The sequence below is a fragment of the Mycobacterium kubicae genome, from assembly GCF_015689175.1.
Taxonomy (GTDB): domain Bacteria; phylum Actinomycetota; class Actinomycetes; order Mycobacteriales; family Mycobacteriaceae; genus Mycobacterium; species Mycobacterium kubicae.
This window is the reverse complement of the sequence record NZ_CP065047.1, coordinates 3,726,509-3,782,679: the sequence shown is the minus strand read 5'-3', so window position 1 is coordinate 3,782,679 and position 56,171 is coordinate 3,726,509. Positions and strand designations below refer to the sequence as shown.

The 56,171-nt window shown below is 63.6% G+C and carries 52 protein-coding genes and 13 pseudogenes (2 of these 65 running past the window's edge); 37 read left to right on the top strand and 28 right to left on the bottom strand.

The genetic code is table 11. The features are described from left to right. The 3 genes from I2456_RS17800 to lpqS all read right to left on the bottom strand — a co-directional run. A protein-coding gene (locus tag I2456_RS17800; RefSeq protein ID WP_085073396.1) for an MFS transporter crosses the window boundary here: on the bottom strand, positions 1-932 show its 5' portion. It extends 325 nt beyond the left edge of the window; only the first 932 of its 1,257 coding nucleotides appear in the window; its start codon is at positions 930-932; its stop codon lies beyond the left edge, outside the window. A gap of 41 nt (positions 933-973) precedes the next feature. Then, a complete protein-coding gene (locus I2456_RS17795) occupies positions 974-2,002 on the bottom strand; it encodes a PLP-dependent cysteine synthase family protein (RefSeq protein ID WP_241008009.1) in 1,029 nt (342 codons plus the stop codon). A 200-nt stretch (positions 2,003-2,202) separates the two neighbouring features. Continuing rightward, positions 2,203-2,565, bottom strand: coding sequence for a putative copper homeostasis (lipo)protein LpqS (gene lpqS / locus I2456_RS17790; RefSeq protein WP_082952176.1), 363 nt, complete (start codon positions 2,563-2,565; stop codon positions 2,203-2,205). 560 nt (positions 2,566-3,125) lie between these two features. On the opposite strand from lpqS, the gene I2456_RS17785 reads away from it, so the two are divergent. From I2456_RS17785 to I2456_RS17775, 3 genes are all read left to right on the top strand, one after another. Then, positions 3,126-3,419: a metal-sensitive transcriptional regulator gene (locus I2456_RS17785; RefSeq protein WP_068029458.1), complete on the top strand. Its 294-nt coding sequence runs from the start codon at positions 3,126-3,128 to the stop codon at positions 3,417-3,419. Between the two features lie 161 nt (positions 3,420-3,580). Further along, on the top strand, positions 3,581-3,808 hold the full coding sequence (locus I2456_RS17780) for a heavy-metal-associated domain-containing protein (RefSeq protein ID WP_068029461.1): 228 nt from the start codon (positions 3,581-3,583) through the stop codon (positions 3,806-3,808). Positions 3,809-3,860: 52 nt separating this feature from the next. Then, the gene (locus I2456_RS17775) at positions 3,861-6,140 is read left to right on the top strand and encodes a heavy metal translocating P-type ATPase (RefSeq protein ID WP_085073326.1); all 2,280 of its coding nucleotides are present in this window, start codon (positions 3,861-3,863) and stop codon (positions 6,138-6,140) included. A gap of 167 nt (positions 6,141-6,307) precedes the next feature. Here the strand turns inward: I2456_RS17775 and I2456_RS29200 are convergent, their stop codons facing one another. The 4 genes and pseudogenes from I2456_RS29200 to I2456_RS17755 all read right to left on the bottom strand — a co-directional run bounded on the left by I2456_RS29200 (position 6,308) and on the right by I2456_RS17755 (position 8,838). After that, positions 6,308-6,757 carry an arsenate-mycothiol transferase ArsC gene (locus I2456_RS29200; protein WP_085073325.1) on the bottom strand — a complete coding sequence of 150 codons (450 nt, stop codon included), beginning with the start codon at positions 6,755-6,757 and terminating at the stop codon, positions 6,308-6,310. A 70-nt stretch (positions 6,758-6,827) separates the two neighbouring features. Continuing rightward, positions 6,828-7,874 (bottom strand): annotated as a pseudogene (gene arsB / locus I2456_RS17765) (ACR3 family arsenite efflux transporter); the annotation flags it as partial. Continuing rightward, positions 7,871-8,251, bottom strand: coding sequence for an ArsR/SmtB family transcription factor (locus I2456_RS17760; protein WP_085073323.1), 381 nt, complete (start codon positions 8,249-8,251; stop codon positions 7,871-7,873). The gene I2456_RS17760 and the pseudogene arsB, both read right to left, overlap by 4 nt. Before the next feature lie 122 nt (positions 8,252-8,373). Further along, entirely contained in the window at positions 8,374-8,838 is a 465-nt protein-coding gene (locus I2456_RS17755) for an ArsI/CadI family heavy metal resistance metalloenzyme (RefSeq protein WP_085073322.1), read from the bottom strand. 101 nt (positions 8,839-8,939) lie between these two features. Here I2456_RS17755 and I2456_RS17750 point away from each other — a divergent pair, with 101 nt between their 5' ends. Further along, the gene (locus I2456_RS17750; protein ID WP_085073321.1) at positions 8,940-9,299 is read left to right on the top strand and encodes an Rv2640c family ArsR-like transcriptional regulator; all 360 of its coding nucleotides are present in this window, start codon (positions 8,940-8,942) and stop codon (positions 9,297-9,299) included. A 162-nt stretch (positions 9,300-9,461) separates the two neighbouring features. Here the strand turns inward: I2456_RS17750 and I2456_RS17745 are convergent. Both I2456_RS17745 and I2456_RS29195 read right to left on the bottom strand, forming a co-directional pair. Further along, positions 9,462-9,911 (bottom strand): annotated as a pseudogene (locus tag I2456_RS17745) (HAD hydrolase family protein); the annotation flags it as partial. 7 nt (positions 9,912-9,918) lie between these two features. Beyond that, a pseudogene (locus I2456_RS29195) lies at positions 9,919-10,032 on the bottom strand (cation diffusion facilitator family transporter); the annotation flags it as partial. A gap of 167 nt (positions 10,033-10,199) precedes the next feature. On the opposite strand from I2456_RS29195, the gene I2456_RS17740 reads away from it, so the two are divergent. From I2456_RS17740 to I2456_RS17705, 8 genes and pseudogenes are all read left to right on the top strand, one after another. Then, complete coding sequence (locus I2456_RS17740; protein ID WP_390637830.1) at positions 10,200-10,544, top strand: BlaI/MecI/CopY family transcriptional regulator; 345 nt, start codon at positions 10,200-10,202, stop codon at positions 10,542-10,544. Further along, positions 10,541-11,494: a M56 family metallopeptidase gene (locus tag I2456_RS17735; protein WP_085073319.1), complete on the top strand. Its 954-nt coding sequence runs from the start codon at positions 10,541-10,543 to the stop codon at positions 11,492-11,494. Before I2456_RS17740 ends, I2456_RS17735 begins: the two co-directional genes overlap by 4 nt. A gap of 139 nt (positions 11,495-11,633) precedes the next feature. Continuing rightward, positions 11,634-11,885: an SHOCT domain-containing protein gene (locus I2456_RS17730; RefSeq protein WP_085073318.1), complete on the top strand. Its 252-nt coding sequence runs from the start codon at positions 11,634-11,636 to the stop codon at positions 11,883-11,885. Between the two features lie 233 nt (positions 11,886-12,118). Beyond that, a complete protein-coding gene (locus I2456_RS17725; RefSeq protein ID WP_163703921.1) occupies positions 12,119-12,418 on the top strand; it encodes a hypothetical protein in 300 nt (99 codons plus the stop codon). A 65-nt stretch (positions 12,419-12,483) separates the two neighbouring features. Beyond that, the gene (locus I2456_RS17720) at positions 12,484-12,738 is read left to right on the top strand and encodes an SHOCT domain-containing protein (protein ID WP_205880181.1); all 255 of its coding nucleotides are present in this window, start codon (positions 12,484-12,486) and stop codon (positions 12,736-12,738) included. Positions 12,739-12,816: 78 nt separating this feature from the next. After that, complete coding sequence (locus tag I2456_RS29190; protein ID WP_205880180.1) at positions 12,817-13,440, top strand: metal-sensing transcriptional repressor; 624 nt, start codon at positions 12,817-12,819, stop codon at positions 13,438-13,440. 224 nt (positions 13,441-13,664) lie between these two features. Beyond that, a pseudogene (locus I2456_RS29010) lies at positions 13,665-13,861 on the top strand (hypothetical protein); the annotation flags it as partial. A 93-nt stretch (positions 13,862-13,954) separates the two neighbouring features. Beyond that, entirely contained in the window at positions 13,955-14,200 is a 246-nt protein-coding gene (locus I2456_RS17705; protein ID WP_085073317.1) for a hypothetical protein, read from the top strand. A 233-nt stretch (positions 14,201-14,433) separates the two neighbouring features. Here I2456_RS17705 and I2456_RS17700 read toward each other — a convergent pair whose 3' ends face one another. Together I2456_RS17700 and I2456_RS17695 are read right to left on the bottom strand one after the other, a co-directional pair. Then, positions 14,434-15,498, bottom strand: a complete 1,065-nt coding sequence (locus tag I2456_RS17700; protein WP_085073316.1) for a sensor histidine kinase — start codon at positions 15,496-15,498, stop codon at positions 14,434-14,436. A gap of 89 nt (positions 15,499-15,587) precedes the next feature. Continuing rightward, positions 15,588-16,343, bottom strand: a complete 756-nt coding sequence (locus tag I2456_RS17695; RefSeq protein ID WP_085073315.1) for a response regulator transcription factor — start codon at positions 16,341-16,343, stop codon at positions 15,588-15,590. Positions 16,344-16,826: 483 nt separating this feature from the next. On the opposite strand from I2456_RS17695, the gene I2456_RS17690 reads away from it, so the two are divergent. From I2456_RS17690 to I2456_RS17635, 12 genes are all read left to right on the top strand, one after another. Next, on the top strand, positions 16,827-18,305 hold the full coding sequence (locus I2456_RS17690) for a multicopper oxidase family protein (RefSeq protein WP_085073314.1): 1,479 nt from the start codon (positions 16,827-16,829) through the stop codon (positions 18,303-18,305). A gap of 199 nt (positions 18,306-18,504) precedes the next feature. After that, on the top strand, positions 18,505-19,671 hold the full coding sequence (locus I2456_RS17685; RefSeq protein WP_085073393.1) for a PPE family protein: 1,167 nt from the start codon (positions 18,505-18,507) through the stop codon (positions 19,669-19,671). A 150-nt stretch (positions 19,672-19,821) separates the two neighbouring features. Beyond that, on the top strand, positions 19,822-20,166 hold the full coding sequence (locus tag I2456_RS17680) for an NADH-quinone oxidoreductase subunit A (protein ID WP_085073313.1): 345 nt from the start codon (positions 19,822-19,824) through the stop codon (positions 20,164-20,166). Next, a complete protein-coding gene (locus I2456_RS17675; RefSeq protein WP_241007751.1) occupies positions 20,157-21,461 on the top strand; it encodes a hypothetical protein in 1,305 nt (434 codons plus the stop codon). Before I2456_RS17680 ends, I2456_RS17675 begins: the two co-directional genes overlap by 10 nt. After that, a complete protein-coding gene (locus I2456_RS17670) occupies positions 21,454-22,389 on the top strand; it encodes a complex I subunit 1 family protein (protein ID WP_085073312.1) in 936 nt (311 codons plus the stop codon). The genes I2456_RS17675 and I2456_RS17670 overlap by 8 nt, the downstream gene beginning before the upstream one ends. A gap of 3 nt (positions 22,390-22,392) precedes the next feature. Next, positions 22,393-22,956: an NADH-quinone oxidoreductase subunit J gene (locus I2456_RS17665; protein WP_085073311.1), complete on the top strand. Its 564-nt coding sequence runs from the start codon at positions 22,393-22,395 to the stop codon at positions 22,954-22,956. Then, on the top strand, positions 22,953-23,255 hold the full coding sequence (locus I2456_RS17660; protein ID WP_085073310.1) for an NADH-quinone oxidoreductase subunit NuoK: 303 nt from the start codon (positions 22,953-22,955) through the stop codon (positions 23,253-23,255). The genes I2456_RS17665 and I2456_RS17660 overlap by 4 nt, the downstream gene beginning before the upstream one ends. Before the next feature lie 7 nt (positions 23,256-23,262). Continuing rightward, positions 23,263-25,095 carry an NADH-quinone oxidoreductase subunit 5 family protein gene (locus tag I2456_RS17655; protein ID WP_085073309.1) on the top strand — a complete coding sequence of 611 codons (1,833 nt, stop codon included), beginning with the start codon at positions 23,263-23,265 and terminating at the stop codon, positions 25,093-25,095. 2 nt (positions 25,096-25,097) lie between these two features. Further along, positions 25,098-26,588, top strand: a complete 1,491-nt coding sequence (locus tag I2456_RS17650) for a complex I subunit 4 family protein (protein WP_085073308.1) — start codon at positions 25,098-25,100, stop codon at positions 26,586-26,588. Positions 26,589-26,609: 21 nt separating this feature from the next. Beyond that, positions 26,610-28,001, top strand: coding sequence for an NADH-quinone oxidoreductase subunit N (locus I2456_RS17645; RefSeq protein WP_085073307.1), 1,392 nt, complete (start codon positions 26,610-26,612; stop codon positions 27,999-28,001). Positions 28,002-28,504: 503 nt separating this feature from the next. Next, the gene (locus I2456_RS17640) at positions 28,505-29,089 is read left to right on the top strand and encodes a sigma-70 family RNA polymerase sigma factor (RefSeq protein ID WP_139823068.1); all 585 of its coding nucleotides are present in this window, start codon (positions 28,505-28,507) and stop codon (positions 29,087-29,089) included. Continuing rightward, entirely contained in the window at positions 29,083-29,817 is a 735-nt protein-coding gene (locus I2456_RS17635) for an anti-sigma factor family protein (RefSeq protein ID WP_085073305.1), read from the top strand. Before I2456_RS17640 ends, I2456_RS17635 begins: the two co-directional genes overlap by 7 nt. Positions 29,818-29,929: 112 nt before the next feature. Here I2456_RS17635 and I2456_RS29185 read toward each other — a convergent pair whose 3' ends face one another. The 3 genes and pseudogenes from I2456_RS29185 to I2456_RS17625 form a co-directional block, all read right to left on the bottom strand. After that, positions 29,930-30,070 carry a cation transporter gene (locus I2456_RS29185; protein ID WP_390639602.1) on the bottom strand — a complete coding sequence of 47 codons (141 nt, stop codon included), beginning with the start codon at positions 30,068-30,070 and terminating at the stop codon, positions 29,930-29,932. A gap of 72 nt (positions 30,071-30,142) precedes the next feature. Further along, positions 30,143-30,484 (bottom strand): annotated as a pseudogene (locus I2456_RS28610) (metal-sensitive transcriptional regulator); the annotation flags it as partial. Positions 30,485-31,276: 792 nt separating this feature from the next. Beyond that, complete coding sequence (locus I2456_RS17625; protein ID WP_085073304.1) at positions 31,277-31,672, bottom strand: ArsR/SmtB family transcription factor; 396 nt, start codon at positions 31,670-31,672, stop codon at positions 31,277-31,279. A 79-nt stretch (positions 31,673-31,751) separates the two neighbouring features. Between I2456_RS17625 and I2456_RS17620 the strand changes: the two genes are divergently transcribed. Both I2456_RS17620 and I2456_RS17615 read left to right on the top strand, forming a co-directional pair. After that, entirely contained in the window at positions 31,752-32,510 is a 759-nt protein-coding gene (locus I2456_RS17620) for an AraC family transcriptional regulator (protein WP_174814234.1), read from the top strand. 47 nt (positions 32,511-32,557) lie between these two features. Further along, a complete protein-coding gene (locus I2456_RS17615; protein ID WP_085073303.1) occupies positions 32,558-33,517 on the top strand; it encodes a sterol desaturase family protein in 960 nt (319 codons plus the stop codon). Positions 33,518-33,578: 61 nt separating this feature from the next. On the opposite strand, the gene I2456_RS29180 is transcribed toward I2456_RS17615, so the two are convergent. Further along, positions 33,579-33,686, bottom strand: a complete 108-nt coding sequence (locus I2456_RS29180; RefSeq protein ID WP_390637829.1) for a hypothetical protein — start codon at positions 33,684-33,686, stop codon at positions 33,579-33,581. 541 nt (positions 33,687-34,227) lie between these two features. After that, entirely contained in the window at positions 34,228-34,566 is a 339-nt protein-coding gene (locus tag I2456_RS17605; RefSeq protein ID WP_241007750.1) for a BlaI/MecI/CopY family transcriptional regulator, read from the bottom strand. A gap of 344 nt (positions 34,567-34,910) precedes the next feature. On the opposite strand from I2456_RS17605, the gene I2456_RS17600 reads away from it, so the two are divergent. From I2456_RS17600 to I2456_RS17575, 6 genes are all read left to right on the top strand, one after another. After that, entirely contained in the window at positions 34,911-35,198 is a 288-nt protein-coding gene (locus tag I2456_RS17600) for a transposase (RefSeq protein WP_163703934.1), read from the top strand. Between the two features lie 68 nt (positions 35,199-35,266). Beyond that, on the top strand, positions 35,267-35,668 hold the full coding sequence (locus I2456_RS17595) for an IS3 family transposase (RefSeq protein WP_186246559.1): 402 nt from the start codon (positions 35,267-35,269) through the stop codon (positions 35,666-35,668). 529 nt (positions 35,669-36,197) lie between these two features. Beyond that, positions 36,198-37,646, top strand: a complete 1,449-nt coding sequence (gene ltrA / locus I2456_RS17590; protein WP_007168383.1) for a group II intron reverse transcriptase/maturase — start codon at positions 36,198-36,200, stop codon at positions 37,644-37,646. Continuing rightward, a complete protein-coding gene (locus I2456_RS17585) occupies positions 37,604-38,224 on the top strand; it encodes an IS3 family transposase (protein ID WP_163703924.1) in 621 nt (206 codons plus the stop codon). The genes ltrA and I2456_RS17585 overlap by 43 nt, the downstream gene beginning before the upstream one ends. A gap of 606 nt (positions 38,225-38,830) precedes the next feature. After that, the gene (locus I2456_RS17580; protein WP_371869957.1) at positions 38,831-39,502 is read left to right on the top strand and encodes a DUF305 domain-containing protein; all 672 of its coding nucleotides are present in this window, start codon (positions 38,831-38,833) and stop codon (positions 39,500-39,502) included. Between the two features lie 158 nt (positions 39,503-39,660). Next, positions 39,661-40,005, top strand: a complete 345-nt coding sequence (locus I2456_RS17575; protein ID WP_085072907.1) for a DUF732 domain-containing protein — start codon at positions 39,661-39,663, stop codon at positions 40,003-40,005. A gap of 387 nt (positions 40,006-40,392) precedes the next feature. Here I2456_RS17575 and I2456_RS17570 read toward each other — a convergent pair whose 3' ends face one another. Continuing rightward, positions 40,393-42,486: a heavy metal translocating P-type ATPase gene (locus I2456_RS17570; RefSeq protein WP_085072908.1), complete on the bottom strand. Its 2,094-nt coding sequence runs from the start codon at positions 42,484-42,486 to the stop codon at positions 40,393-40,395. Between the two features lie 127 nt (positions 42,487-42,613). After that, a pseudogene (locus I2456_RS29175) lies at positions 42,614-42,772 on the bottom strand (ArsR/SmtB family transcription factor); the annotation flags it as partial. A 299-nt stretch (positions 42,773-43,071) separates the two neighbouring features. On the opposite strand from I2456_RS29175, the gene I2456_RS17560 reads away from it, so the two are divergent. After that, positions 43,072-44,034 carry a cation diffusion facilitator family transporter gene (locus I2456_RS17560; protein ID WP_085072910.1) on the top strand — a complete coding sequence of 321 codons (963 nt, stop codon included), beginning with the start codon at positions 43,072-43,074 and terminating at the stop codon, positions 44,032-44,034. 345 nt (positions 44,035-44,379) lie between these two features. Here the strand turns inward: I2456_RS17560 and I2456_RS17555 are convergent. The 7 genes and pseudogenes from I2456_RS17555 to I2456_RS17525 all read right to left on the bottom strand — a co-directional run. Beyond that, positions 44,380-44,985, bottom strand: a pseudogene (locus I2456_RS17555) (IS3 family transposase); the annotation flags it as partial. Between the two features lie 42 nt (positions 44,986-45,027). Beyond that, positions 45,028-45,246 (bottom strand): annotated as a pseudogene (locus tag I2456_RS17550) (transposase); the annotation flags it as partial. Positions 45,247-45,292: 46 nt separating this feature from the next. Then, positions 45,293-47,236 (bottom strand): tyrosine-type recombinase/integrase, encoded by a 1,944-nt coding sequence (locus I2456_RS17545; protein ID WP_007172497.1) that lies wholly within the window; start codon positions 47,234-47,236, stop codon positions 45,293-45,295. After that, positions 47,233-48,282, bottom strand: a complete 1,050-nt coding sequence (locus tag I2456_RS17540; protein ID WP_007172498.1) for a tyrosine-type recombinase/integrase — start codon at positions 48,280-48,282, stop codon at positions 47,233-47,235. The genes I2456_RS17545 and I2456_RS17540 overlap by 4 nt, the downstream gene beginning before the upstream one ends. A 116-nt stretch (positions 48,283-48,398) precedes the next feature. Continuing rightward, positions 48,399-49,412 (bottom strand): annotated as a pseudogene (locus I2456_RS17535) (IS256 family transposase); the annotation flags it as partial. Between the two features lie 118 nt (positions 49,413-49,530). Further along, positions 49,531-50,122, bottom strand: a pseudogene (locus I2456_RS17530) (IS3 family transposase); the annotation flags it as partial. Positions 50,123-50,189: 67 nt separating this feature from the next. After that, positions 50,190-50,524: pseudogene (locus I2456_RS17525) on the bottom strand (IS3 family transposase); the annotation flags it as partial. 132 nt (positions 50,525-50,656) lie between these two features. On the opposite strand from I2456_RS17525, the gene I2456_RS17520 reads away from it, so the two are divergent. The 3 genes from I2456_RS17520 to I2456_RS17510 are packed head-to-tail and all read left to right on the top strand — an operon-like array spanning position 50,657 to position 54,445. After that, a complete protein-coding gene (locus I2456_RS17520) occupies positions 50,657-51,739 on the top strand; it encodes a tyrosine-type recombinase/integrase (RefSeq protein ID WP_033717226.1) in 1,083 nt (360 codons plus the stop codon). Beyond that, positions 51,736-53,994, top strand: coding sequence for a tyrosine-type recombinase/integrase (locus I2456_RS17515; protein WP_241007748.1), 2,259 nt, complete (start codon positions 51,736-51,738; stop codon positions 53,992-53,994). The genes I2456_RS17520 and I2456_RS17515 overlap by 4 nt, the downstream gene beginning before the upstream one ends. Beyond that, on the top strand, positions 53,984-54,445 hold the full coding sequence (locus tag I2456_RS17510; RefSeq protein ID WP_007172469.1) for a DUF6262 family protein: 462 nt from the start codon (positions 53,984-53,986) through the stop codon (positions 54,443-54,445). The genes I2456_RS17515 and I2456_RS17510 overlap by 11 nt, the downstream gene beginning before the upstream one ends. Here the strand turns inward: I2456_RS17510 and I2456_RS17505 are convergent. From I2456_RS17505 to I2456_RS28605, 3 genes and pseudogenes are all read right to left on the bottom strand, one after another. Next, positions 54,438-54,713, bottom strand: a pseudogene (locus tag I2456_RS17505) (transposase); the annotation flags it as partial. The gene I2456_RS17510 and the pseudogene I2456_RS17505 sit on opposite strands and share 8 nt — an antisense overlap. Then, on the bottom strand, positions 54,670-55,119 hold the full coding sequence (locus I2456_RS17500) for a helix-turn-helix domain-containing protein (protein ID WP_169717217.1): 450 nt from the start codon (positions 55,117-55,119) through the stop codon (positions 54,670-54,672). The pseudogene I2456_RS17505 and the gene I2456_RS17500, both read right to left, overlap by 44 nt. A 395-nt stretch (positions 55,120-55,514) precedes the next feature. Beyond that, positions 55,515-56,012 (bottom strand): annotated as a pseudogene (locus I2456_RS28605) (extracellular solute-binding protein); the annotation flags it as partial. A 118-nt stretch (positions 56,013-56,130) separates the two neighbouring features. On the opposite strand from I2456_RS28605, the gene I2456_RS17490 reads away from it, so the two are divergent. Then, a protein-coding gene (locus I2456_RS17490; RefSeq protein WP_085075656.1) for a YoaK family protein crosses the window boundary here: on the top strand, positions 56,131-56,171 show its start. The gene runs 658 nt beyond the window's last position; only the first 41 of its 699 coding nucleotides appear in the window; its start codon is at positions 56,131-56,133; the stop codon falls past the right edge of the window.

Sequence of the window (56,171 nt, the reverse complement as noted above, 5' to 3'; positions counted from 1 at the left end):
GCTGAGCCCACCGCCAACATGGCCGCTGACACCAGCAGCGCGGCGACAGCCGCCACCGCACCTAAGCGTTGGCTGTCGGGAACAATAGTCAGCGGCAGGAAGGACGCGGCCAGAATCGTCAGGCCGATGGCCAGACTGCGTCCGGGACCCCAACGTGCTGCAAACCAGCGGGTAATGCGCAACTGTCCGGCGACGGCAACGACACCGGACACCACGAATACTGCTGCTACCAAGGATGATTGAGACCCCGGTGCGAGTATGGACGCCTGCAACGGTAGGGCGAGATACACCTGGAAGGACAACACGTAGGAGCCGATCATTGCGGCGGCAAACATCAAAAAGGACTTATTGGCGATGACGACACGCCAGTCTTCGAGAATGGTTGTTCTATCAGTGTTTAAGTCCGCGCGGTGCTGGGGCAGCGCGAGTAGCTGCGCTACCGTGAGTACGGCAAACACAACTGCAGCGCCGAACGCCGTCACCCGAAAATCGAACGCTAGCAAAGCCAGTCCGACCAGCGGGCCCAACAGGATCCCCGATTGGTAGAAAATGTTGAACACGGCGAATGCCTCAACGCGTCGCTCGCCGGCTTCTGCGGCTAGATAAGCTCGCACCGCGGGGTTGAACAACGCGCCGGCAAAACCAGTCGCAGCTGACGCAATCAAAATGGCAGGCAGCGAATGCGCGACGACCAGCAGCCCGAAGCCGGCCGTGCGCAGCAGGCATCCGGCCACGATCAACGGTTTGTAGCCGAGCCGGTCCGCCAGCGTGCCGCCAACAACGAACATCCCCTGTTGAGAGAAATTGCGCACTCCGAGGACCAGTCCGACCGCCCAAGCGGCCAGCCCGAGCGGACCGGCGAGGTAGCCCGCCAGATACGGCATCAGCATGTAGAAGCCCATATTGATGCCGAACTGGTTGACCATAAGCATCCGCGCCGGCCCGTCGAAACTGCGGAACTGCGTGACGAACCTCAAGAGCGCCCCGCCGCCGCGGGCGCGCGAACAGTGCGGCACCGCGTCCAAGAGCTAATCACCTGTGCGCTCGGGTCACTAACCACCGCGGGCTCTAGTGGTGGATTGTGATCCAACAGGTCATGCTCGCGGCAGTAGTCGTCGTTGTAGATCGTGTCGAAGTAGCGCTGCGGACCGTCGGGGAAAACGGCTGCGATGGTCGTGTCCGCGGGCATGGTGTGAGCTGCCCAGCCAGCGACAAGTGCGACCGCGCCAACGCTCCATCCGCCGCTGGTGAAATGGGTGGCTGCCAGCGCCCGGCACGCCCAGACGGCTTCAGCAGGAGCTACCCAGTGCACTTCGTTGAACGCGGCATAGTCGACGTTGCCGGGGTAGATGCTTGAGCCCAGCCCGCGCATCAGCCGCGGGGCAGCCGGTTGTCCGAAAATCGTTGACCCAACGGTGTCCACGCCGATTAACTTCAGATCGGGATTGAACCGGCGCAAGACCCGTGCCACCCCCGCAGAGTGCCCACCGGTGCCTACCGAGCACACCAGAACATCGATGTGGCCAAGCTGCTCGATGAGCTCCAACGCCAACGACTCGTAGCCGTCGACGTTATCAGGATTGTTGTACTGGTCGGGATTCCAAGCGTGCGGATCAACGGCCAGCAGCTCGGCTACCCGGTCGGTGCGTGCCTTTTGCCAGCCACCTACTGGATGCGGCTCGGTGACTACATCAATCTGTGTTCCGTAGGCGGTGAGCATGCGCCGAATAATTGGCTCCATACCGGGGTCGGTGACCAGGGTAACCGGATGGTGGTAGACCACCCCGGCCAGGGCGAGCCCCAAACCCAAAGTGCCGCTTGTGGACTCGACTATCCGTGCTCCGGGGCGCAAGTCGCCGCGAGCTCGAGCACGTTCCACCATGTGCAGGGCGGGGCGATCTTTCATACCGCCGGGATTAAAGCCTTCGAGTTTGGCCCAGAAGCCGCGATCAGCCGAACTGAGAGGCTGCGAAATCCAGAGGACGGGCGTGTTACCGACCATCGTGCTCGGCCGGCTGGATCGGCTCTCGGACGAGAGCTCCAACGCGCGGACTCTAGGGGTAGGGGCGTGTACCGAATGATTTAACAAATGGTTCATTTGAAGTGTCGCTTCCATCGACGCCGCAAGCCAAGTGCGGCAGTTGATAAGGGTCAGCAGTCACGGGCCATCGTGGGGAACCACAACAGCCTGATGCTGACCGATCAGCGACGAGACAGACAGAACCGCGTCAGGAGGTCTTGACCGGTGTAAGCAGTGCCGAGCGCGAAGGGCGGGCCGCGGCCCACTCGCGCAATGAGGCCGGCCAGGGATCCGGTAGCGGCGAGAACCGCAACGACGACGCCAAGCGCGCTCAATGCGGTCGCGGGCTTCGGCAGTGCGGCCGTCACGAAATGCTCGGGGTGGGCGGCGGTCGAGCCGGCCGCGATGTGAGTGTGGTCGACGTTGACGGCGAATTCGCCACCCAGCGACGAGAACAAGGCGTGGGCCGGGTGAGGTTCGTGGGCCTCCACCCGCGAAAGTCCGCATTGAGCGACCGCGGCGAGCAGCCACACCCCGGCCGCCACGGCGATCAGAGATCGTAGCCGTGGCGGTCTACGGGTGTCGTTCCAACTCAGTCCGCCCCTCACAATGCTCCGATCATAGCGCACTCCGGGGGGGTATACCACAATCAGCGGAGCAAATTTTATCCGCGCAGACATAAACACCCAGGTCACAGCAATGTTAAGGGTAGGCAACACATCGGTTTTCGAAGCATGACACGCAGATCTTATACCCCGTACCGGTACAACGTAGGTCACTTACATGCCCGGAAGTCGCTTCTTTGGCCAGGCGTTGGCCGCCCATGAGCAGCGACGCCGATTGCTCAGGCTCGTCCTTCGCCGACGGTCAGCGCTGTTGCGGACGAAGCTTTTCACGCTGAACGTCAGACCGCGTCGTACGGGCGAAGTCTTGACGTTGATCGTCTGAGTAAGGGGCTTAGCGACGCTCGGTCAGTCCAACACGGCGTTGACCACGCCCTTTCAACTCAGTGCGCCCGTAGGGCGGGGCACTTGACACATCGGTACCCCCGGGGGGTACGATCGCAAAGGTACCCCCTATGGGTATGTTTAGAGGAGGATAAGTCATGGACACCACAGCGCCGGGGTATACCGAGGCCAAAGACGCCTATGGCAAGCGGTTGCGCCGCATTGAGGGCCAGGTGCGCGGTCTGATGCGGATGGTCGAGGACGACGCCTATTGCATCGACGTGCTTACCCAGATCTCGGCTACCACGAAAGCGCTCGAATCAGTGGCCCTGGTGCTCCTCGAGGAGCATTTGACCCACTGCGTCAGTCACGCGGTCCGGGCAGGAGGCGACGTGGCAGAGCAAAAGATCAACGAAGCGTCAGCGGCCATCGCGCGTCTCGTGCGTTCGTGACCCGTTCACGCCTGCGACGACTTACAGAAGGAGTCGATCTGATGGACCTCAAAGTAATCCCAATCAAGCCATTGGCTGAGTCTTCAGCGGCCGGCTGCGCTTGCTGCCGTCCGCGACGGCACCCCGCAGATGACCCGACCACACCCCCAAAGGACAACGACATGATCGGCACTGTTGCCAGCTACTCCGTCACCGGAATGACTTGCGGTCATTGCGTGCAGGCGGTCACCGAAGAACTGACCGCGCTACCCGGGGTCAGCGCTGTGAGTGTTGACCTGGTACCCGGGGACACCTCGACCGTCACCATCACCAGCGACACGCCGGTTACCAACGAGCAGATCGCCGCAGCCTTGAGCGAAGCCGGCGATTACCACTTGAGCACTGCCTGACAAACCGAGCGCAGCACGTTGCGGGGCACTACGCCTGGGGAAGGACAGAAAGATGACGACTACCGATCGCGTGACCGGGCGCAGTCACGCCCGCAGCGTCGAATTGTCGATCGGCGGCATGACCTGCGCTTCGTGCGCCGCGCGGATCGAGAAGAAGCTCAACAAGCTCGACGGGGTCAGCGCCACGGTCAACTACGCCACCGAAAAAGCGCATGTGACCTTCAATGATGATGTGGCGCCGGCAGACTTGGTGGCGACTGTGCAGGCGACCGGCTATACCGCCGCGCTTCCCCCACCACCTGCGGCGGCCAGCCCCGAGAACGCTGCCCCGTTGGGACCGGACGAGGCTACCGAGGTTACTACGGGCTGGCGTCAACGTCTGGTGGTGTCGAGCGTGCTCACCGTGCCGGTGATGCTGTTATCAATGATCCCGGTGCTGCAATTCGACAACTGGCAGTGGCTAACGCTGACCCTGGCTTCGCCTGTGGTGGTGTGGGGCGCGTGGCCGTTTCACCACGCCGCCTGGACGAATCTCCGGCACGGTGCTGCCACGATGGACACGCTGATCTCGGTCGGAGTGAGCGCAGCCTACCTGTGGTCTCTGTGGGCGCTGTTCTTTGGACAGGCTGGGATGCCCGGCATGCGTATGACGTTCAGCCTGCTGCCCGCCACCGCCGGGGGCGCCGAACACATCTATCTCGAAGTCGCTTCGGCCGTAACCGCTTTCATTCTGGCCGGCCGTTACTTCGAAGCCCGCGCGAAGCGACAGTCCGGGGCAGCTTTGCGAGCACTGCTCGACCTAGGTGCCAAAGACGTGGCCGTACTCGGCGACGATTCGGTCGAAACGCGGGTACCCATCAGCCAACTCGCGGTGGGGGACCAATTCGTCGTGCGGCCCGGTGAGAAGATCGCCACCGACGGAGTCGTCGTCTCGGGCACCTCCGCCGTGGATGCGTCGATGCTTACCGGCGAACCCGTACCTGTCGAGGTCGGACCCGGCGACAGCGTTGTTGGTGCCACCGTCAATGCCGGCGGGCGGATCGTTGTCCGCGCCACCCGAGTGGGATCCGACACTCAACTGGCGCAGATTAGTCGTCTCGTCACCGAGGCGCAGAACGGTAAGGCGCAGGTGCAACGTCTTGCCGATCGTGTCTCGGCGGTTTTCGTGCCGATCGTTTTCGGGCTCGCACTGTTGACTTTAGCGGCTTGGCTTGTGGCGGGGGCATCAGTGACCGCGGCTTTTACCGCGGCAGTCGCCGTGCTGATCATCGCCTGCCCATGTGCACTCGGGCTGGCGACGCCGACGGCTTTGCTTGTGGGTACCGGGCGGGGCGCCGAACTCGGCATCTTGATTGAAGGCCCGCAGATTCTTGAATCAACCCGTCGTATCGACACGATCATCTTGGACAAAACCGGCACGGTCACCACTGGACGAATGGCCGTCGCCTCGGTGTTCGTGGCCGACGGTGAGTCCGACGCCGAGGCGTTGCGACTGGCGGGTGCTCTCGAGCATGCCTCCGAGCACCCGATCGGGCAGGCAATCGCCGCTTACGCGGCGGCAGCGAGCCCGCCGGCCGGGGTGGAACGCTTCGAAAACCATAGTGGCCGAGGCGTTTCCGGTGTTGTAGACGGTCACGCCGTGTTCGTCGGCCGGTACAGCTGGCTAAGCGAGGAGTGGGCGATCAAGGCCCCCGACTCACTACTGCACGCCGCCGACCAAGCCGAGTCGCAGGGCCGCACCCCGGTGTGGATTGCTTGGGACGGGCAAATTCGTGCGGTGATCGTCGTCTCCGACACCGTAAAAGACACTTCAGCGGCGGCTGTCGGCGAACTTCGGCAGCTCGGCCTTCACCCGGTACTGCTGACTGGCGACAATTACCGCGCAGCCCACACGGTCGCAACCGCGATCGGTATCGATGAGGTCGTGGCCGACGTGCTACCCGCCGACAAAGTTGGCGTCGTCAAGAAGCTTCAGGGCGAGGGGCGGGTCGTGGCGATGGTAGGCGACGGCGTCAACGACGCAGCCGCTTTGGCCCAAGCCGATCTTGGGTTGGCGATGGGTACCGGCACCGACGCCGCCATCCAGGCCTCAGATCTAACTCTGGTGCGCGGCGATCTACGCGCAGCTCCGGAGGCAATCCGCCTGGCTCGCGCCACGTTACGCACCATCAAAGGCAACTTGTTCTGGGCGTTCGCCTATAACGTTGCGGCACTACCACTGGCGGCCGCGGGGCTGCTGAATCCTTTAATCGCAGGCGCCGCAATGGCGTTGAGCTCAGTGTTCGTCGTTAGCAACAGCCTGCGCCTGCGGCGGTTCAGGCGTAGCCGGTGACGAAAGGCGTTGGCGACAACGACTCGAGCGTTTCGCCAGCGTCCATCGCGGTCAAGTTTCATGCTCCGCTTGCAACGGCTCAAGGTTGTGCAGCGTGCGTGACTCTAGCCGAATCGGCAGCTCTACAGCGAAAGCTCGGCGAGCTATCTACTGCGGAGACGGTTGGTCTATCGGATTTGATCGCGCTGGCGCTCTGCCTGGCCGTCGAAGCGGCTGGCGAGATCGTGGACACGAGCGGCGATGTCGTCGCGGATCAACCGCATCCGCTCGATCCCGTCCACACCACGCAGGGAGGGTTCATCGGTGTCCCACACTTCAATTGGTGTGCCGTCGGTGGGCTCATCGAGTTGGGCCTGGGTTCCGACAACAACGATCAAGTCGGCACGGTGGATCAACGTGTCGGTCAGCTGGACGGGGCGGTGGCCGCTGATATCGACGCCCAGTTCGGCGAGGACTTGAGCCGAAAGAGCGTTGACGGCGGTTTTGGCGTGGGTGCCCGCTGAGATGGCGTGGATGCGGTTTTCGGCGCACTGGCGCATCAGGCCCTGGGCCATCACAGATTTGCCGGAATTGCTGACACAGACGAACAGCACGGTAGGTGCGGTGTTCTCGCTCATCGTCGGTCGTCTTCGGTGGTCATCGCCCAGTGCCGGTAACGGCTGTTGTCCGGTGGTGGTAGTGGCGGGCCAGGAATAGCGACACATAGACCAATGCCACCAGAACAGGCACTTCGATCAGCGGGCCGACGACTCCGGCCAGTGCTTGGCCCGAGGTGGCGCCATAGGTGGCGATGGCTACCGCGATGGCCAGTTCAAAGTTGTTGCCCGCGGCGGTGAACGCCAAGGTGGTGGTGCGCTCGTAGCCCAGCCGCAGGCCCGCACCCAGCAGGTAGCCGCCGCCCCACATGATCGCGAAATAGGCCAGCAGCGGCAGTGCAATACGCGCCACATCTAGGGGTCGGTTAATGATCTGATTTCCTTGCAGCGCAAACAGAATGACGATGGTGAACAGCAGCCCGTACAGGGCCCATGGTCCCACCCTGGGTAGGAACCGTGATTCATACCAGTCGCGGCCCTTGGTCGTTTCTCCGAACCGCCGGGACAGATACCCGGCCAGCAGCGGGATGCCCAGAAAAATCAGTACCGATTTGGCGATCTCCCACGGCGAGGTGGAGATGGTGGTCTGCGCCAGGCGCAGCCAACCCGGCAGCACAGATAGGTAGAACCAGCCGAGCACCGCGAACATGAGCACCTGGAAGATCGAGTTCAACGCCACCAGGACGGCGGCGGCTTCGCGATCTCCGCAGGCCAGGTCGTTCCAGATGATTACCATGGCGATGCAGCGGGCCAGTCCGACGATGATCAAACCGGTGCGATACTCGGGCAGATCGGCCAACAGCAGCCAGGCCAGCGCGAACATCAACGCCGGACCCAGAACCCAGTTCAACAGCAAAGAGCTGATCAGCAGCTTGCGGTCACCGGTGACAGTGTCGAGGCGGTCGTAGCGCACCTTGGCCAGCACCGGATACATCATGATCAGCAAGCCCAGCGCGATTGGCAACGAGATCCCGTCGACCTGTACTTTCTCCAACGCGGTGTTGAGACCCGGAATCCAGCGACCCAGCAGCAACCCGGCGGCCATTGCCAACCCGATCCATACCGGCAAAAATCGGTCCAACGCGGAGAGTTTGCCCACCACCGCCGGCGCACTGTCAGGGGTGATTGTGTCCGTCATGCCGGTGCCCCAACCGTGGGCGCGGCATCGGCATGAACGCTAAGCAGCCTTGACAACACGTTCAGCACCTCGGGAACCACGGCGTAATACATCCACGAGGCGCGGCGCTGGCACGTCAGTAAACCCGCTTCCCGCAGCACCTTGAGATGATGCGAAATCGTCGGCTGACTGACCTCGACCCCTACCGAGATGTCGCAGACGCACGCCTCACCGCCAGCGTGACTGGCCACCGAACTCAGCAGCTGCAATCGCACCGGATCGGCTAGGGCTTTAAACCTCACCGCCATATCGGCAGCATCAAGGGAATTCAGCGGCTCACGCATCAGCGGCGCAACCACACAGGACGCCCCTTCCGGCGCCTGGACCAGATTCGACATAGATCGATATTGACAGATATCGAAATCAAAGACAAACCCTCAGCGGACAACTGTTGTGGGCTTGCCAACTCGACACCGGGCGGGCACCCCCATCGGATGCCCACCCCCAGTCGACCCGGTGGCTAGCAGCACGATGCCGCACCGGCGGTCGTTTGACCGCCACAGCACACACCCGACTCAGCTTGATCGGTACCGGCGTGTTGTGGGCTGGCACCGAAGGTTTCGGAGTCAGCCAGCACGGTATAGACCTCCCAGCGTTCCCCGCCCGGGCCAGCCACCCAGACCTTGTCCTGGGTGGCGAAACAACATGTCGTACCGATCTCCTCGTCGGTGAACATTCCGGCATTGGCCAGCCGATCGATCTCGGCATGCACGGCGTCGCTGGAGTTGACTTCCACGCCAAGATGATTCAGGGTGCCGCCGGAGCCGGGGTGTTCCAGCAGCACCAACTTCAGCGGCGGGTCCGCGACTGCGAAATTGGCGTACCCTGGCTTGCGTTTCGCGGGCGCGACGTTAAAGAGCTTGGAATAAAAGGTGATTGCAGCCTCAAGGTCATCGACGTTGAGGGCGAGCTGAACACGGGACATGACGAGACACCTCCGACTAGTGAGACATATATCAAACTGGCGCCGCGCCCCAGTGTTCGCCCCTTTTTGATATATGTCAAGATATCTGGCAGACTAGTCGCATGCCCAAATCGCTGCCCGTGATCGACATCTCCGCTCCGGTGTGCTGCGCGCCCGTGGCGGCCGGGCCCATTAGCGACGAGGACGCCTTGGCCGTTGCCTTGCGACTCAAAGCCCTAGCCGATCCGGCCCGCGTCAAGATCATGTCGTTCCTACTCAGCTCATCAGCTGGCGAAGAGATCAGCGGCGAATTGGCAGCAGTACTCGAACTCAGCGACGGCACCGTCAGCCACCACCTGACCCAACTGCGCAAGGCCGGCCTGGTCATCTCCGACCGCCGCGGCATGCACGTCTTCCACCGGGCACACCCTGAAGCCCTGCAAGCGCTTTGTGCTGTGCTGGACCCCCAATGCTGCCGTTGAACACAGTCTGCAAGTCGCGGCCCAACGCGTGGGCCGGCCCAACCCCCAAGAATTTCCTTCGTCTCATTTCTTAAGAACGTGGATGACTCAGATCTGTCGCGCTACGGGCAAGGCGACGCCGGGCAACCGCCATACGGCTTGTTCCTCCTGGAATGTTTGAAGTTAGCTGGCCAGCCTGCGCAGGGCCATCCTGCCGGTCGCCTCCACAGGTTGAGCGAAAGGCCAGGCGGCGTCTCGTAGCAGGCGTAAGCCGTCGAGTCCAACGATGATGGGGGAGCCCTCATGGCCAGCGACACCGAGTGGCAGCGGCAAGTGGCCAATGAGATCCCAGGCGACCAGGTGGGTGATGAAGGCTGCCGCAATCATCAAGTTGGCGATCACCAAACCACGAGCATGGCGGGACAAGGCAATGACCGCCGGAATGGGGGACAGGTCGTCTCGGGTGATCACAACATCGGCAGTATCCAGCGCAAGGTCGGATCCGGCACGACCCATCGCGACGCCGACGGTGGCGGCGGCCATGGCGGGGGCGTCGTTGACGCCATCGCCGACCAGCATCACCTTTGCACTGCGTGCTTCGAGCTCACGCACCGCTCCGACTTTCTCCTGGGGAGCAACCGGGATCGATGTCGAGTTCGGCGTCGGCGTGGAGGCGGTGGCCGATGCAGCGCATCTTGATGCTTTCTCACTGCCGTGACGCCAGGTCGGCGGCCAGCGCGGTTTCGGCGGCGTCGGTGCCGAGAACTCGGGCGATGCGGTGAGTCGGTTGTTGTGCATTACTATCTACGTACGGACTAAGTATGATCTAGTCGGGTTCTGCCTTTCTCAAGTTGGGCGGTGCCGGCTGGCGGGAGGCCTGGAGTGCGGATTCGAGGATTCGGGGAGCTTGAAGCGGTTGTCATGGACCGCATTTGGAGCTGCGACCCCGCCACCGCGATAACGGTGCGGGAGGTGTTTGACGGCTTGGCCGCTGAGCGCACTATCGCCTACACCACGGTGATGTCCACGATGGACAACTTGCATACTAAGGGTTGGTTGGCCAGAGAACGTGACGGCAAGGCGTACCGGTATTGGCCGACCTTGTCGCGTGAGCAGCACAGCGCGCGACTGATGCGCGAGGCACTTGACGGCGGCGGCCGGCCCGATCTTGTGCTGCACCATTTCGTCGAGCAGATCGGTCCAGCGGAATCGTTGCGACTGCGCGCCGCGCTGCGCGGGCTGGCGAAACGGACGGACCAGCGGTGAGCATCGCCATTTGTCTGTTGTTATACAGCGTGGCGGTGCTTGTCGCAGGACCGCCGCTGTTACGTGCGTTGACCCGGCGCGGCCATGCCCCCCGTTTCGGGGTTGCGGCGTGGCTGACCGCGATCGGCACAGTGGTTCTTGTCTGGGTAGCCGTCGCAGGGACCGTTGTCGTCGAGATGGCACGTCGCTGGGACTACCCGCGCAGCGTTGCGGCGTCGTGTTTGGTCCAGCTGCGTGGCGTGATGACTGTGCTTAGTGATTTCGTAGGGGTGTCGCCGCAGGTCACACTCGGCGCGATCGCGGCGGTGGCCGCGTTGGTGGCCATCCTCGCCGGCGGGCGGTTGGCCAGGACCATCTCGGGATTGCGTACTCGGTCCCTGGAGCACGCCGAGGCAGTGCGTCTCGTCGGTCGCCGCACCGGCGACCCGGACGTGGTGATCGTGGAAGCCCCGGAACCCGCCGCCTACTGCGTCTCGGGCCGGCCCTCGGCGATTGTGGTGACCAGCGCTGCAGTTGCCGCACTCGACGAGCACGAGCTGACCGCGGTGGTTGCTCACGAGCGCGCTCACCTCGCTGGGCATCACTCGCTGGTGGTCACCACGCTGCGCGGGCTGGCCGCAGTCTTTCCCAAGCTGACCCTGATGCGGGAGGGCGCCGCTCACGTGGCGCGGCTATTGGAGATGTGCGCCGATGACGCCTCAGCCCGCCGATACGGCAGCGCGCCACTGCTGTCTGGACTGATCACGCTGTGCCGCGCAGCCCCAGCCGGAGCCCTGGCTGCTGCCGATGTCGCCGTGCTGGCGCGCGCCGAGCGACTCGCAGTGCTATCAGCAGACCCCGCAATCGGCCGGGCCCGGGCAGCACTGAGCAGCGTGATAGCAGTCTTGGCGGCCGGGCCCGTCGTGACCGTGATACTGGCGACCTCGGGCGCCCTGCTGTGCGGGCCGTAACGAATGCTGACCCGCTCGAAACCGTTGCGCAACAACACCTCAGGGCTTCACAATGCCTCTCTACGCTTGGTGACTTCGTCGTGATTGATGTCAACCACATACACGGCTACTTGGTCGAACAGATCAATGCGGTGTCCCGATGATGCACAGCGGCCACGACATTTGGGACAGCTCGTTCCTGATGCCCGTGGCGATGGTGTTGTTCGGGGCACTGCTAACTACTGCCGTCGTCTTGACCATTCGCTACCTGGTTTCATTATCCGGTACGGCGTCGGCCGGAACTGACGGGTCGAGCCGCGCAGAAACGCTGCTCGCGGGACGCTATTCGCGCGGCGAGATCGACCACCACGAATATCAGAAGAAGCTGACCCTGCTAAACCAGCACCGGTAAATCGTCGGCGGCTTTACCCACGACCAGGCACCAATGGGCGAACACGCCAACGGATTTCGGCTCGGACGCGGCGAACACGGTGGAAGCCGCGGTGATGAGCGCCGGACCGCGCCGGCAGCACCGTTCGCTTCAGGTTCGCCCGCCGGTAGCGGCGTTTCGACTTGCGCTGTTGCTGACCTACTGGTCTACTAAGTACGTCCGTAGATAAGCGATCATCGCTACAGGAGAGATTAATGACAGAAACCGCGCCCGCCGCCGCACCGCGTCAGATGTCGACTCGCTGGCTGTACCCAGCACTGGCCGTTACCGGCATCGCGGTCGGCATTTTCGTCATCGCCGCCGGCGTGTATCTGCTCTTCGTGCACCCAAACTCGGGTCACGCCGCGCAGCAGGACTGCTGTAAGTCCATGGAAGCCGACATGAAGAAGATGATGGACGACCCGAAAATGCCGATGAACAAACCGTCGATGTCGCCAATGCCCCCGAGCATGTCACCGATGCCGAGTATGCCCATGCCCACCCGCACGCCCTAGCGATCGCTTAGTACTTCGCGGACGGTCTGAAAGAACGGCCGAGAAAAAGTGGGAAAGGAATCAGAATGATGATGGGACATTGCGGTGCTGGTGGCTGGGCTCATTGGGTGTGGATGGCCGAAACGTTTCTGCTGTGGGCACTTGTAATCGCCGCTGTCGTGCTGGCCGTGCGGCATCTACTTTCGTTGCGCGGTGGCAGCGGCTCACCGGGCCCGGGCGCTCCCCGCGAGGAGGGCCTGCTCGCCGAGCGCTACGCGCGCGGCGAGATCGACGACACTGAATACCAGCAGCGAATGACGCTGCTGCGGCAGACCCGCTGAGCGGATGATCGGCCATTCCCCTCGGAGAGGAAACGTCTTGAGTGATGTCTCGATTCGAGATCCAAGAAATGAGAAGCGATGAGCCCGAATAAGATCGCCGACAAGCATATGGTGCTAGATCACGTAGGGACCGTGCGCCGGCAGCTAGATGAGCTCACCCGGATGCTGCAATCTGACGCATACTGCGTGGAGGTGATGAAACAGATTCAGACCGTGCAGTGCTCGCTGGAACGCGTGAACCGCGTGACGTTGCATAAACACCTGGAGGGCTGCCCTTCCGAGGCAGTGCTCTACGGTCAACGACAGTCTGCGATCGACGAATTGGTCGACGTCGTCAACTTCACCCCCGCCGCAACCGGCCCGCATACCCTGCTAGACGGGTCCGCGAGCGGCCAAAGTGCAGCAAGCAACAGCACCGAGCTGCTGGCGAGCACGACCTTGTCGCTGCCCGGGATCGCGTCGCAAATGTGCAAGGCCGCGCTCGAAGGCATCGTCACCCCCATCGCGGGTGTCGGAGCAGTGCGAGTCGACCTGCCAACGAAAACGATCACCATCCATCATGACCACCGAGCATCGAGCCGGCGGCTGATCGAAGCCATCGAGGAACAGGGCTACCACGTTGCCGCCCCATTAGTGACAAACACAAGAGAACAGACACCCAATCATCACTGGCTCGGGTTCGTCGATGGCGATGGCATCTGAATTCTGTTGTCGCCCTGCGTGCAACTGACCCGCTGTGTTGCGGGCCCAGGTCGTCTGAAGCCGCTTGTGCAGAGTGCCCGTACGCGAACGGATAGACACTGCCACCACCTGACCGGCCGCGCGTAGCAGCGATCATGGGTATCCTGCGCCGAACTCGAGCTTCGACGGGAGCGCCGCGCCGCACTCGCAAATCTCGACGCCGACGCCAACTGCCGGCTAGAGCATTAGCAGCGGTGCTCGACCTCAGCGACGGCACCGTCAGCCACCACTTGAACCAGCTAGCAAGGCCGGCCTAAGACATCTCCGACCGCCGCGGCATGCACGTCCTCCACCGAGCACACCCCGAAGCCTGCAAGCGCTTCGTGCCGTACCCAACCCTGACCGCTGCCAAATTGCAGCAACTTCCTTAGCTTCCCACTAAGTAAGAATCCAACGCGCCGAACTACCGCATTGGCATACGGACTCACATGTTGTGTAGTCCGATGTTGGCAGGAATCAGCGCCCCGGGGTTGGCATGGGCATATTGCTGGGAGGCATGCTGGGCATTGGCGACATGCTAGGCATTGGTGACATGGACGGCATGGTGGGCCCCATCGGCATCTTCATGTTCTTCATGTCGTCTTTCATTGCCGCGCAGCAGTCCTGCTTTGCCGCCTTCATGCCGCCACAACAATCAGAGGGTGCGAAGAACAGTAAATACACGCCGGCGACGACGACGAAGATTCCGACCGCGATGCCAGTGATCGCGAGGGCGTGGTAAAGCCTGTTCGTCCGTGTCCCGGTGGTGGTGGGAGCGGTGTCGGTCATCGGTTCCTCCTAAGGCAGGCGTGCGAGCGCAACAGATACTGTTCTACTTAGTAGCATAGTAGAACGTCTCATGTAGCGGCGCCAAGGCTGTACTGGTGGCGGAAGCCGCCGCCGGCTGGTGCAGCGGGGGATTCCTCGCGGGAGTCGCCGCATGATCTTCCAGGTGGGGTGGATTGCGAACGACTTTCACGACCGTGTCGTGTTTACAGGGACGGGTAGCGCGATGGTGAAGGTGGTTCCGGTTCCTGGCCCTTGGCTGTCGGCGGTTATATGGCCACCGTGTGCTTCGACGAGGGCTTTGGCGATGGCGAGACCGATTCCTGATCCTCCGTGGTCCCGATCGCGAGCGGTGTCGACACGGTAGAACCGCTCAAACACGTGGGGCAGGTGCGCGCTTGCGATACCCTCGCCGGTGTCGGTGACGGAAATGATGACTTGATCTCCGTCGACTGTCGCGGCTACCTCGACGCTGCCGCCGCGCGGGGTGTGGCGTAAGGCGTTGTCGAGCAGATTGCCCAATACCTGTCCCAGTCGCTGCGGGTCAGCCCACAGCGGTGGCACGTTAGCGTTGACACGAGTCTTCAACGCTACTTCCTTGGCTCGGTAGCGGTCGGCGACCGTTGCCACCGCCGTCGATATCAACTCGCTGGCAGCCACGCGCACGGGTGAGATCGTCTGGCCCTCTTCGGCTTGGGCGAGGGCAGAGATGTCGTCAGAGAACAGAACCAGCCTGCGAGTCTGATCGCGCAGCATCGCCGTCGTCTCGGGGTCAAGAGTTTCTACCTTATCTTCGAGCGCCTCGAGGTAGGCCTCAATCACCGACACGGGTGTGCGTATTTCATGGGCGAGATCACCGATCATTCGGCGACGGGTAGCGTCGACCGATTCCAGACGAGCGGCCATCTGGTTGAAGGCACCCGCGAGTGCATCGAAGTCGTGACCCAAACGTGGGGTAGCTACGCGGATGTGATAGCAGCCATCCGCGACCGCGCTTGCCGCCGCTGACACATCGGCGACCGAACGCTGCAAACGCCGGCCCAGATACCATGTCACGGCCAAGGCGGTTAACGCGGAAACCGCCAGGGCCACCCCCACCGAGATCGCGGTGGCTGAGCGGTAAGCCAGTTCAGTGTGAAACTGCTCGTGTGACATGGAAGCCATTGCGGCGCGGCGGAGATGGTCCTCGAACAACGGTGGGCCCACGACTGCTGCAACCAACCACGTCGTGGCGGCACCGGCGACCAGGACCATCGTTTGGGCTAACAACAGCCGCACACTGATGCCAGCCCCCCGGTGACCCGCACGGCCATCGGGTCGACGTCGGTATTTGAGTGTCGTGTTCACCGGCCACTACCCATCCGGTATCCAACACCGCGAACCGTAATTACATAGCGGGGCTGGGCTGGGTCATCACCAAGTTTGCTGCGCAGATGCCCGACGTGCACATCGACTAGGTGCTCGCTGCCTATCCACGGCTCCCCCCGAATTGCTTCCAGGAGTTGGCGGCGGCTGAAAACGACACCCGGACGCGACGACAACGCCGCCAACACGTCAAACTCCGTGCGAGTCAACAACACCGGCTGCTGGCCGATATGAACTTCACGGCTTGCGACGTTGATTCGCAGCGCCCCGAATTCCCGCGGCGGTAATTCGTCAACAGAAGAACCGGCCGTGGTAGCAGCGTGCATCACTACATTGCGGGGCCGTCGCAACATTGCACGAATGCGCGCCATCAGTTCCCGCGGGCTGAACGGCTTGGTGACGTAGTCGTCCGCGCCCACGGAAAGCCCGATGACGGTGTCGGTTTCGGCGTCGCGCGCAGTAAGCATCACCACGTAGGCATCGGAGAAAACACGCAGCTGCCGGCACACCTCAAGTCCGTCGATGCCCGGCAATGCGAGGTCGAGAATGACGACGTCAGGGTCGAGCTCGCGGGCCAGCTTCAGAGCATCCGGTCCGTTAGCTGCAACACTGACTTCGAATTTTTCCTTCTCCAGGTAGCTGGCGACAACTCCGGCCAAGGCGGCCTCGTCGTCGACCACCAAGGCTCGATAGCACCCCGCGCCACCGGTCGGTCCAGCAGTCATGTTCTCCATGGTGTCATCGTGGCGGCTCTGCTGAGCGGTCAATTGTTCGGCCGCCGGCTAAAGCCATCTTGAGCAAATCTTGACAGAACCCACATCCATTCACCGCATCAACGCTGCAGGCTTATTGGGAAGGAAAGGTAGCGGATCGTGATGTGGTGGGGAGACTGGATCGATGCCACGGTCAGTGCGAGTGACTGCTTGGTGGTGGCAGCGCTGATGCTGGCGATCTGGGGCGCGGCGATTGCCGGCCTGGTGGCATTGTTTCGCGTCGGCTCGACCAGCGATGCTCATCATGATCACATCGCTAACACTCGGCGCCGTCGAACGGCGATCCTCCGTCAACCGTTTCGCGGGCGGCGAGCGGCTCCAACGAGTACTGCCGGGCTTCACCGTATTGAAGGTGGGCATTGACATGAGGAGCCAACGTAGAGGGCACATTTGGCAACCAAGGCCGGGGCTTCCGTGATCGCACCGTCTATTGATCGTGTGCAGATGAGCCGGCGTGCGTTCGTCGGCGCCACAGTCTTCGGTGGTTTGACGCTGGCCGCATGTGGCCGCGCATCCGGTCCGGCGGGCAACAACCTGGCCGCCATGGGCCCGGCGATCGCGGCTGCCGAGGCGGCACGGCCACATACCGGGCGCGTTGTCACGGCATCGTTGACACCGCAGCCTGCAACCGTGGACTTGGGCGGCACGTTGGCGCGCACCCTGGCCTATGGCACCGGCATCCCAGGCCCGCTGATCCGGGCCAACGTTGGTGATGAGCTTGCGGTCACCCTGGCCAACCGCCTTGACCACGCCACTTCCGTGCACTGGCACGGGATCGCACTGCGCAACGACATGGATGGCGCGGAGCCTGCGACGCCAAATGTCGAGGCCGGTAAGGATTTCACTTACCGGTTTTCGCTGCCCCATTCCGGCACTTATTGGGCACATCCGCATACCGGGTTGGACGCTGATTACGGGTTGTATCTCCCGGTGATCGTCGACGACCCGGCCGAGCCAGGAGGCTACGACGCCGAGTGGATCGTGGTTCTCGATGACTGGACCGACGGCGTCGGGAAAACTCCTAAACAGCTCTACGACGACCTGCGCGGGCCCGGTAAGCACAACATGGGCGACATGCCCGGCGTGCCGGGCATGCCTGGCGTCGCCGCCAGCGGACCGTTGGGCGGCGACGCCGGCGACATCAGCTATCCCTATTACTTGATCAATGGTCGCATCGCGGCCGCGCCAACTAGCCTCAGCGCCAAGCCCGGCCAGCGTATCCGAATCCGATTCATCAACTCTGGCTCCGACACCGCCTTCCGGGTCGCGCTGGCCGGACACACCATGACCGTCACTCACACCGACGGCTACCCAGTGCAGCCGACACAGGTGGATGCGTTGCTGATCGGAATGGCCGAAAGGTACGACGTCGTCGTCACGGCCGGCGATGGAGTGTTCCCGCTGGTCGCCTTGGCCGAGGGCAAGAATGCGGTAGCCAGGGCCCTGTTGTCTACCGCTGCCGGTAGCCCACCGGAGGCCGACTATCGACCGCCCGAACTCGACAGGCGCCTCGGCACGGTCGACCGTTTCACCGCAACGCCAGCCGTTGACTTGGGATCAGCCAAACCAGACACCACACTGTCCGTGGAGTTGACCGGCTCGATGATGAACTATGACTGGTCTATCGACGGGAAGCCTTTCCCGGATGCCCGGCCCCTGACCATCCGGGCGGGGCAGCGTGCCGCCCTCACCTTTACCAACACGACACAAATGTGGCACCCAATGCACCTGCACGGTCACACGTTTCAGGTCGTCAAGTCCGATGGCACCCCTGGTGCTCGCAAAGACACTGTCGCCGTCTTGCCCGGGCAGAAGCTCAGCGTCAACCTGATCGCCGACAATCCCGGAATTTGGATGCTGCACTGCCACAACACTTATCACCAGGAGGCTGGCATGATGACCAGCCTTAACTACGCGGTTTAAGGGAACGCGCATGTTTTCGAATACCCGGCCGGGATCGCTGGCAGCAGTGGAGTGCACCGGGCGCGCTGACAGAGAATGCTCGGTCAATGGGCGCGCTTGGGCGCGAGATGACGATTCTGTGGGCGCCCAGGCGACCAGCGCCGGCTATGCGGTCACCGGCACCACCGGCGCTGTCGTGGCTAGCTAAGGGAGGATGGCGATGGATTTCGGGGCGCTACCTCCCGAGATCAATTCGGCAAGAATGTATTTCGGGCCCGGCTCGCCGCCCATGCTGGCTGCTGCGGCGGTCTGGGACGAGGTGGCCGGCGCACTTCACTCCACAGCGGCGTCCTATCAGTCGGTGATCGCCGGGCTGACGGCCGGATCTTGGCTGGGTCCCGCTTCAGCGTCGATGGCGGCCGCGGCAGCCCCTTATGTCGCGTGGATGAGCACCACGGCGGCCCAAGCTGAGCAGACCGCTGCTCAGGCCAGAGCGGCCGCAGGCGCCTTCGAGGCCGCATTCGCGATGACAGTGCCTCCACCAGCGATCGCGGCCAACCGCAGCCTTTTGTTGTCGTTGATCGCAACCAACATCCTCGGCCAGAACACGCCGGCGATCGCGGCCACCGAAGCCCACTACGCCGAGATGTGGGCCCAGGATGCCGCCGCCATGTATGGTTACGCCGGCGCCTCAGCGTCCGCGGCGCAGCTCAGCACCTTCAATTCCCCGCCGCCAACAGCACACCCAGAAGCGGTTGCGCAGCAAGGCCTTGCGGTTGGCCAAGCCACCGCCACTTCGGCCAGCACCGACACCCAGGCGATGCTTTCACAATTTGTCGTGTCGGTGCCCACGGCGCTGCAGCAGCTGGCCTCGCCTACTTCGATGACGTCAACGCTGAGTTCCCTCAATCCCGTCCTCTCAGCGACAAGTTCGGCCGGGTGGATATCAAGCGCGCTGCTGTCGAACGCCAACCAGCTGCACAATCTGCTGCCAGCGGCCAGTACCTTGAGCCAGACGGCAGCGGCATCGAGCGCAACCAGCGGGCTCATGTCGGGTCTGGCCGGCGGCCTTGGCCAGTCCTCGCTCAGCAGCACCGCAGGACTCGGTGCAGCGGCGGTGTCAGCAGGTACCGGTCGAGCGGCGTCAATCGGAGCGCTGTCGGTGCCACCGTCTTGGACCGCGACCGCCCCTTCATTGAGTCCCGCCGCTGCGCTGTCCGGTACCGGACTCGGCGCCGCCTCAGCAGCCGAAGCGGGAGAGCCGGCGAGCGTGCTGGGTGGAATGCCGTTGGCCAGTCTGGAAGGCCGCGCCGGAGGCGGCATGGTTCCTGATGCCCGGTTCTTGGAGCGCCCCGCCATGGTGCCCCGCTGGTGGGGCGCCGAGTGACGGAACAAAGGACCGCGAGGCATGGCTCTGGACTGGCTGGATCGTCGCGCGTCTGCAGTCAATTCGAGACGCCGTTGATGGTCGTGTTTGATCATCTATGACCAGTAAATACTTTATTTCCTGATTACTAGCGCATTGTCGGGGGTTTGGATGTATGCGGGTGTGGCTTGGATGCTGTTGGTCGCGTGCACAGGTGTGCTGAGTGCTTATGCGCTGCAACGATTTACGGCTATCGACACTGATGCATTGTTGTCGCTGCCGTTTCAATCTGGTTGGCGGCCCCAGGAGCATGCGCTGTCCCGCTATCACGCGCGCTGGTATGTCGCGACACTGATCTTTCTGGCCTTCGACGTCGAGATGCTCTTCATGTACCCCTGGGCGCTGGTAGTCGCCAAGATGGGCGTCTCCGCAGTCGTGGAGATGTTCGTGTTCCTGGCGGTGCTGTACGTCGCGGTCGTATGGGCCTGGCGCGAAGGTGGTTTGCGATGGGCGTGAGCGCGTTGTTGGGCCGCATGGCTGCCCGCCGTGGGCATGTCATCCTCGTCGAGGTAAGCGGTTACTGGCAGCTGCGTGCCGAGGTCGAGCGCGCGCTGCTTTCCCGAGGGTGGTGTGTGGCAGTGTCATCGGCTGATGCCGACGTCTTGGCTGTGTGCGGCGTCCCAGGCCCGGAGACGACACACGCCATCGTTAAGGTTTGGGACCAGCTGCCGGGGCCAAGGGTCCGCGTTGACATTGCGGGCGCGGATGGAATCGAATCCGCGTTGGATCGCGCCGCAGCAGAAATCATTGACCAACGACGCCATGGTGACGACTTACGCGAACCGCCTAACGGTGATAACAACGCTGACATAAGCCATGGCCATCACGCGGCAATGAGCCATGGCGACCACGCACACGTGGACCACAGTGACCCTCATGCCGGCATGGACCATAGCGGCCACGCGGCAATGAACCATGGCGGCGACGGCGCACGCATGGACCACGGCGACCACGACGCCGGCATGGACCATCACCACGCGGCGATGAGCCATGGCGCCGACGGTGGCCACGGCGACACGAATCACGGTGCCCATCAGCACATGGGGCACGGCGAGATGGACATGGCGCCCGCCGGGATCGCGTTGGCGGCCGGAGGTCCGGACCGAGATGGCTTGGAGATGGACCAGCTGCACGTGCGTCTGGGGCCGGTGTTGAATCATTGGCCGGCGGGCATGGTGTTGCGGTGCACGCTGCAAGGCGACGTAATCACTGCGACGCAGGTATCGGTCATCGATGTTGAGCGCGTTGAGGGGCACAACGAGGGAATGGACAGCTGCCTCACTCACGTGGCGGCCCGACAGTGTGACCGCATCGTTGATGTGCTGGCGTTGGCAGGGTGGGCACGTGCCGCGGCCATCGCGCGGCAGGCACGCGATCTGCTACTCGATGAGCCGGACGTGGATCGTGCGCAGCCAATGCTGGCAAGACTTGACCGCACCGTCCGCCGGTCCTGGTTGCTGCGATGGTCGCTGCGAAACCTTTGTCCACTTGACGGTAAACGTCTGGAAGCATTGCGATTACCCGATTTCCTGGCGGGAGATGCCTACGACCGGCTGCTCACCCAGAGCGGGCACGTGCGGGGTCTGGTATCAAACAATTTGTCTCCCGCTCAGATTGCTATAGACAGTAACCGGATCATCGACGCACTCCCGGAGCTTGTGACCGGTCTCGACATGGCCACCGCCCGAATAGTCATCGCCGGTCTGAGTATTGACACCGCGATGACACATGAAACGGGGCCCTGTGGCTGAGTCGATTGCTGTCGTGCGCGGGGTGTGGGCCTTCGGCGCTGCGGGTCTGTTGGTTGCCCTTGCCTGGTATGCGGCCAGCCTCGACGCAGCACTAAGCGTGAGCGGCGGCCAGTCACATATCAAGGGAGCCAGAACACCGCTGTACGAGGCGGCTCGGCTGATGCGGCAACGTCGCCGTGTCACCGTCGCCGCCGACACGCTGCTGTGGAAGGTCGGTGTGGCGGGGCTGGTCGTCGTCGCGTTGTTGATGATCACCGTTGTGCCGCTTGGCCGCTGGGCATTGTCTGACCTCGATATTGGCGTCGTGTGGTTCAACGCGATGGATGTGATGGTCTGGGCGCTGGTGTGGCTTTCGGGATGGGGTCCGAACTCGGTGCATTCCCTCATTGGTGGTTATCGTTTCCTGGCTCACGGTCTGGGATACGAGCTCCCGCTGATGTTCGCGCTGGTCGCCCCGGCCATTGGCGCGCAAAGCCTGCGGGTCGGCGCGATCGCCTCAGCACAGCATGGCTTATGGTTTGCGGTGTGGATGCCGGTAGCCTTCGTCGTGTATTGCCTTGGCGTGGCTGCTTTTTCGGTGTGGGGCCCATTCAGCCCGGCGCTGGGCGCCGACATCGCCGGTGGTGTCGCCGCCGAACTGTCGGGAGCCGATCGATTCCTCTTCCAGTTCGGCCGGTATGCGCTGCTGGCCGCCGGCACCGCCTTCGCGGTGCCGATGTTCCTGGGCGGCGGCGCTGGACCACTGCTGCCGGACTGGCTTTGGGTCCTAACCAAAACCGTCGCATTGCTCACTGTGTTGGTGTGGCTGCGTCAACGTATCCCGGCATCGCGACCGGAGAAGTTCCTTGAAGTGGGCTGGATGGTGCTGCTACCGGCCGTCCTCGTCCAAGACCTCGTGGTGGCCGTTGTCGCTGTCTGGAGGATGTGACTGATGATTGTTGACGCTGTTTTCTTGGTGACAGCGGTGCTCGCCGTGCTCGCGGGCGCGGCTGTCTTCTGGGTGAACTCGATGGCGCGCGCGACATACGCGCTGGCGGTTTCGTTCATCGCCGTAGGTGTCGCGGTGCTGCTGATGCAGCAGAACTACGTCGGTGTCGTGATCATCTTGATGATGGTGATGGAGATGGCGATCATGGCCGTCTACATGGTCATGTTCATGGGCATGAATCCCGCGCTATTGCCGATGAGCATGGTGCACGACAAGCGCCGCTCGGCAGCGGCGGCCCTGGCCACCTTCGTTTTGCTGGCCATCGGCATCCTCATGGTTGATTGGCCCTCGCGGCGGGGACTGCCGTCGGCGGATGTCACCGCGGCCTTGGGTGAGGAGCTGATGGGTCCCAAGATGTTGGCCATGATTGTGATCAGCCCCGTGATGGTGGCCACCATCGTCGCCGGGCTGGTGCTGGCGACTCGGCGCACCCGCTACGACCGCTTCGGTGACGACCTCAAGCAAAGGCCCGCCCGCGATCCGCAGCCCGGAGGTGTTGGGGGATGACGCTGCAGACCGTGCTGCTGGTGGCAGCGGCGTTGTTCAGCGTCGGACTCTATGGCGCTCTGTCGCAGCAGGTGGTCGTCATGGTGATGATGGGCCTGGAACTGATGATCAACGCGATCATCCTTGGCGCGGCTGGGTTTTGGTGTTTCCTGGCGCCCACGCCGACCGGTCAGGTGCTGCTGCTGGTGATCATCGCCGCGATGACTGTGGAAATGGCGATGGGATTCGCGGTAGCGACGTTGTTACACCGCGACCGGGGCACCGACATGACCGACATGGCCGCGGACCTGTCGCGGTGATCTGGTGATGTCCACAGGGCCGCAGCTGTTGCTGTGGCTCCTCATCGTGGTCCCCGCCATGGTTGGGGTTGCATTGTTGCTAGGCTGCCGCGGGGAGCGGTTCGCCGCTGGTATCTCCCTTTCCGCGGCGGCGGTTGTCATGGCGCTTTCGGTCGTGGTCGCCGTCGCCCGCCCCGCCGCCGTGGTGGCTTTTGTGGACGGCGCCCAGTTCGGATTGCGAGTCGATGCCCTGTCCGCTGCGGTGATTCCCGCCGTGGCCGCGGTCACTTTGTTGGTGCTGGTGTTCTCGGCCGGTGATGTCCGCGACGACAGCGGCCGATTCCATGGTTTGATGCTGCTGTTCGCATCGGCGGTGATGTTGACCGCAACAGCTGCGACGCTGCCTGCGCTACTGCTGGGTTGGGAGGTGATGGGGGCGGCGTCGTACGCGCTGATCGGGTTCCGCTGGAAAGACCACGAGCCGGTGTCGGCCGGTCTGACGGCGTTCGTGACCACCCGCACCGCTGACCTCGGGCTCTATGTGGCTTCGGGCGCCGCTCTGGCGGGCGCCGCGGGACTTGCGTTGGCCGATCTGCCGTCCGCTCGCGGCGGCTGGCGAGACCTTGTCGCCCTAGGAGTCCTCGTCGCTGCCCTGGGTAAGGCGGCTCAGTTGCCGTTCTCCTTCTGGCTATCCCGCGCTATGGAAGGCCCTAGCCCGGTCAGCGCGTTGCTGCATTCGGCGGCGATGGTCGCGATGGGGGCGTATCTGCTGCTACGGGTTGAGCCGCTGCTGGCGGCGACCGGTTGGGCACCGATGGTCACGGCCTGGGTTGGGGGCGGGACGGCGGTGCTTCTGGGTGCGGTGGCGGTGGCGCAGCGCGACCTCAAGCAGTTGCTTGCGGCTTCGACTGCCGCCCAACTCGGTTTTGTGGTGATGGCGGCCGGCGTAGGGGCGATCGGCGGGGGCGCCGCGCAACTGATCGCCCATGCTTTCACGAAAGCCGGCTTGTTCTTGGCGGCGGGTGTCTGGCTGTCGCTGCTGGGCACCAAGCAACTCGAAGAATTGTGGGGGGTGGGCCGGCGTTGGCCGTTGGTAGGCTGGTGTGCCACCGTGGCTGCCCTCACGCTGGCAGGTCTTGCGCCGCTCTCATTGTGGGCAACGAAGGATGCGGTGTTGGCCGCGGCGCTCGAGCGATCGCCGCCGCTGTACGCGGTGGGGTTGGTTGCGGCGGCCTTGTCGGCCGCCTACGCCGCAAAGATTGTGGTCGTGCTGTGGCGTAGGCAGCCCCCGGCAAAGCATCAGCGAAATCTTCTGCCTGTCAACGGTTTTCGGCAAGTTCCGCTGGTGATCCTCGCGGTCGGTGCCGCAGGGGCCGGGGTACTGGCGTTGCCGCCGATCGGAACGGCGTTCGCAGGCCTATTGGATAGTGCGCAGACGCCGTCACCGACTCTCGTCGGGCTTGCCGGCTCGGGGCTGTTGGCTGTGGTCGTTGTGGTCATTGTGGTCCGCTGGGGTGTGCCCGAAACACATTGGGCCGCTGCATGGTTGGGCCTGGAACGCGGCGCGCACGCCTTGGTGGTGCGTCCGACCTTCAAGCTGGCTCACGTCTTGGCCCACTTCGACGACCAGGTGCTGGATCGGGCGGTGGAGGGCGCGGGCACCGCCGCCGTGCGCCTGGCGCAGCGCGCGGCGCGCATCGACGTCCGAGGCATCGATGCGGCGGTCGAGGCGGTCGCTACGCGAGTGCGGCGGCTCGCTGAGCTGGCCCGCAGACCGCAGAGCGGGCTGTTGCATCAGTATTACCTGGTCGCCGTCGTACTGCTCGTGGCCAGTGTCCTGCTTCTTGTGACGGTGAGGTAGCTGTGCTCAGTTTGATCGTTTTTCTGCCGCTGGCGGCCACGCTGGTTCTGCTTGCTCTGCCACGCCTCGGGGATGCTGCCGCGCGCTGGCTGTGGTTGGTGGTGGCAACAGCCGATCTTGCGCTGATCATTATGGCGTGGGCGCGTTTTGAGGTGCCCCGAGCCAATGCGCTGGCGTTCGAAGAGAAGGCCAGTTGGATCCCCGGAGTGAACAGCAGTTACCACATCGGTGTCGACGGTTTGTCACTGCCGCTGGTGGCCATGTCCGCGGTCATTTTCCTGGCCTGCGCCGTCTATGAGTTGCACGCCGCTCAGCGGCCGCGGTTGCAGGCGGCTTTGTTCCTCTTCTTGCAGACAGTAAGTCTGGGGGTGTTTGTCGCCGCTGATCTCATTCTGTTCTTTGTATTTTTTGACTTGTCAATTGTGGCAATGTATTTCGTGATCGCCGGATGGGGCCACGGTGAGGCGGGGCGGTCGGCGCTGAAGTTTTTCCTCTACACATTTCTTGGGTCCCTAGCGCTGCTGATCGGTTTCATCGGTCTTTACGTCGCTGCTGCCCCCCACACTTTCGACATGGTGACATTAACGGCCACTGCGCCTTTTGCCGGCAGCTCGCTGGCCGGTGGGCTGGTGCTGGTGGCGATTCTGCTTGGCCTGGCCGTGAAGACTCCGACGGTTCCGTTCCACACTTGGCTGCCGCCGGCACATACCGACGCCCCGGCCATCGGCTCGGCGGTGCTGGCCGGCGTGCTGTTGAAGATGGGAACTTATGGTTTCGTGCGGATCGCGATGCCGATGCTGCCGCAGGCGTGGCGTGCCTGGGCGTGGGTGGTCATTGCGGTCGGCCTGGTGTCGGTACTTTACGGCGCCCTGGTCGCCCTGGCGCAGAACAACGTCAAACGGATGATTGCCTACACCTCGATCAATCACATGGGTTACATCGTGCTTGCGGTGGGCGCCGCCGGTCTGATCTCACACGGCAGCGCGGATGCCCGCGGTGTTGCGGTGACCGGCGCGGTCACCCAAATGGTCAGCCACGGCCTAATCACCGCAGCATTGTTTCTGCTGTCCGGAGTGTTCTACGACCGTGCGGGCAGCTATGACATTGACGCTTACGGCGGACTTGCCGCGCCGGCTCCAAAATTGGCGGCGCTGTTTGCCGTCGGTGCGTTCGCCTCTTTGGGCCTGCCCGGCTTCTCCGGCTTCATCGCCGAATTTCAAATATTCACTGGCAGCATTGCCGTGGCCCCTCTCACCGCAGTCGCTTTGCCCGGCATCCTGATCACCGCCGCTTTATTTCTACGCGCGCTACAACGGGTGTTCACCGGCCGTATTAGCGGCCACTCGGTGGGCTTCGACGATGTGAATAACTATCAATTAGCCTCCGCATCAATTCTTTTGGCTTTATCCGTCGCCATCGGCATCTTCCCGCGGCCGCTGCTGGACGTGATAGAACCGACCGCCCACGCCCTCATCGGCTTGGTCGGGAGGTAGTCGTTGAATACTGAGACCGGAATGCGGCCGCTGCTGATGCTGCCCGAGATGCTGCTTTTCGGGGGCGGGCTCGTGGTGTTGATCGCGGGGTCATTCCTGCCTCGACAACGGCTTTCATGGACCCGCGGTATCACCGCTACCGTGCTGGCCGCAGCGTGTGTTGCGGCCGCGGTAGGCATGGCCGGCTCGGACCAAGCGGCCTTCGACGGCACCTTCGCTGGCGATCACATCACCGCGGTGTCGCGCATCGTGGCCGCGACCGGGGCGCTGCTGGTGGTGCTGGTAGCCGGCGGTGAAATCGGCGGTTCTGCGCGCGAAGCCGAAACCTATGCGCTGGTTCTGTTTTCCACCACGGGCACTGTGATTGTCGCCGCAGCGGACGACATGCTGGTCTTAGCCACCGGATTCCTGCTGGCAGGCATCCCGCTGTATGGGTTGATTGGGATGCGGCAGCATCCGAATGCCGCGGAGGCGGCGATGAAAACCTACTTGCTGGGTGCGTTGTTCAGCATCATGCTGCTACTCGGGATCACCATCCTCTACGGTCTCACCGGATCCACCCGATACGACCACCTCGCCTCGGCACTCGGCGGTGCACCGTTCCCCGCGGTAGTGACCGGTGTGGTAGCGGTGATCGGCGGGCTGATGTTCGAAGCTGGCGGTGTGCCCGCCCACTTCTGGGTTCCTGACGCCGCTCAGGGAACCAGCGGCAGCGCGGCGATGTTCTTGACGACCGTGCCCAAAGTTGGTGCTGTTGCGGCGATCTATCGGGTGAGCACCATTTTGCCCGCCGCGACGAACTGGTCATTGCTTATTTCGGTCTTCGCTGTCGCCAGCATGACTTTGGGAAATCTGGCGGCCTACGGGCAGCAGGACCCGCGCCGCTTGCTGGGCTGGTCGACGGTAAGTCAAGTCGGTTTTCTACTCGTGCCGATCACCGTGCTGGGGCGCAGCGAGCTTGCTCTTCCGTCGCTGCTGTTCTATCTCGCCGGATACACCCTGACGAATTGCGCTGCATTCGCTGTCAGCACCGCACTGCCTGACCGCCGCAGCCTCACCTCCTACCGCGGGCTCGCCCGTGGTAGGCCCTGGTTGGCTGGCGCGCTGGTGGTTGCACTTCTCGGACTAGTCGGGACCCCGCCGACCGCCGTCTTCGTCGGGAAACTGACTACCGCTATCGCGGCGTGGGACGGCGGGTTCCCGTGGCTGGCGGTCGCCGTTTTCGTCAATAGTCTCATCAGCCTTTTCTATTACTTGCGGTGGATCATTCCGTCTTTCCAAGTGCCCCTTGCAGGCAAGACAATCGACCGCTTCCCCGCGGAGAAGTGGTCAGCGCGTGTGGCGGTCACGGCCGCTGGACTCAGCGTGGTGCTTGGCGTTGCCGCTGGTGCGGTATGGCCGCTGTTGGCATAACGACCGGTCCGCAGGCCAACGTCACGTTGCTCGAACCGCGGTTGCTGACAACGCTATTGCTTTCGCATAGGCAGGGACCGGTCCTCCCTCGCCTGGAGATCACCGCCGCCGGGTGCTGACTCGAACCGCTGGAGCACGCCGTCGTCCGCAACATCCCGCACGCCGGAGACGGGTTCCTAGCGCTGCCGAGCGTAGGGCCGCCAGGTGGCCTACGCCGCTTGATGAATCGAAGATGCCAGACCTTGGCCGGCAATGCCCATAGCGAAGGTCTCGGCAGCACGTTTTGGCTATTCACTGTCACCGGCGATGTGGCCAGCGCGCCGAGAGTTCAGCGTTCGACCCTCCCCGGAAAGGGGGCGATGACGTCGTGTTGTGGTGCCTGACATCTGCGCCCAGCCAGGCCCTCAATCGGAATCTGAATTTGAACCAGAAACGTGTCGGCCTCGTTGCCAAAGTGGGAGGTGATCGAGTCCCCGGAGTTGCCGACAAGGGTGATCCGGCAAATGGCGGTCATGAAAATTCTTGATGCCAACCGCGCTACGGTCGTGTGGCGTTGCGCCCCGCAGTTCACTAAACACACGGGCGGCACCCTGCACGTCGTCGATGGAACGCGGACGCACGCATGGCAGAAATCAATAATCGTCGCTTACGCTAAGCGGTCGTTACTGGCTCGGCTTTCAACGATCCCCGGCAACGGATTCGATAATGAGCGACGCTGCACACGGTCGCACCACGTGCGGAGTTGCACCGACTTCATGAGCAGCCCACAGCATTCGGCTCGTGAGGGCAAGGACGCGACGCCAGAGCAGCTTCTAATCGCCGCAGCGATGAACCAATCATCGACCGAACATGGCGCAGTGTTCCGGCGTTTCGCAAACGAAGGACTTCAGTATGGATTGGCCATAATTTCAGATCCGCCGAACGAATGGCTTGCGTCGCAATCGATGCTGTCGTCTGCCCGGTTGCCTTGGGCTACGGCATACCGATTACGGCTCGGCGCCGAAGTTGCGCGACGGCTTAGGCCATTGATCTACGTATTATTAAGTCCGAACGACGTGATGATGACCGCCGAGGAAGCGCTATGTTGACCCCGCGAAGCGAACTCGGACCGACCGGGGACTCGAATGCGTTCGTCAATGGTGAGCACCGTCAATCGATGTGGGATGCCGCCTACGTATTAGGGTCGCTATCCGCTGCCGAGCGGCGTGAATTCGAAGCGCACATGGCCCACTGCAAAACCTGCCGGCGTGCCGTCACTGAACTCAACGGCATGCCGGCCCTGCTATCGCAGCTCGACTGCGCCGAGGTAGCTGCGATCGACTGCTCTGGCCGCACATCCGGGGTTCCCCAGGTGCTGCCGAGTTTGTTGAGTGTGGTGCGTCGGCGCCGCCGCCGTACTCGCCAGATGACGTGGACAGCCTCAGCCGCCGCGGCCGTCATGCTGGTTATCAGCCTGTGGGTCTGCATAGCGGCGTATCCGACATCAGCACCGCCGCGGGAGGCGGTGTCAGCATCGCCGATGGCTCAGGTCGGAACCAGCCTTTTGGCGTCTACGGTAACGCTGAGCAGCCAGCAGTGGGGAACACTCATCTCGTTGAAGTTCGTCTGCACGGCGCCGCTGAATGCGCACCAAGACGCGGTGGCGCTAGTCGTTTTGGGCCGTGATGGTAGCCAAACCCGGCTAGCGACCTGGGTGGCTATACCCGGCCATGCGGCGGCGCCCACCGGCAGCATCTCGATGCCGGTCGGCCAAATCGCGGCAGTGCAAGTGGTATTGGCCGACAATGGCCAGGTGATGCTGCAGCGCTCGATATAGGAGATCTGACCGCTCACTTCCGTAGAAGGACTGCTCGCCGGAGGTGCGTCTCGTGTGCAATCCGCCGACGGCAGCGCGAGGCGATGACGTTCAGTTTTCCTACGGCCAGCGATCACGCGTCCGCAACGTGATAGCCCTGTTCCTCGATCGTCTCGACCAGCACTCGGGCGGGTGCTCGGCCGTCGTGATGGACGGTAATCGTTTTTGCGGATAGGTCGACCTCGACGGCGGCCACGCCCACGATGGGCGCCACAAAACCTTCAAGAGCTGCCTTGCACGACCGCGACGAAATCCCAGGAAGCGTCAAAATCGTTGTCGTCAAACGCGGTGCCGGTGCGAATTCTCCCGCCTCTGCCAACCCAGTCCCCATGAACCGAGCGTTCGAGACCGTGAAGGCTGCAGTGAACTTCACCGCGCCGACCAATTCTTCAATGGCCGCCTGTCCACCGCCGCTTCGCACGGCATCCGACACGTACCACTCCAAATGATCGTGCAACAGCACGCGGTCCACACGTTCCAACGAGGCCTGGATCGCCGAAATCTGCTTCATCACATCTACGCAATACGCGTCCGACTCAAGCATGCGGATGATGCCGTCCAAGCCGCGCCGAACGGACTTCACGCAATTCAGCGCGGCGCGCTTCTTGTCAGTCAACTTCGGCCTCATAACTCCTCATCGTTTTGCGCGATTGTTGGGTAAGTCGACGATCCACGTCGGGGTGATAGGTGATGCGTGTCTTGGGTTCGTCCGTTTAGGGGACACGCTACCTACGATTCTACTAAGTAGATCAGTAGGAGACTAGGGGAAAAGCATTGCTGCTTGCGCAAGCCGCCGGTTGGCAGCCAAAGGGCACCGCGGCAGGCGCGGCGCGAAGGTTCCGTTCCGTGTCTCCAGGTTGCGCGTACAACGCCGAAATAAGAAGGGAGAGCGCGTCAACGGCTTATCAAGTGTGGAATCCATCCTCTGTCATGCCGCGCGTGTTGAGGAGCGGTTTCGCGAGAACATGTAATCTTCAGCATGGTCGCTGCCTTAAGGGTCCGGCTGGCTGCGAAGACAACGATATTCAAAACTGGAGGCCCAGTCGCACAACGGGATCGACGATCGTCCTGCCATACGGACGGGTGGTCACCTTTCATACTGATTGACCCGCTGCAGGTCAGGTGGGACTCGGCCTCAACACGGCCCTGAGGTGGCGGTGGGCCGACCCCGCCACGGGCCTCGTTGTGGCGTGATCGCAGCCTGGTCCGGCCACGAAGCCTGGCAAGAGGCCCACCAACACGCCGGCTAAGACGGTGATCGACAGGTGGCGCAGTCGCCTGTCCGGCGGATGATCAAAGCAGCTAACAACAACACCCCAGAGGCGGCGGCGAACTGCAATTCCCGTAGCTCCCAGGGCTTTTCGGGCTCGCCTCCGCCGCCCCGCCGACGCCGGGTTCGTCGGTGTCGCAGCCGCATGCGTCACTCATCGCGTGGTCTCATCCTCGGCAGATTGGCTGGCGGTGGGCCGCAAGTAGGGCACAACGCCACCGCGTTGCCGGTGGCGGCTAGCAGCGTTTCGGCGGCGGCGAACAGGTCCATCAGCTCGGGCCGGGTCAGGCTGTAAAACATCTGCCGGCCCTCGGCCCGGCCCACCACCAGGCCGCAGTCACGCAGGCAGGACACATGCGTGGAGACGGTGGACTGCGGCAACCCCAGTTCCCGGGTCAAATCCACCACCCGGGCCTGCCCGCCGGCGAGCCGTCGGGTGATTGCCAGCCGGGTCGGATCCGACAGGCTGTGAAACAACGCCACGGCCCCCTTCAGGCCCTCCCGCCCCGACTCGACGGTGTCTGACCCCGCACTATCCATCGGCATAAACCGATGATAGCGTAGATAGTCGCTGATCGAAAGGCATCGGCTTCAGCGGGAAGGAGTGGTCGGTGTGTCCAGGTGTGTGACCGCTTCCCGGTCACCGCGTGCCGGGTGGGCGGGTACCGCGCTGCTGCGGCCGGGGGTGTTGGCGTTCAGTGGCGCGATAGGCCCCACCGACACCCACTCTCATCACGCGGTGCAGGTCATCCTCGCCGACACCGCGATCACGATGACTGACGACGAAGGTGCATCGCACGGTGGCACCCGCCTGGTCGTTGCGGCCGACACCGCACACCGCATCGAAACCGGCGCCGCGGAAGGGGCGATCGTGTTCCTTGACCCCGACACCGCGGCGGGCCGCGCCGCGAACCTCGCCGGCCGCATCGCATGGCCCCAACCCTGCTTGCTGGCCCACCTGGAGCTGCCCGTGACACCGGTCCCAATCGTCGCGGCCGACGTGGTGGCCCACTTTCATGACGCCGCGGCCTCGAGAGGTGGGTCGCGCCATCCTGCGGTGACCGCGGCGCTGCGGCAGATGCGCGACATGATCGGCGGCGGGCCGGTGCGCACCAGTGATGTCGCCGGCCGTATCGGCTGGTCCACGGCCCGGCTGACGCACCTGTTCACCGATCAGGTTGGGTTGCCGCTGCGGCGCTATGTGCTGTGGCTGCGACTGATGACGGCGTTGCGCGCGGTCGCCGATGGCGCGGATCTCACCGCCGCCGCCCACGCCGCCGGGTTCGCCGACAGCGCCCATCTGACCCGAACGTGTCGCGCCATGTTCGGCCTTGCCCCCTCGGCGCTGTACTACACCGTGCAGCTGATCGTCGATGATGTGTAGCCGAATCGTTCAATCCGTCCCGGCCGTACCGCGGCGAGACTCAAGACATGACCGCCATCAACGTCCCACCAAAAGCCCTGAGGCAGACGCTGATCCGCTATGGATACGCGCCCTTCATGCTGGTTGGCCTCAACGGCGCCGCCATCGGCCTCACCGCCTACGGCGCACCGAAATACCTGCTGCTGCTCGTTGTGACCGTCGGGATCGCCGCGTCGTTTGTGGCTGAACGGGTGATCCCCTACGACGAGTCGTGGAACCGCGACCAGGCCGACAGCTGGCGCGACCGCATCCACGCCGCGGTCAACGAAACCCTCATCGTGGCCAGTGTGGCCGCTATCCCCATGTTGGCTGCTGTGGTGCCCGCCGCCGAGATTTGGCCCAGCCATTGGCCGTTCGTCACACAGTTGGTGATCGCGATCCTGGTCGCCGATCTGGGCATCACGTTGGTGCATCTGGCCAGCCACAAGATCGCGGTGCTGTGGCGGTTTCACGCTGTGCACCACAGCGTGACCCGCTTTTACGGGCTCAACGGTTTGATGAAGCATCCGCTGCACCAAAGCATCGAAATGGCTGCCGGTGTTGCCCCGCTGATTCTGCTCGGGCTGCCGGTCAACGTTGCCGCAGCGCTGGCCACCGCCACCGCGATCCAGTTGCTGCTCCAGCACTCCAACGCCGACTACCGCGTCGGGCCGGCCAAATACCTCCTGGCACTCAACGAGGGGCACCGCTTCCATCACCTGAAGTGGGCCGGCGTAGGCGACGTCAACTTTGGCCTATTCACGTTGATGTGGGATCACCTGTTGCGCACGTTCTCCTACGACCCGCATCGCCGGTTCAGCACCGATCAACTCGGCATGGCTGCCAAACCCGACTACCCCAGCGGCTACCTCGACCAGCTGACCTATCCCTTCACCGCTGCTGGGGGATGCGAGTTCACAAACCCCGAGAAGCGCACAAACACTGCGCGAACTCACCTGCGCTCATACGGAGGCGGTCATGCCTGGTGAAGATAGCGTTCAAACTTCAGACAAGCGCCGCTACACACAGTTTTGATCGTAGATCGTCGCGTTACCGGCCGAGGGCTCGTGGGATAGCCATAGCCCTGAAAGCAACGTTAAGAGCGACGTCGCGTAAGGAGTGTCGTCCTGTGAGATGGGCCCGTTCGTGCGCAAGCACCGCCGCGAGCTCGCGGGTATCCAGTGCGGCAAGCGCAGCGCTGGTGACGACGATTGCTGGTGGGCGACCCGAGACACATCAGGCGGCTGGTTCGGCGGCCTCTAGACTACAACTTGCGGGTCTGCTGTCGGGTGACCGACAAGACGCACGGCCTCTGCGTGCTGGTGTGCGCGGGCGCGTATTCGCGAGACGGTTCTGGCCAGTCTCCCCGCGGCGAGTATGGCTAACAGCGCTGTCGCCGCCATGACCACAGACGATGCAATCTGCAGTGCACTCCCTGCGCTTTCCGCCGCCACGCCGCGCAACGCGGCCAAGCAGGACGCAACGACATTGCGTGGGTACTCCCAGTGGCCGGCCACTTCGACTGTGATGATTCCTGCAGCGTTTGACCAAGTGAGCAGTACGGTGCCAATGGCGACCAGCCAAGCCGCAACCCCTAAGCGGGGGGCGTAACCATCGCGGGCCAGCGCATTTACCAGCGGTGGTCCCGCAAGCAGCACGGCCAGGCTGTACACAAGAAGGCAGATGGCGGTGCTCAACGCTAATCCGTTCGTTCCGCCAGCCGGCGAAGTGCGGCACGCAACCGCGCAGATTCCTCAGAGTCGATCTGTTCAACGAAGTGGTGAAGCACCAAATCTGTACGGCCACCACCGTCAAGGGCCTCCCGCATCAGGCGAGCGCTGTGCTCCTCACGCGACAGGGTTGGCCAATAGCGGTACGCCTTGCCGTCGCGTTCCCTCGCCAACCAGCCTTTGTTATGGAGGTTGTCCATTGTGGACATGACCGTTGTGTAGGCGATGGTGCGCTCGCCGGCCAATCCGTCGAACACCTCACGCACTGTGGTCCGAACGGCCGGGTCGCGGATCCAGAGACGGTCCATAATGACCGCCTCGAGCTCCCCGAATCCTCGAATGCGCACCGGGGGCCTCCAAATGCGGGTAGCGGGTTGCGCTGGCCTTCGTGGGCCGAGCACATGATGTCGAACATCCTACTTTCTCCTTACGTAGATAGTAGAGCTGGCACCGGGCGTACGGCGAACATCGGAGGGTGCTGCGGATGCATGGTTCGTTCGAGTGAGTGAGGTGCTGGTGTCGTCGAATACTGGTGCAGTTAAGTTCGGCATGAAATTGGACGATGGTCATAACGGAAGGTTGACCTGTTCCCGATTTCCCGGACACCGAGGTTGAGGCGATGATCGTCTCAAGGGAAGGAGTCCGAGAGAAGATGCCTGCTGCTCATCCGGAGGAGTTTCGCCGTCGTGCGGTGGAGTTGGCCCGTCTGCGGGAGAAGCCGATCGCCAAGGTTGCCAAAGATCTGGGGATCAGCGAGTCCTGTTTGCGTCGATGGATGGATCTGGCCGACGTTGAGGAGGGCCACAAAGAGGGCCTGACCCGCGATGAGCGCGCTGAACTGGTGCGGCTGCGCCGAGAAAAGCGGGTTCTGGAGATGGAAGTGGAGATCCTCAAACGGGCCAGCGCCTACTTCGCCCGGGACAACATCCTCCCAAAATAGGGTTCCGGCTGGTCCAAGAGCTGGCTGCGCAGGGCTTCCCTGTCGCGCTGACCTGCCGGATCCTGCAGGTGTCGACGTCCGGCTATTACGAATGGCGCACTCGGCCGGCCTGCGATCGCGACCGCCACGACGCCGAGCTGGCCAACACCATCACCGCAATTCACACCGCGTCGCGTCAAACCTACGGGGTGCGCCGTATCCAGGCTGAGCTGCGTCACGGCCATGGGATTGAGGTCAGCCATAAGCGGGTGTGGCGGTGCATGAAACTGGTTGGCGTGCAGGGCGTTCATCGCCGCCGCTGGAGGCGGGAACCGCCGGCGGCCGCATCGTGGCCGGATCTGGTTCAGCGGCAGTTCCGCGCCGAAGGTCCCGACCGGTTGTGGGTCACCGACATCGAGCGCCGTGAGGCGCTGTTCAACCGAACGGAGGTGAGAGACCACCGTCGCCGAGCCATCGCAGTGGCCCGGTAGAAGCTGGGGGCAGCCTGATCTAAAGAGACTTTGGTGAGGGTGGGAAGCAGCCCCGACAACGCCGGGACGGCCTGGTACTGCCAGACGGGTCGGGTCCGGCTAGCGAGACGGGAAGGTGTACGCGAGGAACCAGCGGCTGAACGCCTCTTAAGAGAAGACCACCAGCTCCAACCTGGCGGATGCGGGCTGGGCAGCGACGCGCACCCGCCCTGAGGGCGGGGAACTCGTGGGCCGGTTGATGTCGCCGGTTCGGGAGGTCACGGTGAAGGACTGCGGCGTAGCCGTGACGAGGTCGCAGGGGCATAGCTGGACACCTCACCCGTCAAACGGTTGACAGTGAACACGGGAACCACCGCGCCGGTCCCCGGTCAGATCCGGCAGCCAGCCGGGCTGGAGGGGTAGGCAGTCGTCGGCTGATGCCGGTGTGGTGGGGCGGAGGAGCCGTAGTAGTCCGAGGCCGGGAAAGCCGGTCGCATGGCAAAGGGCTCCAGCGGGTTCGCGGCGAGTACGCAGACTGTGGAGGTCACTTGTGAATACGAGTGCTTTGTGGCCCGACCCGGACACGGCCGAGCTGCGGGTACGCAGGATGCAACGCAAACTGCACCATTGGGCGGTTGATGAAAGCGACCGCTGTTTCGATGATTTGTACAACCTCGTTTATGACCCCGCATTCCTCACCCTCGCGTGGGAGCGGGTGCGGACGAACAAGGGTGCGCGCTCAGCCGGTGCCGATGGGACCGCACCGCGGTCTGTCGGTGCGGCAGAGGCGGTCGGACTGCTTCAGCGGCTCCGCGAGGAACTCAAGGAGCGGATATTCCGGCCGGATCCGGTGCGGGAGGTGATGATCCCGAAGGCGAACGGCAAGCTCCGCCGCCTGGGTATCGCGACCGTCGCCGACCGGGTCGTGCAAGCTTCGCTGAAGCTGGTGCTGGAGCCCATTTTCGAGGCGGACTTTCATCCGTGCGCATATGGGTTCCGGCCGGGCAGGCGAGCCCAGGACGCCATCGCTGAGATCCATCACCTCGCCAGCGGCTCACGGGCCTATCACTGGGTTTTCGAGGGAGACATCACGGCGTGCTTCGATGAAATCTCGCATTCGGCCCTTATGGGCCGGGTGCGGCGACGTGTCGGGGACAAACGCGTTCTGGCCCTGGTGAAGTCGTTCCTCAAAGCCGGGATTCTCTCGAAAGATCTCGGCTACCGGGACACCATCACCGGCACTCCGCAAGGCGGAATCCTCTCACCACTGCTCAGCAATGTCGCCCTGTCCGTTCTCGACGAGCACTTCGCCGCGAAGTGGAAGGCGCTCGGCCCGGAATGGACACGTGCCAAGCATCGACGCGCCGGAGTTCCGACCATGAAAATCGTCCGCTACGCAGACGATTTCTGTGTCATGGTCCACGGCACTCGCGCTGATGCCGAAGCGCTTTGGGACGAGATCGCAGCAGTGCTCGCGCCGATGGGCCTGCGCCTGTCGGTCGAGAAGAGCAGGATCTGCCACGTCGACGAGGGGTTCGAGTTCCTCGGCTTCCGCATCCAACGGCAGATCAAAAGGGGCACGACCAAGCACTACGTCTACACCTGGCCGTCGAAGAAGGCACTTATGTCCATCACCGACAAAGTCAGGAATCTGACGCGGCGACACAAACATCGAACGCTCGCTGATCTGCTGCGCCAACTCAACCCCGTCCTGCGGGGATGGTGCAATTACTTCCAGCACGGGGTGTCCAAACGCACCTTCGACTACCTCGACCACTTCACATGGTGGCGGGTGGTGACTTGGATGCGCAAACGGCACCACGGGCTGGCGTGGGGCGTCTTCCATCGACGGTTCCTGCCCAATTGGCAAATCCGCGAAGGCAAGACGGCGATGTTTCGGCCGCAGAAGGTAGAGGTCACCCGATACCGCTACCGGGGCACGAAAATCATCACCCCTTGGACAGCGAGGCCGACGGACATCACTGCACCAGTGGCCTGAATCCGTGGAGAGCCCGTTGCGGAGAAATTCGCTCGGCGGGTTCGGAGGGCGGGCCGGGGAAACGGATCGGTAGAAATGCCGACACCGCGCCCCGGTCCGACCCCTACACCCAGCACCGCACCTGCGAAGGCTGGATATACGCCGCGGTCGTGCTCGACGTGTACTCCCGCCGGGTAGTGGGCTGGTCGATCGCAGATCACCTCCGCACCGAACTGGTCGCCGACGCCCTGGACATGGCCCGCCTACGCCGCAAACCCGTTGGCACAGTGGTCCATTCGGACCGTGGGACTCAATACACCTCGTGGCTTTTCGGCCACCGGCTACGCGAGGCCGGCCTGCTGGGCTCCATGGGGCGAGTCGCTTCTGCGTTCGATAACGCGATGATCGAATCGTTCTTCGGCTCTATGCAGATCGAGCTCCTCGACCGCCGCACCTGGAACACCCGCGCCGAGCTCGCCACAGCAATCTTTGAATACATCGAAGCCTTCTACAACCCGGTGCGCCGCCACAGTGCCCTGGACTACCGCAGCCCCATCGACTACGAAAGACACCACACGACCACGAACACGGCCGCGTGAACACCCAACACCAACCGTCCGGGGAACCGGGAACAGGTCAAGGTTGACCGCAACCCAAATCGAGGTGTGGGGGAAGCTTGGCCCAGCTATAGGCCTCTGTTCCAATGCAGATGTGTGCACGAAAACGCGAAACAACGCGGACGCCTCCATCGGCGCCACCATCGTGGCAGCGGTTCTCCCATAACCGATCTGAGCGAGTCGTCGCCCCGGGCTCACCGGTTGCAGCCGCACCCTAGCCGCGTGTCGACGGCGCACTGTGCCCGCAGTGACGGCGGTACCGCTGACGTGACCCTCGGGTGATGTAGCGGCGCAAGAGCATCGATAGGCTGTTTGCATTGTTGCTGAGTTGGGGGTCTACCATCGCGAATATGTCATCGGCGAGGTCGTTTCGTCGTGATCGGACGAGTGGTGTCGCTTGCATGAACAAATCCGGCGATGACGTGTTACCTCCAACTCGACCCACCGAAATGGCGGCGCGCACTAAACATAATCTCCGTGGGGCCAGTGGTTGGACTGCAGGGGAGTAGGGAACACTGGGTCGAGATGTGGCTCTGCCGTGCTGGTGCCCCGACGAATTCGCCGGCAACCGAGGAAAGGACCGCAGTGTTGAGAAGAAGCTTCGTGCTTTCTGTCGCTGTATTGGCGATAGCCGGGCTAGTCAGTGTGAGCGCGTGCAGTAATTCGGGGAACGACCAAGGGGGCCGGGCGACCAGTGGCGTCTCGACATCGGGGTCTGCTGCGGGTGCACACAACGCAAACGACGTGACGTTCGCGCACCACATGATTCAACATCATCAGCAGGCAATCGAGATGAGCGACATTGTGCTGGGCAAGCAAGGGATCGACCCCCGCGTAGTGAACCTTGCCAACCAGATAAAGGCGGCTCAAGGGCCCGAGATTCAGCAGATGCAGAGTTGGTTGAGCCAGTGGGGCGCGTCCGCGATGCCGACCACAACCGGGATGGATCCCGGCCAGACCGCGATGCCGAGTATGGGTCCTTCGCCCAGTCAAAGTGGAAATCCGAATGGTGGCGGGATGCCGGCGGGAGGTGGAATGATGCCCGAGGGAGACATGGCAGCACTTCGAAACGCGCAGGGCGTCGAGGCGAGCAAGTTATTTTTGTCGCAAATGATTGAGCACCATCGCGGCGCAATCAGTATGGCGCAGAATGAAATCGGATCCGGTCAGTTTCCTCCGGCGACCGCAATGGCGCGTTCAATAGTGTCGAGCCAGCAGCAGGAGATTGACACTATGCAGAACATCCTTGCCTCGCTGTGACGAGTGGGGCGCAGGGTGCAAATGCTGAATGTGTACAACCAGTTGCAGGGCTGATCGCGAGAGTAAGACGGCAAATTTGCGAGCGCGAGATCCCGGCCGGCGAAATGCCGAGCACGGCTCCCTGCTGCTCGCGGGGGCGTACAAGAAAAGTGATTGACATGGCCAAAACGACTGCAGATCGTGCGAAGTTGCTCGCAATCAGCGCGCTCGTGCTCTCCGCCACTGCGCTGCGCTTGGCAACACCGGCATCGGCGGATCAATCTGATGATGCGTTCCTCGCGGCTCTCAAGAAACACGGGGTAGTCTTCGCGAACCGCGAGGCCGCGGTCGCGACGGGGCATAGGATGTGCGCCGAACTAGACGCAGGCCAGACGCCCACCAACCTAGCTTTATCGCTCGCAAGAGATACCGATCTGTCGGTACACGAGGCCGGCTATGTCCTTGGCGTTTCGGTTGCTTCCTACTGCCCTCAGTACCGCACCCCAGATGCTGCGGGGTCGTAGACCGGTGTGACACTGATGCGGTTGCTCGACTTGGCGCAATGAGCTATACCAGTTACACGACTCACGCAAGGCAGTCAGATGCCCCCTATCGCGAGGACTTTCGAGCTGGCATGGCAGTCGAAGCCACTCGGCTCCCAAGATTCTCGGAAGATAGGGTTCGGCTCGTTGAGCGGCTGTCGCAAATCCGTGCTGGAGCGCCAAGCTGGTCGACGGCCCAGCGAAGTGGAAGCCTGCAGCTCACGCCAGTGATAGCTCGAGCCCAGTGACGTGGGTGTCGCCGCGCTGCTCGGATTACTTGACCTCTGCGCAGCGCAGTGCACAGCGTTCAGGCTCCTGGTCGAGGAAGTGGCGAAGTGTATGGCCTTGCGCGGGAGAGGGGTTCGGCCATCACGGTTCGGTGTCGGGTTGGCAACACGGGCAGTCGTCACCGCACGGGGGTGCAGGTTCTGTGGGCACCAACTTCAGCGCCTGTGGTCGGGCAGCGACGGAACCGCCGCAGCAGGACGCCGCCGGTGCGGGGGGTTGACCGATGGTGACGTGGTGGGTCGCGGAGGTTACCGGTGGCAGTTGTGTGAGTCCGGGCAGGGGCCGGGTCCGTGCGGCGCGGATTGCGTTGAGGATGACTAGTACTTCAGCGGATTCATGGATGAACACCACGGCAGCTAGGCTCAACACACCGAGGGCGGCCATGGGGATGAGCGCGGCGATAATGGCTAACGACAGGCCGATGTTTTGCACCATGATCCGCCGGGCCCGCCTCGAGTGCGCCAACACCTGGGGCAGGTGGCGAAGATCATGGCCCATCAATGCAACGTCCGCAGTTTCGATGGCCACATCGGTTCCCATGGCTCCCATGGCGATTCCGATGTCGGCCGTGGCCAATGCGGGTGCATCGTTGACGCCATCGCCCACCATGGCGATCGGCCGTCCGCGTGCAAGCTCGCTTAGTAGCCGCGCTTTGTCTTCGGGAACCAGCTCAGAATGCACCGTCTCGATGCCTAATTGACCGGCCAGAGTATCCGCGGTACGTCGGTTGTCTCCAGTGAGCATGGCAAGCTCGATGCCTATCCGGCGTGTCAGGTCGACGGCCTCGCGAGCCTCGGGCCGCAGTTCATCGCGGATTGCTATGGCTGCCAGCATGTTTCCGTCGCGTTCGAGCAACACGACCGTCGCGCCCTGTTGCTGCAGGCGGGCCACATCGTCGGTTAGCGGGCCCGCAGGAATCCAGCCAGGCTTGCCCAGCCGCAGCGTGGTGTTATCAAGTCGTCCAGTCAAACCATGGCCGGCGATCGCAACGACGTCCTCCGCCGAGTCGATATGGGCCCCCGCGGCAGCCAGGATGGCCTGGGCCAGCGGGTGTTCGCTTCGGGCTTCCAGCGCGGCCGCGAGCTGCAGCGCTTCGGCTGTCGTCGTGCCGGTGACTGTCAGCGTTTCCACGACTTGGGGTTCGTTGCGGGTCAGTGTTCCGGTCTTGTCGAGGGCGATGACTTGGATGCGGCCCAACTCTTCAAGCGCCGCACCACCTTTCACAAGTGCACCTTGGCGGCTGGCGGCCCCCACTGCGGCGACAACCGTCAGCGGCACGGCGATGGCAAGAGCGCACGGCGAGGCGGCAACAAGTACTACTAAAGCGCGTTCAAGCCACAACATCGGATCGCCCAGTAGAGCGCCAATTCCGGCAACTGTTACCGCTAGGCCGATGATCGCCGGCACCAGGGGACGTGCGATGCGGTCGGCCAGCCGCTGACCGGCACCCTTGCGTTCCTGTGCCTCTTCGACGATATGCACGATGCGGGCCAGCGAGCTCTCGTCTGCCCGGGCCGTTACCGCAACCTCGATCGCCCCGCCCCCGTTGATGGCACCGGCGTGCACCACGTCGCCCGGTATGGCTTCTACCGGAACTGACTCGCCGGTGATCGCCGACACGTCTAGGCTGGTGCGCCCGGACGTGATCATCCCATCGGTCGCAGCGCGCTCTCCTGGGCGCAGGATCATCACATCGCCGACCACCAGATCGTTTGGCTCCACCGAGATTTCGTGTTCGTTGCGCACTACCGACACTGTCGGCGGCACCAGGCTGAGAAGCGCACGCAGGCCCCGCCGGGTGCGCGACACCGCGAAGTGTTCGAGGCCCTCGGCGATCGAGAACAATACGCCCAGCATCGCCGCCTCAGTAACTTGGCCCAGTGCCACCGCACCGGCTGCGGCGATCGTCATCAGTGTTGCCACCCCAACGCGCCCGCGCGCTAGATTGCGGATGCTGCCGGGCATGAACGTGGCCGCGCCAGCGCTGGCGGCGGCCAGTTCCAAGGCAAGTCCAGGCGTGTGGTGGCCGGCTCGGCCGACGAGCCATCCGGCAATCAATAGCACGGCGGCTAGTACCGCCAGTCGCAGTTCCCGCACTTGCCAGATTCGCTCGGGTCCTGCTTCGGGTCCACCGGCATGGGGGTCGTTCGCGGGACTGCAACAGGTATCAGACATGACCCGGCTCCTTGTCACCGGTGACGGTCGTCGCCGCCACTACCACCTCGGTGAGGGCTTGACCCCGCTCGGTAAGCCGGTACAACACCAGCTGTCGTTGTCGACGTGACGACACAAGCCCTGCGCTCTTCAGTTGGCGAAGGTGATAAGACACCAAGTTCTGCGCCTGCCCCACCACCCACGCCATATCGCACACGCATAATTCGGTGCCGTGCCATAGTGCCGTCGCAATCGTCAACCGTGTGGGATCAGCCAATGCCCGAGCACCGGATGCTGCACCTTCCATGCGATCCGACGGTGGCAACAACGCACGGAGGGACTCTGCGTGGGGCAGATTTAGGCACACGAGATCGCAGGAATCGATCGGGTTCTGCTCCATGCGTTGATACTAGTAGTTGTTGATACAACAATGAAACGACTGCTCGAAGCGCTCATCGGTTGACACAGCGACGAAGCTTGTCACTACATCGCCTCTCCATTTGCCTCGCTCTCGCGTCGTGGCAGTGACTCCCCCCGGAGAGGTATTGCATGTATCGCAATGTACGCATATGTTTGTCGGATGGTTAAGGCTGCAGAGGCGCAGACGTGAGCGCCGGCCACTCCCACACACATGGGCACGCCTCGGCGGATGCTGACCGGCGCTGGCTAGGCGGAGCGCTGGCCGTGATCACCGCTTTCATGCTGGGCGAGGTCGTGGTCGGGGTCATTGCGGGGTCGTTGGCGTTGATCTCTGATGCGGCGCACATGCTCACCGATGCGGCCTCAATCGCGTTGGCGCTGTGGGCGATCCGGCTTGCGGCGCGACCGGCGGCGGGCCGAATGACCTACGGTTGGAGGCGCGTTGAGATACTCTCCGCGCAAGCCAACGGTGTGACGTTGCTGGTGCTTGCGGGGTGGCTAGGCTACGAGGCGGTCGGCCGCTTGATCGATCCGCCGCAGGTCACCGGCATGCTGGTGCTGGTCACAGCGCTAGTGGGTGTAGTCGTAAACGTGGCTGCGACGTGGATGATCAGCCGAGCGAACAGAGCCAGCCTCAATGTAGAAGGCGCCTTTCAGCACATCCTCAACGACTTGTTCGCGTTCATCGCTACGGCCGTGGCGGGGGTAATAATAGTTTTCACCGGGTTTGAGCGTGCTGATGCGATCGCCACGCTGGTTGTGGTGGCGTTGATGGTCAGGGCAGGGTTCGGGTTGGTGCGTGCGGCGAGCCTAATCTTCCTTGAGGCTGCTCCGCAGGGTGTCGATCCCACCGCAATCGGTCAGGCGATGGCTGCGCACGACGCGGTCGTCGAGGTTCACGACTTGCACGTCTGGGAAATCACCTCGGGCGAACCGGCGCTATCGGCGCACGTGATCGTCGCTGAGGGTCGCGACTACCACGCCACCCGAGTCGACCTGGCGCATTTGCTTTCGCACGAGTACGGAATCTCGCACACCACGCTGCAGCTTGACTTTGAGCAATCGGAAGTCAGCGAGCCCGGTACGCCCGCCACCGCTGCGCATTGCGAAGATACCCACGGCCCCGCGCATCGCTCCAGCCACACGTGAGGCTCGGATAAATTTGTTTCAGTCGAGTAGTCGCGTTGGCTGCTGACTACTCGTGGTAGACCCTCGGCGTGTAGCGCTATTGCTGGGCTCTGGCGTTTGATCAGAACCTGTGGATGGTCCTCGGCGAGGTGACGTAAGCGGGCGCACCTTCCCGGGAATGATCTGAAAGTCCTATTAGGTCTGATCAAGAGCCGGCGTTGGCGCGCTGGTTCGGGAAGGTACGCCCGTGCTCACGGTAGTTCACGGTGAAGAATCATCCAACGACAACAGCGGCAGTGTTGGTGGGTCGTTGCTCGATGACATTGGGGACTGCCCCGAGTTTAGTTGACTCGCGGGGTGTGAATTTCAGGCCGCGGTTGCGACTGGTGTGTGGAGCAGTTCGAACTCTATCGGGGTGAGCTTGCCGAGTGCGCGTTGCCGGCGGCGGCGGTGGTAGGTCCGCTCGATCCAGGTCACGATTGCCAGGCGTAGTTCGGCCCGGGTGGGCCAGCGTCGCCGGTCGAGCACGTTGCGTTGCAGAAGGGCGAAAAACGACTCCATGGCGGCGTTGTGCCCGCACGCGCCGACGCGGCCCATCGACCCGTGTAACCCGTTGTGCGACAGTGCGTGGACGAACTTTCGTGACCTGAATTGGCTGCCCCTGTCGGAATGAACGATCGTCGCGATGGGTGATCGCAATGCGACGGCGTGATCCAGGGCGGCCACCGCTAATGAAGACTTCATTCTCGAGTCGATCGAGTAGCCCACAATCCGGTTGGAGTACACGTCCTTGATGGCGCACAGGTAGAGCTTGCCTTCATCCGTGGGATGCTCGGTGATGTCGGCCAGCCACAGCCGGTCTGGGGCTTGGGCGCTGAACTGACGCTGCACAAGATCGTCATGGACAGGTGGGCCGGATCGACGATTCAATCCACGCTTCTTGGCGAAGATCGACCAGGTCAAGTCCAGGGACGTGGTGTACGACGTCGTCGTGTGATTCTTCGAGGTAATAGTTCAGGCGGTCAGTGCCGCCGGGCTGCCCTCCTGTTCTGCTGATGGCGTGTGGTCGGCGCGGGATTTGCTGAGGAGCTCTAGGCCGAGGTAGCGGCGCGATTCGGCCCATTCGTCGTGTTGTTCGGCCAGGACAGCACCGACCAGGCGGATGAGGGCGTTGCGGTCGGGAAAGATGCCGACGACGTCGGTGCGGCGGCGGATCTCTTTGTTGAGTCGTTCCTTTATCCGGCCCTCGGGGGCGGGTCAACCCGTCGGGGTGGGATGTTCATCGATCGAGGCGCTGGAGGTGGTCGGTAAGGGCGTGGGCGACGCGGTCGTGGCGGGCGGCTTCGTCGGTCCAGCCGCGGCACTCGGCGTCGGTTCTGAGGGCCTGGACGTCGGCGAGTTGGTCGGTGAGCGTGTCGCGGAATTCGGGGGCGGTGACGTAGTTGTCGCAGGTTTCGCAGATGTTGGCATAAGGGCACGCGCCCGCGGATTCGTGGCGAGCGCAGTATCCGTGTGCAACGCGGGTTTTCAGCATTTCACTGTGCAGCCAGCCGACCTTGTCGGGCAGGATCGGTTTGCCGACCGGGGTGAGGGTGAACTGGCGGCGCATCTTGCCCATCGCTTCGTCGTAGGCCGCGCGCAGGGTGGGCGAGGCCAGGGTGGCGTAGCGGATCGTCATTTGTGGAGTGACGTGCCCGAGTAAGGACATCAAGGCCTGCAGACTCATCCCGGCGTTGGCGAGTTCGGTGGCCCAGGTGTGGCGCAACTGATGTGGAGTGACCATCAGGACGCCGCCGTCGGGACGGTGCAACCCGGCGGATTCAGCGGCGGTGAGCAGCCCGTTGCGCAGCCGGGTGTAGCCCAGGCGGCGTCCGTGCCGGGTGAACAGAAAGTCGGTGAGCACGCCGGTGCGTGGGTGCGGCAGCGGCCGGTGCGTGCCGCGGAGGGCGACCCACTCGTCGAGCGCGGCGAGGGTCGCGGCGGAGAGCGGGACCATGCGTTCGGTGGCGAGCTTGCCCAGTGGCACCTTCAGCCAGGTTCCGGCCGGTCCGTAGTCGATGATGCTGCCCAGTTCGAGGTCGAGCAGTTCCCCCGCCCGCAGGCCGGCACCACGCAGCACGGTCAGGCCGATGCGGGCGAACGGATCCTGCAGGTGGGCAACGGCGTTCATCACTGCCGCGTCCACATCGGGTGCTAGCGCGCGTGGCAACGGCTGGTCGAGTTTGGGGACGTCGGCGGCGAATACCAACCGCCGTGGTGGGGCCTGCGCCCAGCCCCAGGCGGTGATGTCGTCGAGCAGGTTGCGCAGACTGAGCACTGCCGACTGGGCCACCGCGGCCGAGACGGTGCGCCCGGCGCCCGCGGCGGCGCGCTGACCACGCCAGCCCCGGGTGCGATTCCATTTCAGGTAGCCCTCGATGCAGCTCCGGTCGAGTTCACGCAGGCTGATGACGTCGGGATGGTGAGCGGTGAGGTATTCGGCGAAGGGCAGCAGGTCGTTGATCAGCGACTCGACCGATTTGGGCCGCAGCACCGCCGCGCGCACGCCGATGTAGCGCAGCAACGTCTGACGGATCGGGTCGGGCATCTCCACCTCGGTGAAGCGCTGCTCGAGGCTACGGGCCCACCGCCGGCGTTTCGGCGCGGTGTCGATGACCGCGGTCTCGAACAACAGCTGCCGCAGGCTGGCCAGCCGCCCCCTGTATGCCCGCCGCGACGATGGCGGCACCACGGTACGTGACAGCGCGGCGTCGAAGTCGTCGAGCGCGTCGCCGGTCAGGTCGGCGACCATTCCGCCGTGGTGTGCCAGCACTACCGCCAGACATTCGCCGAGGACCGTCTCGACCCAGGAACTCCTCCAGCCCAACCGAATTCCCGCATTCCGCAACGCGGCGAATCCGCTCGGATCCCGGTCCTCCACTGCGCGGCCCAGCCCGGTCAACTGTTTGACCGCGGCCAGCTCGACGTCCAGCCGTAACCGGCCGGTGCCGATCGTGTGACAGATCAGCGGCCACGCCCCGGTGTCCCGTATCTCGGCGATCCGCTCGGCTGCCGGCAGCGTCATCCAGGCGTGCAGGTCGCGGTGGCGTGCGGTGAAGTCGCGAGCGATCCGAATCCGGTCGCGTACCGCCCGCCCGCTCAAACCCAGGGTGGCGACGTGGTCGAGATAATCCGCCACCACCTCGTCGGCGCCTACGGGTTGGCCGACCAACACCGTGGTCACTGCCGGGCTCCGGCCAACGTCGCACGAGCAGCACCGTATTCGGCGGCGAGCTGCTCGATCGACAAATGCACGTAGCGGGCCGTGGTCTCCGGCGAGACATGCCCCATCAACGCCCGCAACGCCAGCAGATCGATTCCGGCCGCCGACAATTCGGTGCCGTAGGTATGCCGTAAACGGTGCGGGCGGACTCTTGTGGCGCCAGAGGTCTCCCGGTGCCGACGGAACAGGCTGCGCAGCCCGGCCTCGCTGACCGGTGCACCGGTCGTCGGGCCGCGCAGCACTACGAAGCACTGCGGCGTCGCCAACCCCGGCGGCCGCTCCCATCGCAGGTAGGCGGCGAGCTCGGTGAAGAACGCCGCATCGACCGGGACATGACGTTCCTTGCCGCCCTTGCCGATCACCCGAAGCCGGCGCCGGCCCATATCGACGTCGGCGAGCAGCAGGCCACGCGCCTCGGCCGAACGCAGCCCTCCGAGTAGCATCACCAGCACCATCGCCCGGTCCCGGTGCGTTGCCAGTGTCGCCAGGAACGCGTCGACATCGTTGGTGGACAACGATTCCGGAAGACGCTGCGGCTGACGCACCAACCTACCGCCACTGCGTGCACGCCCGGGACCCAGATGACCGAGCAACCCCCGCTGCGACTGGCGCAGCCCCTGTCCCCGCCGCGGCGACGGCACCGGATTGTCGGTGCAGACACCGGTCATCACCAGATACTCGAATAACGCGCGCACTGCCGCGACCCGGCGGTTCACCGTCGAAGCTGCCGGCGGGGTCGACGAGCGGTGACCGCCGGTGGGCTGGTCCGTTCGGCGGACGCCTTGCCAGTCGATCCAGTCGAACACCAACGGCGCATCGACCGCGGCGAGCCCGACCGCTTGCTGGACGAGGAACCGGCTCAAATTGGCGACGTCGAATGCGTAGGCCCGCACCGTGGCCGCGCTGAACCCCCGTCCCGCCAAATGGTTGAGAAACGCGTTCACCGCGTCCTGCCCGTCCCAGTCGCCCTCCAGGACATATCCGCTGTCGCTCTTGAGTACCCGCATCGCCGCTCCGCCTTCCCCCACCGAGATGCAGACAGCATCCATCCGTGCTCAGCGCTTGTGCGTGAACCTCACGCTGCAGCCCGAACCGTGTCCCCGGAGAGCCGGTTAACGGATAGGGGATTGTTCGACCAGATCTGGCGCCAGATCTGTTTGGGGAAGGCGGTGAACGCCAACAGGTCCGCGCGGGCGTCCTCCAAGTGCGCGGCAACCTTGGGCATCTTGTCGGCCAGTGCGTCAATAACCCGATCATATTGCGCGGCAACGGAATCAGCGTCAGGCTGATCGAACACCGAGTGCACCAGGGTGCGCACCCACGGCCAGGAGCTCTTCGGGGTGACGGCCATCAGATTGGTCGTGTAATGGGTGCGACACCGCTGCCACGACGCTCCTGGCAAAGTGGCGCCGATCGCATTGACGAGCCCGGCATGAGCATCCGAGGTGACCAGTGCGACCCCGCACAGACCGCGGGCGGTCAGCGAGCGCAGGAACGTCAACCAGCCGGCCCCGTCCTCAGCGGTGGTGACGTCTATACCCAGGATTTCGCGGTAGCCCTCGGCGTTGACCCCGGTAGCGATCAGCGCGTGCACGTTGACCACCCGGCCAGCCTCGCGCACTTTAAGGACCAGGGCGTCAGCAGCCATGAACGTGTACGGGCCGGCGTCCAGCGGTCGGGTCCGGAAGGCTTCCACCGCGGCGTCGAGTTCTTTGGCCATCACCGACACCTGAGACTTCGACAGCGACGTAATACCGAGGGTCTCGACGAGTTTGTCCATCCGTCGCGTCGACACGCCCAATAGATAGCAAGTGGCCACCACCGTGGTCAGTGCCCTCTCGGCGCGTTTGCGGCGTTCCAGCAGCCAGTCCGGGAAGTACGAGCCCTGACGCAGCTTGGGGATCGCCAGATCCAATGTGCCTGCCCGGGTGTCGAACTGGCGCTGCCGATAGCCGTTTCGCTGATTGGACCGCTCGGCGCTGCGCTCCCGGTATCCGGCACCGCACAGAGCATCGGCTTCAGCACCCATCAGGGTATGGATGAATGTGGCCAATAACTCGCGCAGCACGTCGGGGTGGCAGGTGGTGAGTCGTTCGGCCAACACGGTCGGTAGGTCGATATCGTGGGCAGTGGTCATCGCGTTGATTCCTTTGCTCGAGTGACTCTGGACGGTCTCTCGAAGAATCACGCGATGACCTTCATTCACTCGGCTACGACACGCCGGTACCGCTGATCAGCTCCGACTCGTACACCACTCTGCTGGACGCAACCATCGACCAAATCCGCTCCTGGGAGCACAACCGCGCGACACGGTTCTCCCCGGCGACGATTCCGCGACCGGGAAGCTCGTCTGCGATAAATCGATATCCGAAGGCGGGATCATCGGCATGAATCTCACGGGCAGCGTTGATCAGGTGTGCATCGTCCCAATCACGCTGCGCGAGAGGCGCCTTGCGCCATTTGTAAAAGGCTTGGGTGGAGAACCCAAGAACCCGGCAGGTCACCGTGATGGGGATCCGTCATCGGCAAGGTCGAGGACCAGCGGGTACATCATTTTGGGTTGGCGTCCCGGGACAAGTAGCCGACCGCGCGGCGCATGACCTCGGCCTCCTGCTCGAGGAGCTTGATTCGTTTGTGCGCTTCGCGCAGCTGCGCGGCGACGTCATCAGCAACGCCCGGTGACCCGGGCCGGTCCACGCCGTCTTGGCGGTCGGCGATCTTGAGCCAGCGATGCAGGCAGGCCTCGGAGATCCCGAAGTCCTTCGCGATCTGGCGCAGCGGCGCTTCGCCCTTGCGGGCCACAGCGATGACATCGGCACGGAACTCTGCGGGAAACGGTTTTGGCACGGTGATGATCCTTCCAGCGAGGACGAATCCTCACAGGTCAGGAGTCAACTAAACCGGGGGCAGTCCCGGCCACGTCGATGCCCTCGCGGTTGAGGGTGAGCCACACCTTGCGAGCACCGTAGACGCGGTAGTTGGCGCCGTGGATCCGCGTGATGTGTTTCTTGAGCTCGTCATCGCGGCGCTGGCGGCGGCTGGGCTCGCGGTGGGCGTACTCGTAGTAGGTGGATGGGGCGATCGGCACGCCGAGGTTGGTTAGCTGTGTGCAGATCGACTCGACACCCCAGCGCAGACCATCCGGGCCGTCGCGGTGGCCCTGATGATCGGCGATGAATCGGGTGATCAGTGTGTTGGCCGGTCGAGTTCGGCCGCGAAGAAAGCCGACGCTGTCTTCAAAATAGCGTTCGTTATCTGAGGCCGTGAGGAAGCTGTTCACCATGTAGACGACACGCGTTCGGAGATGCCGGGAAATGCGTTGTGGACCAGTTATCTTCGGTGTCTGTGACGAGTCCTGGGCTGCGGGTGCAGTCGGTGGTGATGCCGTTCGGCGACCGCGAATCGTGGACGCTGGTGGATCAGGATGCGGTGGTGGTGGAGCCGGTCGAGGCGTTCTTGTCGCATCTGCACGCGATCGAGCGCTCACCGAACACGGTCAAGGCCTATGCCCATGATCTGCGGGATTGGTTCGAGTTCCTCGATCGGGGCGGCCTGGTGTGGTCGCGGGTGCGACTGGAGGAGGTGGGCCGGTTCGTGGCGTGGCTGCGACTACCCGCGGCGGGGCGAGTGGGCAATGTGTCAGCGCTGCCGACGGCGGAGAGCATGTGCTCGGAGGCCACGGTGAACCGCAAGCTATCGGCAATCTCGGCGTTTTATGAATTCCATCAGCGCCACGGAGTGGACCTGGGTGATCTGTTGACGACCTGGCAGCGGCATAAGGGACATGGTGGATCGTGGCGACCACTGCTGGCGCACCTGGGATCTCGACCGGAGCGCAGCAGGCGGATCCGGTTACGGGCCCAGCGGCGCATCCCGGACACGCTGGACACGGAACTGGTCGCGGCGATCGTGGCGGCCTGTGATCGGCTGCGGGATCGGTTCCTGTTTTCTCTGCTGGCTGCATCCGGGCTGCGGGTTGGTGAGGCGTTGGGGTTGCGGCACAGCGACATCGATGCGGCTGCTCGGCTGGTGACGGTGGTGCCGAGGGTGAATACGAATCGTGCCCGAGCCAAGGGCGGGGGTCGCCAGGTGCCGGTGCCGGGCGCGGTGATCCGGCTGTATGCGGATTATCTGCATGGCGAGTACGGCGAGCTGGACAGCGATTACGTATTCGTCAACTTGTGGTCCGGTCCTATTGGGTATCCGTTGACGTATGCCAGCGTCTACGATTTGGTCTGCCGATTGCGGGAGCGGACCGGAATCATGTTCGGGCCGCATACTTTTCGCCACTCGTATGCGACAGAGTTGTTGCGCCGCCAGGTGCCGGTCGAGGTGGTGGCCCATCTGTTGGGGCACGCGTCGATCGCGACGACCAGTGACGCGTACGCGCATCTGAAGGTCGAGGACACCCGCCGCGCGTTGGTGGCCGCGGGGTGGCTGGCGGACCGGGATGGGTCGTGGTGAGCGTCGAGGTGCTGGCGCCGCCGATTGAGCCCGGCTGGGTTGCGCGTTTGGGCGCAGCGGTGCGTGCGGAGTTCCGGGTCGAGGTGCTGGTGCCCGCCGTCGCGGATCCGATTCTCGGGTCGCCGGCATGCGCGGTGCCCGGGTGTGTGCGTTCGAGTCGCTACGCCGGGCTCTGCCCGGCCCATCTGGGCCGGTGGAGAAAGGCGGGTCGCCCGGATGACCGACGGGCGTGGGCGGCGACCGCTGATCCAGAGGTGATGGGGTACCGGCCGCTGCAATCGTGCCTGGTGCCCGGTTGCGGCTTCGGGCAGCATCGGTATCGGTTGTGCTACACGCATTCCCACGCCTGGGACAAGGCCGGACGCCCAGTGGTGGATCGGTGGAAGCCGGACGTGGCCGGCACGCCGGCAGCGGTGTGCGCCATCCCGGGGTGCATGTTGTGGGCCGAACTGGACGCCGGGTGGTGTCATTCCCACCACCGGCGGTGGCGGCTGCGTGGTCGCCCGTCGGCGGCGGAGTTCATCGCCTACTGCGCCAGCTACGGCGAGGATCGCTTCGACTTGCGGCCGCTGCGGCCGCAGTTGCGGCTGGAGATCGGCTACGCGCTGCAATGCCGCGTCGACCTGAACCGAACCCGCACCACACCGCGATCGATCAAGCCGCTGCTGGACCACTTGTCGGCAACCGGGGCCGAGTCGCTGCTGGATCGTCCGCTGGCCGACTGGCTGGCCGGGCTGCCGGCCGCGGCGTCGGTCAACACCCCGCGCGCGTTCCTCGGTTACGCGATCGAGTGCGTGCTCGATTTGCGCGACGGGACCGGCTGGGACAGCGAATACCAGCGTGACGTGTGGCGGCTACGGCGGCTCGGTGTTTCCGGCCATGACGGGGCCAAACTGGATTTCACTGCGGTGCACCCAGTCTGGCTTCGAGAGCTGGCCAAACGATGGTGCCGGTGGCGCATGTCGTGCGGAGTCGGGCTGGGGCAGCTACGCAGTGATCGCCTCGCGCTCGTTCGTTTGTCGCAGTTCATGCCCGGACTAGCGAGCTCGTCGGGCCCGGGTGCGCTCGAGCGGGCAGCGCTGGAGGCCTACCTGGCTCGACTGGCCGTTGAGATCCCACAACCGAAGACCCGCAGCGCCGAGATCGGCTGTGTGACCGGGTTTCTGAATGCCGTTCGCCAGCACCGGTGGGCATCGCTGCCGGCCGAGGCGCAGCTGTATCCCAGCGACCAGCCCCGCCGTGACGAGACACCGGCACCGCGGGCGATTCCCGAGTTCGTCATGGGCCAGTTGGAAAGCCCGGCCAACCTCGACCGGATCAGCGACCCGCGGATCCGGCTGCTGGTGGAGGTCCTCATCCGCACCGGCCTGCGCATTGGCGACGCCACCCGGCTGGCGCTGGACTGTCTGGTTCGCGACCCGCAGGGCGCGGTCTATTTGCGCTACCGCAACCATAAGATGCGCCGCGACGCGGTGGTGCCCATCGACGACGAACTCACCGCCATGATCCAGACGCAGCAGGAGCGCACCCGGCAGCGGTTTCCAACCACCGCCGTGTTGCTGCCGCGCAGCAGCGCCAACCCCGACGGACGGCTGCCCATTCCCACCGTGACGTTCCACCTCCAGCTCGGGCAGTGGCTCGAAACATGTGGTGTCACAGATGAACTCGGTCAGCCAGCGCATATCACCGCTCATCAGTTCCGGCACACGGCGGCCACACGATGGATCAACCATGAGGTGCCGCAGGAAGTGGTCCGACGCCTGCTCGACCACACCAGCCACACCATGACCGCCGTGTATGCCCGATTGGCCGACACCACCATACGAGAGCAGTGGGAACGCGCCCAGAAGATCAACATCCACGGTGAGCCGGTCGACATCACCGTCGACGGGCCCCTCGCCGATGGCGAGTGGATGAAGCAGAACCTTGCACGCGCGAAAATAGCGCTGCCCAACGGCTATTGTGGTCTGCCACTACAGAAATCGTGCCCGCACGCCAACGCATGTTTGACTTGTCCGCTGTTCATCACGACCGCCGAATTCCTACCCCAACACCGCAAGCAGCTCGATGACACCCGCACGTTGATCTCGCGTGCTCAAACCGACGGCCACACCCGCCTGGCCGAGATGAACCACACCGTCGAAACCAACCTGCTTACCATCATCGCCACCCTCGAAACCGACCAACGCGACTGCCGGTGCGCTGCAGCGGGCAGCGAAACATGCTGCGGAAAGGAACCATCCGATGCGCCATGACAACAGCCACTACCTCCTCGCCGCTGCCCAACGCCGCCGCGCCGACACCCTCCAACGCGCCCGGCAAGCCCTGCAGGAACTCGGCGAAACCGGCCAGCGGCGCACTATCACACAGATCGCCGCCCTCGCCGGCGTCTCCCGCTCATGGCTGTATGCCCAGCCCGCACTGCGCGACCAACTCCGCCGACTGACCGCCATATCGGAGACGCCCGAGCCGGCACCACCTGCCCCAGTCGAGCGCGGCTCCGACGCCTCCCTGCGCCAACGCCTCACCCTCGCACACGAACGCATCCGCGAACTCGACAACGAAAACCGTCAACTACGAAACCAGATCGCACTCCTGCACGGACAGCTCCGCGCCAACCGCATCGCCGACACCCACATCACGGACACCGTCCACGACACAAACACCCAGATCACGCCCCCAAACAGTCGAGCCCGCCCAAGATAACGTTGGCCCTGCGCAGTTCGGCGTTCTCCCGCCGCAGGCGTTTGAGCTCGCCCGACTCTTCGCTGGTAGTTCCCGGCCGAGCGCCGGCATCGACCTCGGCCTGGCGCACCCACTTGCGCACCGTTTCGCTCGATCCCACACCCAGCAATCGGGCGACCTCGCCGATCGCGGCCCACTGTGACTCGCGCTGATCGCTGATTTCGGCGACCATCCGCACCGCCCGCTCACGCAGCTCCGGCGGGTACCTCCTCGACGTGCTTCCAGGCATGACTCCATCCTTCCCAAGAAGTGGAGTCTCCAGACATCCCGGGGCGGTTCAGTGTGATGAAACCTCGGCGTTTGAGGATTCGCCAGATCGTTGATATGGCAGGCACGTTGGTGAGGCTGGGGTCGGTGGCCAGGCGGGAGGCGATGGTGTCGGCGCCGGCGTCGAGACCGCGTTTGGTCAGGGTCTTGCGCAGCCGCACGATGCGCTCCTCGACCTCGGGGTTGACAGCCTGCGGGCTGTGGTGGGGTCGCCGTGACCGGGAGATGAAGGCGGCGTCGCCTTCGGCCTCGTAGCGTTTGCACAGTTGCTGGACCCATTGTCGGGAGACGCCGTAGTCGCGGGCCACGGCGCTTTTGCTGCGTCCTTCGAGGACCACGGCAGTGATGACGAGCTGCGCCTTCGACATGGCTGACCTCCCGATGTGCAGAAGTGTCAACTATGTCGCGAGACAGCTGCCAACTATGTCGAGAAATCACACACTCGCACTTTTGCCGCACTACGGCATCTGCTGACCGTCAATAACATGAGATTGCTAAGCTCAGAGCCGCTTGCGCGAATGCGACCCCACTATCGCACCCTCCCCGGGACGTTTCAATCCCTAGTTGACCTGGTAAGCCATTACGCCTGACTCAACGCCCGAGGCGGATTACGTATGCCTGCGTCCTAGGGGATCTAGGGCCCGGGTGGGCGGGCCGTACGGCCGCCCGGGGTGCTCGACACCAGTCATTCGGAGACCGCAGCGCCGCGGACGGCGCCGAACCAATCGGCAACCCTTGGGCTGGCCGATCCGAGATGCTGGGTTTACGGCTTGGCGAAGCCGGCGGCAGTGAGTTCTTTTAGTCCGGCCTCGCTGGTGACGGCGTCGAAGAATTGATGGGCCAGCTGAGAATTTCGTGGATTGCTTGAGCCCAGCGATCGGGTAGGTGTTGACCGCCGGCGGCTTCCGGGAAGGCCACCGCGGTGACCTTGTTACCTGCCGCCTGGGCGTCGGTGACATAGACGACGCCGGCGTCGGCCTGCCGGTGACCACCTTATTCAGTACGTCGGTGACCTGGGATTCTTCGCTGACGGGCCAAAGTTGTGCACCAGTGGCTTTTTCGACCTTCGCGGTGGCGGCCCCGCACGGTACCGGCGGCGCGCATACCACCACTGACAGGTCGGGCTGGGTCAGATCCTGAAACGAGGTGAGGTGTCTGGGGTGCCCGGTGTCACCACGATGATCAGTGTGTTGGCAGCGAAATTGATGGCCGGACCATCCAGCAGGCCAGCCGCAGCGGCCTTCTTCATAGTCGCGGTATCGATTCCGCTGCGGTCCATCGCCCGCATCACCACAAGATGAGTTTCTCCGGAAGCGCAACTTAGAATTTTCCCTATGCGTGGTCCTGCGATCGGCGCGGGCGTCTGGAACCATGTATGCGTGGCGAGCGAGACATTCAACAGCGAAGCGCGGTTGTCGTG

Excerpts from the sequence above, each read along its gene's own strand:
- I2456_RS17795 (WP_241008009.1), bottom strand. The coding sequence starts at position 2,002 with ATGGTCGGTAACACGCCCGTCCTCTGGATTTCGCAGCCTCTCAGTTCG.
- I2456_RS17785 (WP_068029458.1), top strand. The coding sequence starts at position 3,126 with ATGGACACCACAGCGCCGGGGTATACCGAGGCCAAAGACGCCTATGGC.
- I2456_RS17780 (WP_068029461.1), top strand. The coding sequence starts at position 3,581 with ATGATCGGCACTGTTGCCAGCTACTCCGTCACCGGAATGACTTGCGGT.
- I2456_RS17775 (WP_085073326.1), top strand. The coding sequence starts at position 3,861 with ATGACGACTACCGATCGCGTGACCGGGCGCAGTCACGCCCGCAGCGTC.
- I2456_RS29200 (WP_085073325.1), bottom strand. The coding sequence starts at position 6,757 with ATGAGCGAGAACACCGCACCTACCGTGCTGTTCGTCTGTGTCAGCAAT.
- I2456_RS17760 (WP_085073323.1), bottom strand. The coding sequence starts at position 8,251 with ATGTCGAATCTGGTCCAGGCGCCGGAAGGGGCGTCCTGTGTGGTTGCG.
- I2456_RS17755 (WP_085073322.1), bottom strand. The coding sequence starts at position 8,838 with ATGTCCCGTGTTCAGCTCGCCCTCAACGTCGATGACCTTGAGGCTGCA.
- I2456_RS17750 (WP_085073321.1), top strand. The coding sequence starts at position 8,940 with ATGCCCAAATCGCTGCCCGTGATCGACATCTCCGCTCCGGTGTGCTGC.
- I2456_RS17740 (WP_390637830.1), top strand. The coding sequence starts at position 10,200 with ATGGACCGCATTTGGAGCTGCGACCCCGCCACCGCGATAACGGTGCGG.
- I2456_RS17730 (WP_085073318.1), top strand. The coding sequence starts at position 11,634 with ATGATGCACAGCGGCCACGACATTTGGGACAGCTCGTTCCTGATGCCC.
- I2456_RS17725 (WP_163703921.1), top strand. The coding sequence starts at position 12,119 with ATGACAGAAACCGCGCCCGCCGCCGCACCGCGTCAGATGTCGACTCGC.
- I2456_RS17720 (WP_205880181.1), top strand. The coding sequence starts at position 12,484 with ATGATGATGGGACATTGCGGTGCTGGTGGCTGGGCTCATTGGGTGTGG.
- I2456_RS29190 (WP_205880180.1), top strand. The coding sequence starts at position 12,817 with ATGAGCCCGAATAAGATCGCCGACAAGCATATGGTGCTAGATCACGTA.
- I2456_RS17705 (WP_085073317.1), top strand. The coding sequence starts at position 13,955 with ATGGGCATATTGCTGGGAGGCATGCTGGGCATTGGCGACATGCTAGGC.
- I2456_RS17700 (WP_085073316.1), bottom strand. The coding sequence starts at position 15,498 with ATGGTCCTGGTCGCCGGTGCCGCCACGACGTGGTTGGTTGCAGCAGTC.
- I2456_RS17695 (WP_085073315.1), bottom strand. The coding sequence starts at position 16,343 with ATGGAGAACATGACTGCTGGACCGACCGGTGGCGCGGGGTGCTATCGA.
- I2456_RS17690 (WP_085073314.1), top strand. The coding sequence starts at position 16,827 with ATGAGCCGGCGTGCGTTCGTCGGCGCCACAGTCTTCGGTGGTTTGACG.
- I2456_RS17685 (WP_085073393.1), top strand. The coding sequence starts at position 18,505 with ATGGATTTCGGGGCGCTACCTCCCGAGATCAATTCGGCAAGAATGTAT.
- I2456_RS17680 (WP_085073313.1), top strand. The coding sequence starts at position 19,822 with ATGTATGCGGGTGTGGCTTGGATGCTGTTGGTCGCGTGCACAGGTGTG.
- I2456_RS17675 (WP_241007751.1), top strand. The coding sequence starts at position 20,157 with ATGGGCGTGAGCGCGTTGTTGGGCCGCATGGCTGCCCGCCGTGGGCAT.
- I2456_RS17665 (WP_085073311.1), top strand. The coding sequence starts at position 22,393 with ATGATTGTTGACGCTGTTTTCTTGGTGACAGCGGTGCTCGCCGTGCTC.
- I2456_RS17660 (WP_085073310.1), top strand. The coding sequence starts at position 22,953 with ATGACGCTGCAGACCGTGCTGCTGGTGGCAGCGGCGTTGTTCAGCGTC.
- I2456_RS17655 (WP_085073309.1), top strand. The coding sequence starts at position 23,263 with ATGTCCACAGGGCCGCAGCTGTTGCTGTGGCTCCTCATCGTGGTCCCC.
- I2456_RS17645 (WP_085073307.1), top strand. The coding sequence starts at position 26,610 with ATGCGGCCGCTGCTGATGCTGCCCGAGATGCTGCTTTTCGGGGGCGGG.
- I2456_RS17640 (WP_139823068.1), top strand. The coding sequence starts at position 28,505 with ATGGCGGTCATGAAAATTCTTGATGCCAACCGCGCTACGGTCGTGTGG.
- I2456_RS17635 (WP_085073305.1), top strand. The coding sequence starts at position 29,083 with ATGTTGACCCCGCGAAGCGAACTCGGACCGACCGGGGACTCGAATGCG.
- I2456_RS17625 (WP_085073304.1), bottom strand. The coding sequence starts at position 31,672 with ATGCCGATGGATAGTGCGGGGTCAGACACCGTCGAGTCGGGGCGGGAG.
- I2456_RS17615 (WP_085073303.1), top strand. The coding sequence starts at position 32,558 with ATGACCGCCATCAACGTCCCACCAAAAGCCCTGAGGCAGACGCTGATC.
- I2456_RS17605 (WP_241007750.1), bottom strand. The coding sequence starts at position 34,566 with ATGGACCGTCTCTGGATCCGCGACCCGGCCGTTCGGACCACAGTGCGT.
- I2456_RS17600 (WP_163703934.1), top strand. The coding sequence starts at position 34,911 with ATGCCTGCTGCTCATCCGGAGGAGTTTCGCCGTCGTGCGGTGGAGTTG.
- I2456_RS17575 (WP_085072907.1), top strand. The coding sequence starts at position 39,661 with ATGGCCAAAACGACTGCAGATCGTGCGAAGTTGCTCGCAATCAGCGCG.
- I2456_RS17570 (WP_085072908.1), bottom strand. The coding sequence starts at position 42,486 with ATGTCTGATACCTGTTGCAGTCCCGCGAACGACCCCCATGCCGGTGGA.
- I2456_RS17540 (WP_007172498.1), bottom strand. The coding sequence starts at position 48,282 with ATGCGGGTACTCAAGAGCGACAGCGGATATGTCCTGGAGGGCGACTGG.
- I2456_RS17520 (WP_033717226.1), top strand. The coding sequence starts at position 50,657 with ATGCCGTTCGGCGACCGCGAATCGTGGACGCTGGTGGATCAGGATGCG.
- I2456_RS17510 (WP_007172469.1), top strand. The coding sequence starts at position 53,984 with ATGCGCCATGACAACAGCCACTACCTCCTCGCCGCTGCCCAACGCCGC.
- I2456_RS17500 (WP_169717217.1), bottom strand. The coding sequence starts at position 55,119 with ATGTCGAAGGCGCAGCTCGTCATCACTGCCGTGGTCCTCGAAGGACGC.